The sequence below is a fragment of the Ferranicluibacter rubi genome (genome assembly GCF_011603255.1).
GTDB lineage: Bacteria > Pseudomonadota > Alphaproteobacteria > Rhizobiales > Rhizobiaceae > Ferranicluibacter > Ferranicluibacter rubi.
On sequence record NZ_JAANCM010000005.1, the window covers coordinates 1 to 56,258 of the forward strand.

Genomic DNA, 56,258 nt, shown 5'->3' on the forward strand with positions numbered 1-56,258 from the left:
TGTATAAGAGACAGGGCGGTGGTTCTCGGGGCCAGCGGCGGGATCGGGGCTGCGGTTCTGGCGGCGCTTGAGGGTGATCCGATGTGTGGTGAGGCGGTCGGGCTATCGCGGCGGGATGACGGGATGGATGTGACGGAGGAGGGGTCTGTGCGGGCTGCCGCACTTGGCGTTGCCGAGCGGCTGGGATCGGTGGATCTGGTGTTCGATGCGACCGGGGCGCTGGAGATCGATGGGCATGGACCGGAGAAGACGATCCGGGCGATCGATCCCGCCGTCATGGCGCGGCAGTTTGCGTTGAACGCGATCGGGCCGGCGCTGCTGATCAAGCATTTTGCGCCTCTGCTGCCACGGGATCGGCGCTGCGTGTTCGCGACGCTTTCGGCGCGGGTGGGGTCCATCGGCGACAACAGGCTCGGAGGGTGGATGTCCTATCGCTCGGCGAAGGCCGCGCTCAACCAGATTGTTCGGACGGCGGCGATCGAGATCTCTCGCACATGCCCTGAGAGCGTCGTCGTGTCCCTGCATCCCGGCACGGTGGAAACAAGCCTGACGGCCCTGCATGGGCGGCACGCCCACAAGGTTTCGCCAGCGCAGGCGGCCTCTGCGCTTCTTTCTGTCATCGATGGCCTTTCGCCGGCGCAGACAGGGCAGTTCTTCGCCTATGACGGGGCGGAGATCGCATGGTAGCGGCGGCATCGAACGCGCGGCAGATGGCGGGAGGGGATGTGCGATGAGCGGTGACAACATTCGCAACCTGATCCTCATCCTCGGCGACCAGCTATCGCCGGAGATGTCGAGCCTCGCCCAGGCATCGTCGGATGATGTGGTGCTGATGTGCGAGGTCATGGAGGAGGCGGAATATGTGCGGCATCATCCGAAGAAGATCGCCTTTCTCTTCTCCGCCATGCGCCACTTTGCCGAGGATCTCAGGGCGCGCGGGCTGACGGTGCGGTATGTGCACCTGGAGGACGAGAGCAATAGCGGCTCGTTCGGCGGTGAGGTCGGTCGTGCCGTCTCGGATCTGCGGCCGGACCGCGTCATCGTGACAGAACCGGGCGAGTTCCGCGTGCTGGAGATGATGGACGGCTGGCAGCGGGCGTTCAACGTTCCGGTCGAGATCCGCGACGACATGCGGTTCCTCTGTTCGCGGTCCGAATTCGCAGCCTTTGCCGGCGGGCGGCGGCAATTGCGGATGGAGACGTTCTATCGGGACATGCGGGTGAAGACCGGGCTGCTGATGGAGGGCGACACGCCGGCTGGCGGGCGCTGGAACTTCGACGCCGACAACCGCAAACCCGCGACGCTCGATCTGTTCTCGCAGCCTCGCAAGGGGTTCAAACCGGATACGATCACCAAGGATGTGCTGGAGCTTGTCGGGCGGCGGTTCGGCGCGCATTTCGGGCGGCTCGAAGGCTTCGACTTCGCCGTCAGCCGAGCGCAGGCGGAGACGCTGCGGGACAGGTTCATGGTCGATCACCTGGCGCGGTTCGGGGAGCGGCAGGATGCCATGCTCTCGGGCGATCCCGTGCTCAGCCATTCGCTGCTGTCGTTCTACCTCAATGCCGGGCTGCTCGATCCGCTGGATCTTTGTCGGCGGGCGGAGGCCGTCTATCTTGCCGGCGACGCGCCGCTGAATGCGGTGGAAGGCTTCATCCGCCAGATCATCGGCTGGCGGGAGTATATTCGCGGCGTCTACTGGCTGAAGATGCCGGACTACCGGGAGATGAATTTTCTGGAGGCCGATCGTGCGCTGCCGGATTTCTACTGGACGGCCGAGACACGCATGGCCTGCCTGCGACAGGTGATCACGGAGACGCGCGACAATGCCTATGCCCACCATATCCAGCGGCTGATGATCACGGGAAATTTCGCCATGCTGGCCGGCGTTCGGCCGATCGAGATCCACCAGTGGTATCTCGAGGTCTATGCGGACGCCTATGAGTGGGTGGAACTGCCGAACGTCATCGGCATGAGCCAGTTTGCCGATGGCGGCTTTCTCGGGTCGAAGCCCTATGCCGCGGGGGGCAACTACATCAACCGCATGTCGGACTATTGCGAAGGCTGCGCCTACGACGTGCGCAAGAAGACGGGGAAGGATGCCTGTCCGTTCAATGCGCTCTACTGGGATTTCCTCGACCGCAACGCGGACAAGCTGAAGGGCAATCACCGGCTGGGGCCTGTCTATGCCGCATGGGCGCGGATGAGCCCGGAGAAGAAGCGGGAGACGCGGCAGAGCGCCCAGACATTCCTTGCAGAACTGGACGCCCTGCCGAAGACCTATTGATGGCCTCCCTCGGGGTGAGGGCCGTTCAAGCTCAGATCTCGACGGCGATCTGGCGCTTTTCCTTGACGGAACGCAGCGCGGCTTCCGCAAGTGCGAGTGCGGCAAGGCCGTCCGCGCCGGAGGGCGTGATCGGCGTGCCGGTCTCGATGGCGGAGATGAAGCTCGCGATCTCGTTGGCATAGGCCTGGGTATAGCGGGTCATGAAGAAATCGTGCAGGGGCGGGCGGGTGTAGCCTTCGCCATTGGCGATCTCGATCGAGACGGCGCGCTGGTTTTCCGCCGAGACGACGCCCTTGGAGCCGTGCACTTCGATGCGCTGGTCGTAGCCATAGGTCGCGCGGCGCGAGTTCGAGATGATCGCCTGCTTGCCGGTGGCCGTTTCGAGGATCACGGATACGCTGTCATAATCGCCGGCTGTGCCGATATCGGGATCGACCAGCACGGCGGCATGGGCCGTGACGATGGTCGGCTCTTCGCCAAGCAGGAAACGCGCCATGTCGAAGTCGTGGATCGTCATGTCGCGGAAGATGCCACCGGAGCGCTTGATGTAATCGACCGGCGGGGCGCCGGGATCGCGCGAGATGATCGTCACCATTTCCACATCGCCGATGCGGCCGTCATCAATGGCCTGGCGCACGGCCATGAAATGCGGGTCGAAGCGGCGGTTGAAGCCCACCATCAGCTTGCCGTCCGTCTCGGCGACCGTCTTCAGGCAATCGCGCACGCGCCCGACGTCGAGATCGATCGGCTTTTCGCAGAAGATCGCCTTGCCGGCGCGGGCGAAGCGTTCGATCAGGTCGGCATGGGTATCGGTGGGCGTGCAGATGACGACGGCGTCGATATCGTCGGCCGCCTCGATCGCCTCGATGGTGCGGACCTCGCAGCCGTAGCTGTCGGCAATCGCCTGTGCGGCCGCGGGAAACGCATCGGCAACGGCCACGAGGCGCGCATGAGCATCGCCGCTGACGGCCTTGGCATGGACCTTGCCGATACGGCCGGCGCCGAGGAGACCAAATCTCACAGTCATGTTACCACTTTCGATAGCTCGGCCCGAGAGCCACAGGACGCGGAATGATGCGCTCACTCCGCTGGAAGCGCTTGGCGATCCGCTCACGGCGGATCAGGCATGTCGAGGAGGGGAAGTGCCAGCAACGCCGTCTCCTCCCGAGGCGTCGCGTCGTCCTGATCGATGTCGAGTCCTCCGGAACGAAACATTGATCTGGATTAATTTTTGGAATTTTTATTCCGTCTTCTTCCTGCCCGTCAAGCCGGTACCCTTGCGCTTGCGATGTTTTTTGCGCATGTCATCTGCGCAGAGCGACGCGATCCCGTGATATGGCGCGCTTGGCAGACGTTTGGTCATCCAAGAGGACGCATGCAGAAGTTCATCGACCCCGATCATCCTTTTTACCGCCCTCTCTGGCGACGGCTGCTGATCGTCGGGAGCTGCGCGCTCTGGACGGCGGTCGAGTTCTGGAACGGCGCCTCGACCTGGGGCATGATCTTCCTGGCCGTCACCGCCTACACCTCGGCCACGCTGATCGTGTTCTTCAAGCCGACGACGATATCGACCGAGGCCGTGCCGCAGGAGAGGGCCGTCGATACGCAGCCGCTCGCAGATCCCGACGCGCCGTCGAAGGACGAGCCGAAGGTCTGACGTTCAAAGCTCGAGGCGCGCGCTCTATCGGGGGCGCTGTGGTGTCATGCCGATCGGCAGGCCGCGCTTCAGCCGGCGCAATGCCTCGTCCACCAGCATGTTGGCGATCGTCATCCGCGTCGTCGCTGCCTCTCTATCCTCCGGCGCGTGGCGATCCGGATGGTTGCGGTTGGCGAAAGCCCGGCGCCTTTCTGCGAGCGTTACCGGTGTGTCGGCATTCGAGAGTTCAAGGTCTTCGGCGACCTGCGCGGGCGTCAGCCGGTCGAGGTGGGCGGGGCGTTGCCGGGGCAGGGGCTTTGCCGCTTGGAGAACCGGAGCGGGTCGCGGAAGTGGCGGTTCCGGCGCAGCGCTCACCGCTTCATCCATATCGGCATAGGCTTGTCGCACGGCATCGCCGCCGGCGGCGCGTTCCGTATCGAAGGCGAGGCCCGCATTGAAGCCTGCGATGCCTGAACGCGGGGTTGCCTCGGCATCTTCCCGCGGGTCTTCCGCCTCTATGCGCTCAAGCACGGACTGGAAGAGCGATTTGCCGAACATGGCCGTCCCTTCCGGCTGGGGCTGCACGCTGATGTGGCGCAGCGGATTGTCTTCCTCGCAAGCCAAGCACGACAGGGTTGCGTAAGCCTGTCCATGCCGAAAGCGAACGCCTGTCAGCCTTTGCTTTCCTGAAGGATCAGGTCGTAAAGCAGCTTGGCGCTCGGCGGCAGTTCGCGACCGCGGGGCGTGATGAGGCTGTAGGGGCGGATGGTGATGGCGAAATCGATTGGGAGGATGCGGATCTCGCCGATGGACGTTCCGTTGCTGGCGACCAGTTCCGCAACGTCCTTGGCCACGGGCGCAATCGCATTGGTGTTGCGCACGATGGAGAGGGTCAGGATGATCGAGGACGTGTTGATCGTTGTGGTCGGCAGGGGCACGCCGCTCGTGAGAAAACTGTCCTCCACGGATCGCCGCAGCAGCGTGCCGGCCGGCTGGAACACCCAATCGTAGCCCGGCAGGTCTCCGTGCACGATGACCGGCTTTTCGAGCAGAGGATGGCCCTCGCGGACGATGAGACAGACGTCTTCCGAGCCGATTTCCACAAGGTCGAACTGGCGAGGATCGATATCGTCGGGAATACGGCCGATGACGAAATCGTGACGTGCGGCCATCAGCTCGCGGATCAGCACGTTGCTGTTTTCCACCTGGATGCTGATCTCGATGCCGGGATAGGCCGTCGTCACCTGGTGCATGGCGGGCACGGCGAGATGCAGGGCAGGGCCCGTAACCGAACCGAGCGAGACCGAGCCGCCGCGGCCCGTCTTCAGCTCGCCGATCTCCCGGGCGGTTTCGCGAAGTTCGAGGAAGATGGTGCGCGCGCGTCGGGCGAGCGCCTTGCCGTAGGGTGTGAGTTCGACGCCACGCGCCACGCGCTCGCAAAGGGGTGCGCGCAGGATCGATTCGATTTCTCCGAGCATGCGTGAAGCTGCCGGTTGCGATATGCCCAAGGCCTCGGCAGCGGCACTGATCTGGCCTCTATCTTCGATCGCAAGGATCAGATGCAGGTGGACAAGCTTCAAACCCGACTTGAAAACATTGCGCGCTGATGGACCAAAAGGTACAAGCCCTTGATTTTCCGTATCTTCCACGTGACGTCGCCCTCCCAGGTCCTCATCGTGCTAAAAATCACATTCTTTTCGTTTATTATACCAAAAAAAATATACGCCTACACGAATATTGTATTTGACAGTTATGGAGTTTGATTCCAGTTTGCCGCCGTGTGCGCCGGCGCTTGCGGAGGTTAAAGCCGGGGGGATTTCTTCATCCATTTTCCCTCCACCCTGGAACGATGTTCCGGGTGCGTCCAGCGCCGCACATATCGCGACGGCTCCAGGCCGGCGCGGTCAACACTCCAGGGAGAGACCTTATGAAATTGGTTACATCACTTCTGGCCGCTGCCGCCATCGGCGTCGCGTCCTTCGCCTTCCCGGCTTTCGCGCAGGACAAGGGCACCGTTGGCATTTCCATGCCGACCAAGACCTCGACCCGCTGGATCTCGGACGGCGAGACCATGGAAAAGCTGTTCAAGGAAGCCGGCTACACGGCAGACCTGCAGTTTGCTGACGACGATATCCCGAACCAGCTCGCCCAGATCGAAAACATGGTCACCAAGGGTGCGAAGGTTCTCGTCATCGGCGCCATCGACGGCACGACGCTCTCCGACATTCTCGCCAAGGCTCACGAAGCCGGCGTCAAGGTCATCGCTTACGACCGCCTGATCCGCGACAGCGGCAACGTCGACTACTACGCGACGTTCGACAACTTCCAGGTCGGCGTTCTCCAGGCAACGACGCTCGTCAACGGCCTGAAGCTGGACGGTGCGACCGAGCCGAAGAACGTCGAACTGTTCGGCGGCTCTCCGGACGACAACAACGCCTTCTTCTTCTACGATGGCGCGATGTCCGTTCTCCAGCCGTTGATCGACGCCAAGAAGATCGTCGTCAAGTCCGGCCAAGTTGGCATGGAACAGGTCGGTACGCTGCGTTGGGACGGTGCCGTTGCACAGGCCCGCATGGAAAACCTGCTGTCCTCGACCTACACGGATGCAAAGGTCGATGGCGTTCTCTCCCCCTATGACGGTCTCTCGATCGGCATCATCTCGGCCCTGAAGGGCGTTGGCTACGGTTCGGGCGACATGCCGATGCCGATCGTCACCGGCCAGGACGCCGAGCTGCCTTCGGTCAAGTCGATCATGGCTGGCGAACAGTATTCCACGATCTTCAAGGACACGCGTGAACTGGCCAAGGTTACCGTTGGCATGGTCGATGCCGTGATCAGCGGCAAGGAGCCCCAGATCAACGACACCAAGACCTACGACAACGGCGTCAAGGTCGTCCCGGCCTACCTGCTGAAGCCGGTTGCCGTCGACAAGACCAATGCCAAGGACGTTCTGGTCGGCGCCGGCTACTACACCGCCGAGCAGATCGACAACTAAGCGATCACGCTATCATGGGGTCCGCGATACCCGTCGCGGACCCTTTTGGCATATGGGGAGCCTGACCCTCGGCCGGTCCCACCTCATCACACGACGGACGGCCACTGGAACGCCTGACATGGACAAATACATTCTCGAAATGCGGGGCATCACCAAGACGTTTCCCGGCGTGAAAGCGCTCGACAACGTCAATCTCAAGGTTCGCGAGGGCGAGATCCACGCGCTCGTGGGTGAGAACGGTGCCGGCAAATCGACCCTGATGAAGGTGCTCAGCGGTGTCTATCCCGCCGGCAGCTATGACGGGGACATCGTTTACGACGGCTCGGTTCGGCAGTTCAAGGACATCTCCGACAGCGAGCATCTCGGTATCATCATCATTCACCAGGAACTGGCGCTCGTTCCGCTGCTCTCGATCGGGGAAAACATCTTCCTCGGCAACGAGGTGGCGACCAAGGGCGTCATCGACTGGAAGGAAACATTCGCCCGCACGCGCGAGCTTCTCGCCAAGGTCGGCCTGAAGGAATCGCCTGCAACGCTGATCACCGATATCGGCGTCGGCAAGCAGCAGCTGGTGGAAATCGCCAAAGCACTGTCGAAGAAGGTGCGCCTGTTGATCCTCGACGAGCCGACCGCGTCGCTCAACGAGACGGATTCGGCAGCCCTTCTTCACCTGCTAATGGAATTCCGCAAGCAAGGCATGACCTCGATCATCATTTCGCACAAGCTGAACGAGATCAAGACGGTCGCCGACAAGATCACCATCCTGCGCGATGGCGGCACGGTGGAAACGCTTGACTGCCACAACGAGGATATCGGTGAAGACCGGATCATCAAGGGCATGGTCGGGCGTGACATGGACGACCGGTATCCGCCGCGCGAGCCGAAGATCGGCAATACGCTGCTGGAGGTGAAGAACTGGAACGTCTATCACCAGCACCACCGCGACCGGCAGTTCCTGCATGACGTGAACTTCACAGTTCGCGCCGGCGAAGTCGTCGGCATTGCCGGGCTGATGGGTGCCGGGCGGACCGAGACGGCGATGAGCATCTTCGGTCGCTCGTGGGGCCACAAGATCACCGGTGACGTGCTGATGCACGGCAAGCCGGTCGATGTGAGCACCATCCAGAAGGCGATCGAGGCGGGTCTTGCCTATGTCACCGAGGACCGCAAGCATCTGGGCCTCGTGCTGAACAACAACATCATGCACAACACGACGCTCGCCAATCTGCCGGCTGTTGCCAATGGCGGCGTGATCGACGGACACCGCGAGCGCGAGGTCGCCACCGACTATCGCAAGCGCCTGCGCATCCGCTCGCATTCGATCTATCAGGAAACGGTGAACCTCTCGGGCGGCAACCAGCAGAAGGTCGTGCTGTCCAAGTGGCTGTTCACCAATCCCGAAATCCTCATCCTCGACGAGCCGACACGCGGCATCGACGTCGGTGCGAAATACGAAATCTATTCCATCATCAACCAGCTGGCCGCCGAGGGCAAAGGCATTCTCATGATCTCATCCGAGATGCCCGAGCTTCTGGGAACCTGCGATCGTATCTACGTCATGAACGAAGGTCGCATCGTCGCGGAACTCCCCAAGGGTGAAGCCAGCCAGGAATCCATCATGCGAGCCATCATGCGCTCCGGGGAGAAGCACTAATGGTCCTTGAAACCAGCGCACCAACAAACAAGCCGTCCGTCGGCGCCTATCTGAAAGCTAACATCCGCGAATATGGCCTTCTGGTCGCGCTCGTCGTCATCATGTTGTTCTTCCAGTTCGTCACCGGCGGCGTGCTGTTCCGCCCCGTCAACATCACCAACCTGATCCTGCAGAACTCGTTCATCGTCATCATGGCGCTGGGCATGCTACTGATCATCGTCGCCGGCCATATCGACCTCTCGGTCGGGTCCATCGTCGCCTTCACTGGCGGCCTGTCGGCCGTCATGATGGTGAAATGGGGCATTCACTATTCGCTCGTGGTGCCCCTTTGCCTCGTGCTCGGCGGTCTCGTCGGCGCAGCCCAGGGATACTGGGTCGCCTATCAGAAGATCCCGTCCTTCATCGTGACGCTGGCGGGCATGCTCGTGTTCCGCGGCCTGACCTACCTGATCCTCCAGAACCGTCCGATCGGCCCGTTCCCGAAGGAATTCCAGATCCTTTCCACGGGCTTCGTTCCCGACCTGCTCTGGTTTGCGAACCCCAACCCGGCCATCGTCACCAACCTCTTCGCGCTGGTCGCGGTCATCGTCCTCGTCGGTCTCGCTGTCTATTTCGGTCTGAAGGACCGCAGCAACAACGACAAGCATGGTACGGAGAACGAGCCCTTCGTGTTCTTCGCCATCCAGATGGCCATCATCGGTGTGGTCGCGATCTTCCTCGGCTTCCAGCTGTCGACCTATCGCGGCTTCCCGAACGTGCTGATCGTCATGGCGCTGCTCATCGCGCTCTACACTTTCATCACCACGCGTTCGACCATCGGCCGCCGCATCTATGCCATGGGCGGTAACGAGAAGGCCGCGAAGCTCTCGGGCATCAACACCGAGCGCCTGACCTTCCTGACCTTCGTGAACATGGGTGTGCTCGCAGCCCTTGCCGGCATGATCATCGCGGCCCGTCTGAACTCGGCGACCCCGAAGGCCGGCGTCGGCTTCGAGCTGGACGTCATCGCGGCCTGCTTCATCGGCGGCGCCTCGGCCTCCGGCGGCGTCGGCAAGATCACCGGTGCGGTCATCGGCGCGTTCATCATGGGCGTCATGAACAACGGCATGTCGATCATGGGCCTCGGCATCGACTACCAGCAGCTCGTCAAGGGTCTGGTGCTGCTCGCCGCCGTGTTCTTCGACGTCTACAACAAGAACAAGGGCTGATCGTCGCCCGAAAGGGTACCCGGTCGTTCGAGATCACGCCGCCGTCTGACACGATCAGATGGCGGCGTTTGCATTTGAAACGGGAGAGAACACCATGCTGATGTCGCAGATCCGTAATGAGGACGGCTCGATCACGGTTGCAGTAAGGGAAGAAGGCGAGCCGGCCCGTGCCGTTCGTGGCGCGTTGAGCGTCTACGATCTGGCACGTGAAGCCGCCAACTCCGGCCGGACGTTCGCCGATGTCGTGACCACGAGGGGCGTGGCGGGTGTCGTCGATCTGCAGGCGGCGTATGCGGAAGGCCGGTTCCTGCCGCCGATCACGCATCCCGATCCGGCGCATCTCCACCTGACGGGCACCGGCCTGACCCATCTCGGTTCCGCTGCCACACGCGATGCGATGCATGCCGCCGCCACGGCCGACGAAGCTGCGATGACCGACTCCATGAAGATGTTTCGGATGGGTCTCGAAGGCGGCAAGCCGAAGCCGGGAGAGACGGGCGTGCAGCCCGAATGGTTCTACAAGGGCAACGGTCTGCAACTCGCGTCACCGGGCGGCGATCTCATCTCGCCCGCCTTCGCCGCCGATGGCGGGGAGGAGCCCGAAATCGCCGGGATCTACATCATCGCCGACAATGGCCAGCCCTTCCGGCTCGGCTTGGCCGTCGCCAACGAGTTTTCCGACCACGTCACCGAGCGGATCAACTATCTCTTCCTCGCCCATTCCAAGCTCCGTCCTGCCAGTTTCGGTCCGGAAATCCGCATCGGCAATGCCCCGCAGGACATCCGCGGCACCTCCCGCATCCTGCGCAACGGCGCCGTCCTGTGGGAAAAACCCTTCCTCTCCGGCGAAGCCAACATGTCCCACAGCTTCGCCAACCTCGAATATCACCACTTCAAATACGGCCTCTTCCGCGCGCCGGGCGACGTGCATGTGCATATGTTCGGCACGGCGACCCTGTCGTTCGGGGATGGTGTGCGGACCGAGGCGGGAGATGTGTTCGAGATGGAGGCTGCGGGGTTCGGGCTGCCGCTGAGGAACCGGCTGGTGGTCGGGGCTGAGGAGGTGGTGTCGATGGGGGTGCTTTGAGGTCTTGTGCCTTATCGGCGAAGGACATATCTTTTACGCGTGTTCCGGAGGTATGCCATGAGCGTTCGACATGTTGGTGCTGTGGAATTTGAAGCGACGTGTATGACGATCATCGACCGCATGAAGGATGATGGGGAGCCTGTGATCGTTATCAAGGGTGGAGAACCTGTGGCAATGGTGACACCACTCTTCCAATCGAAGCGCCGCAGCAGCGTGATTGGTGCTCTCAAGGCGCCTGATTACGACTTTGATGATCCATTCGGCTCGATTGCTGCGCCCGGAGATTGGAATGCGCAGTCTTGATGGTGCTGGACACGCATGTTCTTGTCTGGGCCGTCCAAGATGATCCGAAGCTGAAACGCCAAGCGAGAACGCTTCTCGATGCTGCGACGGCAGACGGACGCGTTCTCGTCGCTGCTATCAGCCTATGGGAGATCGCGATGCTCGTGAAAAAAGGACGCTTGGTTCTCGGCATAGATGTTGGCCGTTGGATCGACCAAGTGACCACATTGCCTGGAATTGAGATTGCGCCACTAAACGGTCGGATTGCTGTTGAGAGTGTGAGTCTGCCCGGAAGCTTTCACGCGGATCCAGCCGACCGTATGATCGTCGCCACTGCCCGTTGCCATGAACTCCCGCTGATGACCGCAGACGAAGCTGTTCTTGCTTATAGCGCGGCGGGGTATCTGAAAACGATTCCGGCCCATCTCTAACCATCATCGTGCTCGCGCTTCGATTGCCGAAGGTGTCATTCACGTATCTTCGAACGAAACCTTTAGAGAACCGTCCTCCGTGTCAACTCTGACTCTGGCTCTGCCCCTGCTGCTCCACCGTCAGCGCCACCGTCAGCGTCTCATTCGCAGCCCCGTGGACCAATCCAGAGATGGGGGCGGCGTCGCGGTAGTCGAGACCGGTGGCGATGCGGACGTAGCGTTCGTCGGGGCAAACGTCGTTGGCTGCGTCGAAGCCGACCCAGCCGAGGCCGGGGAGGTGGGCTTCGGCCCAGGCATGGGTGGCTGACTGCTCGATGCGGTCGTCCATCATCAGGTAGCCGGAGACGTAGCGGGCGGGGAGGCCGACCGAGCGGGCGCAGGCGATGAAGATATGGGCGTGGTCCTGACAGACGCCGATGCCGCGGGTCAGCGCCTCGTCGGCCGTCGTTTCGGTACCGGTGGATCCCGGCTCGAAAACGACGGCCTGGTGTATGGCGCCCATGAGGTTGTGCATCTGCGCGAGGATGCCGTCGCCGGACTGGGACTTGGCGAGATCGCGGATCTGCTTCGTCCGTTTGGTCAGCGGCGTGTCGCGCTGGAAGAGCCAGAGCGGTATATAGGACTGATGGGGTCCGAACACCCCGGCGCGATCCTCCGTCTCGACCTCGCCGCTTGCGACGATGCGCATGCGGATCTGGTCTCCCATGACGCTGACAAGGGTGACGCGGTTGGCGAAATGATCCTCGTAGCCGACCTCCACCTTCGCGCCTTCCACCGATGTCTCCCAGTTCAGAACCCTCTGTCCCGGCTGGGTGAAGGGCGTGAGGCGAAGCCGCTGCAGCGAGTAGCTGACCGGCTCCGCATAGCTGTATTCGGTCGTATGGGTGATTTTCAGTCGCATGCGCCTGATATGTCCTTGTTCAATAGAACCGGTAGCCGTCGGAGATTTCCTGGCTCAGACGATTGTTCTGGGTGATGAACGTCTCGATATACTCGTGCAGGCCTTGGTCCATCACGTCTTTGATCGAGCAGTTCCGCAGCGATTTCAGCGTGTTCCCCGACGTGTCATGGGCATTGTGCCTCTCGCCGTATTCCCGCTCGAGATAGCCCAGATTGCTGTTGATCTTGTCGTAGCAATAGGCGAGCGACCGCGGCATGCGGCCGTTAAGGATGAGGAAGTCGGCAATGTTCGCGGCCTTGTACTCCGCCTCATAGACCCAGCCGTAGCTGCGATGGGCCGAAACCGAGCGCAGGATCGATTCCCACTGCACGTTGTCGATGGCTGTGCCCACCTGTGACACGGCCGGCAGCAGGACGTAGTATTTCACATCGAGAATGCGGGCGGTGTTGTCGGCGCGCTCGATGAAGGTGCCGATGCGCGAGAAGTTGAACAGGTCGTTGCGCAGCATCGTGCCGTGGAATGCGCCACGGATGAGGCCCGTCTTGCGCTTGATCGCGTCGATAACCTCCGGCAGGTCGGCGGCCTTTACCCGGCGGGCGAGCATGGATTTGAGGTCGAGATAGCACTCGTTGACCGCCTCCCATGTCTCGCGCGTCAGCGCCGTGCGCACCATGCGGGCATTGCTGCGGGCGGCTTCGATGCAGGACAGCACGCTCGATGGATTGGTCGTCTCGCGCAGCAGGAAATCGACGGCGTCGGCGCTGGTCGCGCTTTCATAGCGCTGCTCGTAGATGTCGATGACGCCCGAGCTCTGAAGCACGCTTTCCCAGTTGTCTTCGCCGAGGTGCGAGCGGGTGAGGGACATGCGCAGTCCGGCATCCACGAGGCGGGCGCTGTTTTCGGCCCGCTCGATATAGCGGAACATCCAATAAAGGCCGTTTGCGGTTCTTCCGAGCATGCCGATCAGTCCTCCAGTACCCAAGTGTCCTTCGTGCCGCCACCCTGGCTGGAATTCACCACCAGAGAGCCGGCTTTCAAGGCCACGCGGGTCAAGCCGCCGGGAATGATCTGCACCTTGTCGGACACCAGCACGTAAGGCCGGAGGTCGACGTGGCGCGGCGCGATGCCCTTGTTGACCATGATCGGTACGGTCGAGAGGGAGAGGGTCGGCTGGGCGATGTAGTTGCTCGGGCGCGCCTTCAGCTTGTCGGCAAACAGCGCGCGTTCTTTCTTGGAGGCCGTCGGGCCGACCAGCATGCCGTAGCCACCGGAACCGTGGACCTCCTTCACGACGAGGTCGGCGAGGTTGTCGAGCACATATTGCAGGCTCGACGGCTCCGAACAGCGCCACGTCGGCACGTTCTCAAGCAGCGCCTTGCGGCCGGTGTAGAACTCCACGATCTCTGGCATGTAGGAGTAGATCGCCTTGTCGTCGCAAATCCCGGTGCCGGGGGCGTTGGCGATGGTGATGTTGCCGGCGCGGTAGACGTCCATGATGCCGGGAATGCCAAGCGCGGATTCCGGCTTGAAGGTCAGCGGATCGAGGTAGTCGTCATCCACGCGGCGGTAGAGCACGTCGATCGCCTCGTAGCCGCGGGTGGTGCGCATCCGGACCTTGCCGTCGATGACGCGAAGGTCAGACCCTTCGACCAGCTCGACGCCCATCATGTCCGCGAGGAACGCATGTTCGTAATAGGCGGAATTGTAGATGCCCGGGGTGAGCACGGCGACGCGCGGCTTGCCCTCGCAGCCGGGAGGAGCGACGGCCGCGAGCGAATGACGCAGCAGATAGGGGTAGTTCTCCACCGGCTGAACGCGGTTCTGGTAGAACAGCTCCGGGAACATCTGCATCATGGTTTCGCGGTTTTCGAGCATGTAGCTGACGCCGGAGGGCGTGCGGGCGTTATCCTCGAGAACGTAGAACTGGTCTTCGCCGGTGCGCACGATATCGGTGCCGACGATGTGGGTGTAGACCCCGCCCGGCGGTCGCATGCCGACCATCTGCGGCAGGAAGGCATCGTTCTTCTCGATCAATTCGCGCGGAATGCGGCCGGCCTTGATGATTTCCTGCTTGTGGTAGATGTCGTCCAGGAACGCATTGAGCGCGAGCACGCGTTGCTCGATGCCCTGCGCGAGGCGCCGCCATTCGCGCGCGGAGATGATGCGCGGGATGAGATCGAAGGGGATGAGCTTTTCGGCACTGTCGGCGTGGCCATACACCGCAAAGGTGATGCCGGTCTTGCGGAAGATGTTCTCGGCCTCTTTGGACTTGGCGATCAGGCGGGCTCTGTCCTGGTTGGCATACCATTCGTTGTATGTTGCGTAAGGCGGTCGCGGAGTGTTGTCCGCATTCATCATTTCATCGAATGCCAACGGCCTGGTCCCCTTTTTAAGCCATTTGATTACAAGCGCTTTGGCAATGCAAGAAGCATGCTCGTTTCAGACAGAAAGAAATTTTCACCCGTTCTGGCTGTCCCCTCAAGGGGTGACATGGTTTTCAGGTGCAAAATGGCAAGGCGAGTTGCGCGTGGATGCGTCGCTTTTTCGCACATTATCTTCGCAGCTGCTTATCGAATGAGCGTGTGCCTTCCGGCACAATCATTGCCCTGCAAATGAAAACGGCGGAACTTTCGTTCCGCCGTTTTCCGATCTCTAAAGTGCAGCGTGATTTACGCTTCTTCGCGACGCGAGCCTTCGCGGCGCTGGGCGGCCTGTGCGCCCGGGCTGCCGGCTGCCGGGCGAGGGCCGCGGCTGGAGGTGCGGGGTGCGCCGCCCGGACGGCCGTTGCGGTTGCCGTTGCGCTTGGCAAGGGCTGCCTGATGCGCGGCCTGCGCAGCCGGGCCCTGGCCCTTGCGGTGCTCACGGCGCTGCGCGCTGTCGTCACCGGCCAGCAGATCGTCGCCTGCAAATGGGCTCGGAGCCTGTGCCACGCGGGCCGGGCGGTTGTTCTCGCCGCCACGACCCTCATTGCGACCTTGGCCGCCACGGTTCTCGCCACGGCCCTGGCCGTTGCGGCCTTCGTTGTTGCTGCCGCGGCCGCCATTGCCGCGCGCATTGCGGGCTGCCGGTGCGCGGGAGATGTTGGCCGGCGCTTCGCCGCTGGCGACCGTGATGGTCATGTTCATCAGCTTTTCGATGTCGCGCAGCAGGCGGGCTTCGTCCGGCGCGCAGAAGGCGATGGCAATGCCGTCACGGCCGGCACGGGCCGTCCGGCCGATGCGGTGGACGTAGGCTTCGGCGACTTCCGGCAGGTCGTAGTTGTAGACATGTGTGATGCCGGGGATGTCGATGCCGCGGGCTGCGACGTCGGTGGCGACCAGAACCTTGATCTCGCCGTCACGGAACGCCTTGAGGGCGCGCTCGCGCTGGCCCTGGCTCTTGTTGCCGTGAATGGAGGCTGCGGAATAGCCGACCGATTCCAGATGCTTCATCAGCTTTTCGGCGCCATGCTTGGTGCGCGAGAAGACGATGGCGCGGCCGTCGGGGTTTGCCGTCAGCGACTGCTTCAGCAGCGTGACCTTTCCGTCCTTGCCGTTCACGAAATGCACGAATTGTTCGATCTTGTCGGCAGCCTTGCCGGCTGTGGCGACTTCGACGCGCTTGGGGTCGGTCAGGTAGTCGCCGGCGAGGTCTGCGATCGCCTTCGGCATCGTGGCCGAAAACAGCAGGGTCTGACGGTTCTTCGGAACGAGCTTGGAGATCTTGCGCAGGTCGTGGATGAAGCCGAGGTCCAGCATCTGGTCGGCTTCGTCGAGCACGAGGTAGCGCGCGGTTGTCAGCGTCACGGCCTTGCGGTTGAGAAGGTCGAGCAGGCGGCCAGGCGTAGCGACGAGGATTTCGACGCCGCGTTCCAACTGCTGGGTCTGCTTGTTGATGGAGGCGCCGCCGACGACGAGGCCGATACGCAGCGGGCTCTTCTTGACGAAGACCTTCAGGTTGGCGGCGATCTGGTTCACCAGTTCGCGGGTCGGAGCGAGGATGAGAGCGCGGACGTTGCGCGGGTCGGCGCGCTTGCCATCGGCCAGCATGCGCTCGATCATCGGCAGGCCGAATGCGGCGGTCTTGCCGGTGCCGGTCTGTGCGAGGCCGATGAGGTCATGGCCTGCAAGGACGAGCGGAATGGCTTCGGCCTGAATCGGCGTCGGCACGGTGAAACCTTCAAGGGTAAGGTTCGCAACCATCTGCTCGGAGAGGCCAAGGGAAGAAAAATTGGTCAAAGGTATGCCTTTCGGGGCGCCAAACGACAGGGACCGGAACAACGCTTCTCTGCGGTTCCGGGTCATCTGGTTTCAAGAACCCCGCGTGAAATGGGATCTTGGTGGGTTGAAAAAGCTGTCTGCGCTGCGGGTGCCGAATATGGCACGGTCTCATGGGTGCGCTTGGCCTTCGCTACGGAATGACAAAATCCGCTGGGCACGCTCACGCGGCGGCCGGAAGGTGACGCTGGCCCTCATGTCGTTGTTTCCCGGCCGAAAGTCAAGCTGTCTTTTCGCATGTGCGAACAGACGATCAGCCTTATAGGGTGCGCGCAAGTTCCGCTGGCTTGGTGCCGCACAACATTTCCCGCTTGCCGGCAAAGCCCTTGCGGCGCTCCACGACGAAGCCCGCAGCCTGGAGATTGCGGCGCACGAAGCCGGCGGCGGCGTAAGTGGCAAAGGTGCCGGCTGGTGCCGTGCGGTCGTGCACCGCTGTCATGAGCGCCTGCGACCACATGTCGGGATTGCGCGAGGGTGCGAAACCGTCGAGGTACCAGGCATCGAACGTCTCGGCATAGGTTTCGACACCGTCGATGGCCGAGCCGCAGACGATGGTGAGCGTGACGTCGCTTGCGAGGTCGAGACGGACGCTGCCGGAAAGCGTCTGCGGCCATTCGGCGACCAGCGCGTCGCGCTCATCCGTGATCTCGGGCCAGGCGGAGAGGGCGCGCGCGATGTCTGCCGCCTGCATGGGGAAGCGCTCGAACGAGGTGAAGGCGAGGCGGGCGCGAGCCGGTTTCTCGGTCATCTTCCACTGGCGCCATGTCTCGCAGAAATTGAGACCGGTGCCGAAACCGAGTTCGCCAATGGAGAAGACATGCGCTTCCTTCCAACGCTCCGGCAGGCCGTTACCGTTCAGGAAGACATGACCGCACTCCAGCCGTCCATCCGTGCGGCAATAAAAATGATCGTCAAATTCAACGGAATACGGCATATCGCCGGTGTGCCAGTCGAGTGTCTGGTGGTCCGGTGTCCGGACTTCAACGTCTTTGGTCGGGCGGCTCTCTGTCATGGACAAGCGATAATAAGCCCTGCGGGCAAGGTCAATCGATGGCGGATATGAAGACGGATCTGGTCGTTATCGGCGGGGGCATCATGGGCCTCTGGGCGGCGCTTCATGCGGCGCGCGCGGGGCTTGAGGTGCTGCTCGTGGAGCGGGCGACGATCGGGGCGGGTGCGAGCGGCGGGCTGCTCGGCGCGCTGATGCCGCATACGCCCGACCGCTGGAACGACAAGAAACAGTTCCAGTTCGATGCGTTGGTTTCGCTGGAGGGTGAGATCCGGCGGATGGAGGCCGAGACCGGTCTTTCCGCGGGATACCGGCGAACGGGCCGGCTTATTCCGCTCGCAAAGCCGCATTTACGAGAGATCGCGCTCCGGCAGGTGGCGGATGCGGATGTGAACTGGCGAAGCGGAGAGGTCGGCTTTGCTTGGGGCGTTCTGGATACTACGCCGGATGGCCTTTTCTCGTCGGATGTCGTCGCGGATGGAGCCGTTTTCGATCAACTGGCCGCACGTGTTTCGCCGCGCGGGCTGCTGCAACTTCTGACGTCCGTGCTCGGCACGATGCCGGGTGTAACCATCCGCGAGGGATGCGCGTCGCGGGAGATCGATCCGCGGCAGGGGCGGGTCGTTCTTGCCGACGGAACCGTCGTCCATGCCGGGAATATCGTGCTTGCGGCCGGAGTGGGCAGCTTTCCCCTGATCGATGGCTTGCAGCCGGTGGAGGATGCAAAGGCGCGGCCGGCAAGCGGCACGGGCGTGAAAGGGCAGGCGGCGCGGCTTGCGGTCGATCTCGATCCCGCACTGCCGATCCTCTATTCGGATGGCGTCTACGTCATCGCGCATGACACCGGCGGCGTGGCGATCGGCAGCACCAGCGAGATGGACTATGCCGATCCGTTGTCGACCGATCACAGGCTGGACGATCTGCTCGCGAAGGCGGTGAGACTGGTTCCGGCGCTGGTCGGCGCGCCGGTCATCGAGCGCTGGGCGGGCCTTCGACCCCGGGCCGTGGGTCGGGACCCGATGGCGGGGCCGCATCCCGACTATCCTCGCCTGCATCTCCTGACGGGTGGCTTCAAGATCAGCTTCGGCATCGCGCATCGCCTGGCGCAGGCGGTGGTGGAGCGAATCTGCGGGCGAGGGGAAGCAATCGCGTTACCCCTGTCGTTCCGGTGTGAAAGCCATTTTGGCGTTTCGGCGCGCCGCTGAGCATCGTCATCTCCCGGCATTGCCGGCCGCTGTTTGCATCTGTAAGAATCCTCGACAGGAGCGGATGACATTTTCGTCCGTCTGGAGGATTCCATGTCGATGTCCCAACACGTTCTGTCTCTCCTTGCCGGCGCCTGCATCGCCTCCGGGCTTTTCCTCTCGCCGGTCTACGCGGCAGGAGATGACAGCTCTAAAACGCCCGTCTGCAAGAAGGGTGAGATCTACGACCAGAAAACCAAGAAATGCATCAAGCAGCAGGGCTCGAACCTGACCGACGAGAACAAGGCGGACTATGCTTACGCGCTGGCCAAGGCCGAGCGCTATGCCGAAGCACTTGAGGTTCTGGACACTGTCGACAATCAGGAGACGGCCGAGGTTCTCAACTATCGCGGCTATGCCACGCGCAAGCTGGGACGGACGGACGAGGGGATCGGCTATTATCTGAAATCGGTCGACAAGGACCCGAAATATGCGAAGGTCCGGGAATACCTGGGCGAGGCCTATATCGTAAAAGGCCAGATCGATCTCGCGCGCAACGAGCTCGAGACCATCAAGTCGATCTGCGGCACCGATTGCGAGGAGTACAAGGATCTCGCAGAGGTCATCGCCGATCCTTCAAAGATCTGAGGCGACATGAAAATGGGCGCTACCGTCCGGTGCGCCCTTTAACATTGCGGATGGTTTACGCACACCTACATCCAGTAGGGCGGCACGCCGTAATAATCGTAGATGAGACGACCGTTTTCACGGTTCCAGTCATACTCGTCGTCACTGCGATACTTCGGTGCCTTCTCGACCTGTTCACGGGTCAACTCCGTGCGATAGCCGCCAAGCTCTTCGTCATAGCTGAGCTTCGTCCACGGTATCGGGTAGTGATCTTCGCCGATGCCGAGAAAGCCGCCGAAGCCGAGCACCGCGTAGGCAACCTGACCGCTCTGCTTGCCAATGATCAAGCGCTCGATCGAGCCGATTCGCTTGCCATCCGCTCCGTAAACGCGTGTCCCCTCTACTTTGTCGCTGGCGATGAGATCGTGAGTCTCGACGATGCTGGCGTCCTGAAGCTTCTGGCTGTTCTCCGGATGACCGGGGCTGTCGCCGTGCAGATTGGGGTTGTGATAGGTCACGTTCCTTCTCCTCTTCTGGCTTGATGTCTGTAAAACGTGCGAATGGCCGTCCGGTTCCGTTGTTTTCGATGCACATAAGAGGCCATCTTCGTCAGGCTGTCATGCAAATCACGTAGCGCAGGGGGCAAATCGAGGTTTGCCATGCGCTACGCCATTTGCTTCACCCCGCCGATCCATGATCCGCTCTCCGTTGCCGCAGCCGAATGGCTGGGGCGAAACGTCTATTCCGGTGACCTTTGCGAGCAACTGTCGGTGGCAGGCTGCAGCGCGCAGGATGTGGCCTTCTACACCGCGGTGCCGCGTCGCTACGGCTTCCACGGGTCGATCAAAGCACCGTTTCATCTGGCGACGGACCGGACCGAATCGGCGCTTCTGAAGGCGATGATGCGGTTTGCCGGCGAGATCAACCCGTTCGAGATTCCGGATCTCGAGGTCTCCTGGCTCGGCAGTGCCTTCGGGCTCAGCCCGCGCGTGCCCTGCGAGCCGATGACGCATCTGGCGGCACGGGTCGTCCAGGCTTTCGATGAGTTCCGCGCCCCCTTTACCGAGCAGGATATCGAGCGGCTCGATTCCGACAAGCTGACGGCACCGCAGTTTTCGAACCTGCACCGCTGGGGACATCCTTTCGTCATGGACGAATTCCGGTTCCACATGATGCTGACCGGGCCGATGACGGCTGCCATGCGCGCGAAGATGGAAAGGCCGCTGCGGGCGCAGTTCGAGCCCTTGCTCGCGCAACCGGTGAAGGTTGCGAGCCTTGCGCTGTTCATCGAGCCTGGGGCGGGGGCGCCGCTGCGCGTGCATTCCCAGCACCCTCTCGGCAAGCTTTCGGCGCATAAGCCGACGGCGCGCTTTACCGTGCCTTCCGATCCCACCGCCTCGGCGGCGACACCGGCGCGCGAGGTGCAGATGGCGCAGGCCATGCGGCGGTTGAGCACGAGCGCCTGATCACCGGCGCTGGAGACAGGCGCATCCGACCGACGTTCGAGAGGTGAAGGCCTCGCCGATTTCGGCTGTCGATATCGATCTTTATGCCTCGACTTTCCCGCTTCGGATGGTACCGTTTGGCGACAAAGAGGGGTGACCATGGATTTTTCGACACCGCGCGATCTCGTCGGCTACGGCCGTCACCTGCCGGAGGTTCACTGGCCCGGCGAGGCCAGGATCGCCGTTCAATTCGTCGTCAATTACGAGGAAGGCGGCGAGAGCACCATCATGGATGGCGAGAAGGCCTCCGAATCGCTGCTGTCGGAAATCGTCGGCGCACAGCCCTGGCCGGGGCAGCGCAACCTGAACATGGAATCGATCTACGAATACGGCTCGCGCGCTGGTTTCTGGCGGCTTTGGCGCCTGTTCACGAGCCGCAACGTGCCGGTGACGGTCTATGGCGTGACGCTGGCGATGGCGCGCAACCCGGACGCGGTCGCCGCCATGAAGGAAGCCGACTGGGAAATCGCCAGCCACGGCTATCGCTGGTTGGAATACAAGGACTTCACCGAGGAGGAGGAGCGCCGTCACATCGCCGACGCCGTGCGGCTGCACACGGAACTCACCGGTTCTCATCCGCTCGGCCTCTATCAGGGCAAGCCTTCCGACAACACGCTGAAGCTGGTCATCGAGGAGGGCGGTTTCCTCTATTCCTCCGACAGCTATGCCGACGAACTGCCCTATTGGGTGCCGGGCAAGACGCCGGAGACGCCGCATCTTATCATTCCCTATACGCTTGACGCCAACGACATGCGGTTCGCCACGCCGCAGGGGTTCAATTCCGGCGATCAGTTCTTCACCTATCTCAAGGACACGTTCGACGTGCTCTATGAGGAGGGTGCCGAGGGGAGCCCGAAGATGATGAATATCGGCCTCCACTGCCGCCTCGTCGGGCGTCCCGGGCGGGCGGCGGCTCTGGCGCGCTTCGTCGATTACGTGCTTTCCAAGGACAAGGTGTGGATCGCCAAGCGGGTTGACATTGCCCACCACTGGCATGCGCACCACAAGCCGGAGGGTGGCCTGTGAGCATCGAGAGGGACAGCGCCGAGGGGAGGGCCTTTGTCGGCCAGTTCGGCGGCATCTTCGAGCATTCGCCATGGGTTGCCGAAGAGGCGCTCGACGGACTGCCGGACGGGCCGCCGACGGCCGCGACCGTGCATGCGGCCATGGTGCAGGCCTTTCGGGCCGCCTCGACTGAGAAGCGGCTGCAGGTCCTGCGCGCGCATCCGGATCTGGCCGGCCGTCTGGCGATAGCCGGCGGGCTGACCGCCGATAGCAAGGCGGAGCAGGCCTCGGCCGGTCTCGATCGCCTGACGCCGGAGGAGCACGAGCGCTTCACCACCTGCAACGCGATCTATACCGACAAGTTCGGCTTCCCCTTCATCATCGCCGTGCGCGGCAAGACAAAGGATGACATTCTCGCGGCATTCCAGGCGCGTCTGGACAACACGCCGGATGAGGAATTCGCCACCGCCACCGCCGAGGTCGAGACGATCGCCCGGCTGCGGCTCGATGCTCTCTTTCCCGGTTACGCGGCATGAGCGGGCTGGTCCTACCCATCGAGCCGCTGACGGCGGGGGCCTTCGCGCCTTTCGGCAGCGTCATCGAGGCTGACCCCAAGACGATGCGGCTCATCAATGGCGGCACGACAGAGCGGTTTCATGCGCTCGGCAAGACGGAAGCCGCTGGTGAGGATGCGCGTATTGTCATCAACATCTTTCGTGGGCAGCCCCGGTTGTTCCCCTATGTGGTCGACATGATGGAGCGGCACCCGTGGGGTTCGCAGAGCTTCATTCCACTCGACAACCGGTCGTGGCTGGCGGTCGTGGCGCAAGACGAGGATGGCCAGCCCGGTCGTCCGCGGGTGTTTGCCTGCTCGGGGCGTCAGGGTGTGCATTACGGCCGCAACGTCTGGCACCACCCGCTGGTCGCCGTCGGTGCCGTCAGCGACTTTCTCGTGGTCGATCGCGAGGGCAGCGAGCATAATCTGGAAGAGATCTTCTTCGAGACGCCCTTCACGATCGCGGCGTCTTCGCTGTCGTGAGTCCGACCGCTTGTTCATCTTAAACGCGTCCCACCGCTCCCATCGGCATCCGGCCGGTCGGATCTCCTGAAAGAGGTCATCATGATCACCACCGGCCGCCTGACCACCCATGTTCTCGATACGGCGCTCGGCCGCCCTGCGGCCGGCCTGCAGGTCGCGCTTTTCCACATCGAGGGTGAGGCACGGACGCTCTTGAAGATCGTGGCGACGAACGGCGACGGACGGGTGGACGCGCCGCTTCTGGAGGGCGATGCCCTTGTGCGTGGGACCTATGAGCTCGTCTTCCACGCAGGCGATTACCTCAAGGTGAGCGGAACGGCGCTCTCCGATCCGCCCTTCCTCGATATCATCCCTTTGCGCTTCGGCATCGCCGATCCGGCGGCGCATTATCACGTGCCGCTGCTGCTCTCGCCCTACAGCTACTCCACCTACCGGGGAAGCTGACCGGCGTCAGAATCGAGGATATCTCTATCGACGTCGAGGATGTCGCGCTTGCCGCAGAGCGCCATGGTGATGTCGAGTTCCTTGCGCAGGATGTCGAGCGCAAGGCGTACGCCGGTCTTGCCGCTGGCGCCGAGGCCGTAGAGGAACGGACGGCCGATATAGGTGCCGCGCGCGCCGAGGGCGACGGCCTTGAGAATGTCCTGGCCTGAGCGGATGCCGCCGTCGATATGGATCTCGATATCGCCGCCGACCGCATCGACGATGCGGGGCAGCATTGAAATCGAGGAGGCCGCACCATCCAGCTGGCGTCCGCCATGGTTGGAGACAATGATCGCATCCGCGCCGGTCTTTGCCGCCATGCGGGCGTCTTCGGGATCGAGGATGCCTTTCAGGATCAGCGGGCCGCCCCAGAGCTGCTTGATCCAGGCGACGTCGTCCCAGGAGAGTTTCGGGTCGAACTGTTCGGCCGTCCAGGCGGACAAGGAGGAGAGATCCGAGACATTCTTGGCATGGCCGACGATGTTGCCGAAGCCGCGCCGCTGGGTTTTCATCATCTTCAGGCACCAGCCGGGCCGCGTCGCCATCTGCCAGATGTGTTTGGGCGTGAACTTCGGCGGCGCGGAAAGGCCGTTACGCAAGTCCTTGTGGCGCTGCCCGAGGATCTGCAGGTCGAGCGTCAGCACCAGCGCCGAGCATTTCGCCGCCTTGGCGCGCTCGATGAGATTGCGAACGAAATCGCGGTCCTTCATCACGTAAAGCTGAAACCAGAACGGCTTGGTCGTGACCGAGGCGACGTCCTCGATCGAGCAGATGCTCATGGTCGACAGCGTGAACGGCACGCCGAACTCTTCGGCCGCCTGCGCCGCCAGCATCTCGCCATCGGCGTGCTGCATGCCGGTCAAGCCTGTGGGAGAGAGCGCCACCGGCATCGAGACTTTCTGCCCGATCATGGTGCTCGCCAGCGACCGGTTGGTCATATCGACCAGCACCCGCTGGCGAAGCTTGATCTTGTGGTAATCCGCCTCGTTGGCGCGATAGGTACCCTCCGTCCAGGCGCCGCTATCGGCATAATCGAAGAACATCTTTGGCACACGACGTTTTGCCAGAGCTTTCAGGTCGCTGATTTCGAGGGACGGCATGGGCAAGCTCCGCAGTGGGTTGTCGCTTGTCTCCTATCACGCCGGATGCCGGGCGTTAAGCACCTGCGGAGTAACTGGTCAATAAAATTTACCAGTCAGGCAAGCTTGGTCTTTGCCGCGCGTCCGGCGACGTAGGTTTCCACCACGGCACGGTCGTCGCCCATGGTCTGCAGCAGGAAAAGCTCGTCGGAGAGGGAGGTGACGACCTCCGCTTTCAGCGCCATGGCCGGCGTTGCCGCCATGTCGAGCACGATGAGGTCGGCGTCGGTTCCTGGCTCCAGCGTGCCGATGCGCTCCGACAGGGACAGGGCCTTGGCATTGCCGAGCGTCAGATAGTAATAGCTGTCGAACGGGTTCAGCCGCTCGCCCAGCAATTGCTGGATCTTGTAGGCCTCGTCCATGGTGCGCAGCATGGAGTAGCTCGATCCGCCGCCGATATCGGAGGCGACGGAGATGCGGACCGGCTTTTCCCGTCGTGCCAGCTCCTTTAGCGGGAACAAGCCGGAGCCGAGGAAGAGATTGGATGTCGGGCAATGCACCGCGATGGAGCCCGTCTCGCTCATCGCATCCCGCTCGCGCTCCGACAGGTGAATGGCATGGCCGAACAGGGATTTCGGGCCCATCAGACCGTAATTCGCGTAGACGTCGGTATAGTCGGCGGCGTCGGGATAGAGCGAGAGGGTGTAGTCGATCTCGTCGCGGTTTTCCGACAGGTGGGTCTGGATGTGCAGGTCGGGGAATTCGGCAGCGAGAGCCTGCGCGGCGGACATCTGTTCCGGCGTCGAGGTGATCGCAAAGCGGGGGGTGATGGCCACGTGGTTGCGGCCCTTGCCGTGCCATTGGGCGATGACCGCGCGCGTCTCGTCATAGCCCATCTCTGGCGTGTCGAGCAGCCCCTGCGGCGCGTTGCGATCCATCATCACCTTGCCGGCGACCATGCGCATGTCGCGCTTCATGGCTTCCGCGAAAAAGGCATCGGCCGAGGTCTTGTGAACGGAACAGTAGGCGACTGCTGTCGTCGTGCCATGGCGGATCATTTCATCGAAGAAATGCACCGCGATACGCTGCGCATGCGCCGTCTCCACGAAGCGGCATTCTTCGGGGAATGTGTAGGTGTTCAGCCATTCCAGGAGGTTGGCGGCATAGGAGCCGATGACCTGCATCTGCGGAAAGTGGACATGGGTATCGATGAAGCCCGGCAGGATGAGGTGCGGCCTGTGGTCGATCTCGACGGCATCTTCGGGCGCCTGCTCGCGCACGGCGTTGTAGGCTCCGCTGGCAACGATCAGGCCATCGCGCAGAAGCAGCGCGCCGTCGGTCTCGTAGGCATAGGCTTGGGTATCGTCCATCGACAAGGGGCGGCGGCGGAAGGTGAGCGTGCGGCCGCGAAGAAGCGTAGATGTCATTGTGTGGTGGTTCCCGCGGCGCTTTCGAACCAGGCGGCGATCAGCGCGCGTTCGTCGGCCGTCATGTCGGTGAGGTTGCCGGGTGGCATGGCGTGGCTGCGGCCGGCCTGGAGGTAGATCTCGCGGGCGTGGGCTGCGATCTCTCCGTCATTTTCCAGCATTACGCCCTTGGGCGGCCGCACGAGGCCCTCGTAAACCGGTTCGGCCGCATGGCACATGGAGCAGCGGGTGGAGACCGTATCGCGCACGGCGGGGAAATGGGCGTTCTCGGCGAAGCGGGCGAAGGCCGGGGAGACGGCAGCGGTCTCCGCCGCCGTGCCCGGCAGCTTCGGCGCGGTCGAGAGCCACATGATGAGAATGAAGAGGAGAACCGTGACGAGCCACGTCCATGTCGGGCGGCCCTTGCGGGCGTGTGTGGTGTTGAACCAGTGGCGGATGGTGACGCCCATGAGGAACACCAGCGCCGCAATGATCCAGCTATAAGCCGTGGCGAAGGCCAGCGGATAGTGGTTCGACAGCATGAAGAAGATGACGGGCAGCGTCAGGTAATTGTTGTGCAGCGAGCGCTGCTTGGCGATCGCACCGTATTTCGGGTCGGGCGTGCGCCCGGCGATGAGGTCCGCCACCACGATGCGCTGGTTGGGCATGATGATGAAGAAGACGTTGGCGGACATGATGGTGGCCGTAAAGGCGCCGAGATGCAGGAAGGCGGCGCGGCCGGTGAAGACCTGCGTGTAGCCCCAGGCCATCGCCACCAGCGCCACATAGAGCAAGCCCATCAGCGTCCAGGTGTTCTTGCCGAGCGGCGACTTGCAGAGCAGGTCGTAGAAGAGCCAGCCTACTCCGAGCGAGGCGAGCGACAGGAGGATTGCAGTGGTGGAGGAGATATCGAGCACGTGGCGATCGACGAGGAACAGGTCGGCGCCGCCGTAATAGACCAGACAGAGGAGGGCAAAGCCGGACAGCCAGGTGGTGTAGGCCTCCCATTTGAACCAGGTCAGGTGCTCCGGCATCATGGCCGGGGCGACCAGATATTTCTGGATATGGTAGAATCCGCCGCCATGGACCTGCCATTCCTCGCCATAGGCCCCAACCGGCAGATGGGCGCGCTTCACCAGTCCGAGATCGAGCGCGATGAAGTAGAAGGAGGAGCCGATCCAGGCGATCGCTGTGATCACGTGCAGCCAGCGCACGGCGAAGGCCAGCCATTCCCACATGATGGCGTATTCGTACATGTCTGTCCCCTTTCATGCCCCCCGACCGTCACATTGCGAGAATTTTCAGGGCGAGGGAAGGGGCGCTTTCTCAAAGATCCGCGTGCTCGACAAGATATTTGGTGGCGAGTGCGATATCAACACGGATCAAGAGTCCCGAGGGGTGAACGAGAGCTTCTTCCGTTTGTTTTCAGCGAGGATCGCCGATTTGATGCGCTCGAAGAACGCTTGAGGGACGAACCCGTAGTCGACACGCTCTGGAATATCTGGTCTCGGGCGTAAATCGTAGCCGGGCCAGATGAAGCGGTTGAGCTGCGTTAGCCGAACCCAATGGCGACCATCGTCCAATCCCAGGGTCCGAGCGACGGCTTGAGGCATTTCGAGTGACGTCGATATCTCGTCAGGTCCGGGGGCGGAATGCGTTATAGGCACGACAACGACCTGGATCTCCGCCGTCTCCCTGACATTCGCAGCCAGAACAATGGCGCATGGTCTGTCCTTGGCTGCTTCGTACCTGCCTTTGTCATGATCCTCCTTCCAGAGGAACGCATATCGAACCACCAGACCCGGTGCCGGCGCCGGTAATTTCACGCCGGCGAAACGCCATAGCGGGCATTTTCGAGATCCGATATCGTCTCGCCGTCTAGTTCGCCGACCACAAGGACTTCGCGCTCCCTGCGTTTCAGCCTTTTGTAGTGCTCAAGTTCACTGGCAGAGAGATAGCCACCGACAACCCGCCCGTGGCTGGTGATTTCAATCATCTTCTCGGTAATGGCCTCGTCCTGATAGCGCGCAAAGCCACGCGAAAAGACGGTTGCCGGGATTCTCAAAGCCTCGGACATCGACATCTCCTTTTCTGAGTAAAATACGTAAAATACAAAAATCGTCAAGGTTGAACGGGAGTCGTATCACCGCAGTCGTTACGTTTGAGCCGTGGCAAACTCCTCTAAAATCCAGTCGCGGAAATCACGGATCTTGCGGACGTTGCGGCGTGCTTCCGGATAGACCAGCCAGTAGTGAAACCCGTCATTTGCGGCGGTGGCAAAGGGCTGGATGAGGCGGCCGCTGGCCAGATCATCGGTGTAGAAAGCCGGGGTGAGCATCGCTACGCCTTGGCCGGCAATGGCAAGGCCCGCCTCGTAGAGTTGCGCGCCCATCTTGCTCGGCGTCTGGTGGCTCAGATCGGGCAGTGGATGGCCGATGGCGGTAAACCAAAGCGGCCACCAGGGGTCGGCAGGATCGATGATCCGGAGTTTGAGAAGATCGGCGGGCGTTTCGATGCCGCCGATACTGTCCGCCAGTTTCGGACTGAGCATGGGCGTAAAATCGACCGGCATCAGCGGGTGGGAGACAAGGCCCTGCCAATTGCCGTGACCGGCCCTCAATGCGACGTCGGCGCCTTCGCGCGCGAGATCGATCACATGCTGCGTCGTCGTCAGCCTGACGGCGATCCGGGAATGGCGAAGTTGGAAGGCGCCAAGATGGCGCGACAGCCAGAGCATGGCGAAGGTCGGCGTTGCATTGATATCCAGCGTTTCCATAGCCGTTTCGCGCGCCGCCGACACGGCCTCTCCCAGAAGGTCAAACCCTTGGGCGACCTTCGGCAGCAGCCGTTCGCCGGTCTCCGTCAGCGTGATCTGGCGCGGACGGCGCAGGAAGAGGGGTTCGCCGATGTTCTCCTCGAGAAGTTTGATCTGATAGCTGACAGCGGTCTGGGTGAGGCCGAGTTCCTCGCCGGCACGGGTGAAGCTCGACAAGCGGGCGACCGCCTCAAACACACGCAAGGCATTCAGCGGGAACTGGCGGGACATCTTCATAGATCAGTTCTCTTGATGGCGGCAGGCGGATGTTCGATTGGATTTCGACTATGCATGGGCCGATGATGCAAGCCAATCCTTAACCGACTGGTGATGCCATGAGCCTGCAGACGACGCGCCCGATCTTTCTTCATAGGTTGAAAGCCAACGCTCTCGGCCATGCCCTGCGCAGTGTGCGGGCGGTGCTCGCCTGCTTAATCCAGCGACGCTACCCGCGGCTCGACCTCCTGAGCATGCCGCCGCATCTACAGCGCGATCTCGGATTTCTCGATGGGCGCGATCCGCGCTACGAGCCGGCAGAGAGGCGGTAGGCGTCAAGCGCGACCAGCACTTCGGCCACCGTCATCGCGGCGATCACGGGGGGGCGCTTGTCGCTTACGGTCTTGCCACCGATGGGCAGGACGAGGCGGGAGAGGGCGGTGTCATCGAGGCCTTCGTCGCGCGCCCAGCTGGCGAAGGTCGCCCGTTTGGTCTTCGAGCCGATCATGCCGGTATAGGCAAGGTCGGTGCGGGCGAGGGCTTCCCGCGCGATCAGAAAATCCAATGCATGATCATGTGTGAGGATGATGACCGCGCTGCCGGGGGCGATATCCTTCACAAGAGATTCTGGCATGGCGGTCAGGCGGTGGCTGGCGCCCGATGACATCAGGTCGAGTTCGGTCCGGCGCGTTTCGACCGCGATGGTGCGCACGGGCAGGAGCACCAGCGCATCGGCCAGAGCCCGGCCGACATGGCCGCCGCCGAACAGCCAGACCTCGGGAAACCCCTTCACACGGGCTTCCAGCATCGCATCGAGATCGTCGCGCGCGGGCGTGTCGAGCGTGCGGAAAGAGAGCACGACCCTGCCGCCGCAGCACTGGCCGATCTCGGGCCCAAGGGGGATGTCGAGGTGCGTTTCCGTCGTCATGCCCGCCAGCAGGTTGCGGGCGTGATCGGTCGCCATGTGCTCCATCTGCCCGCCGCCGATGGTCCCATGGCTGTCCGTGGGCGAGACGAGCATGAAGGCGCCGGTCTCGCGCGGGGTCGAGCCGCGCGTCTCCGCCACCTCGATCCAGACGATATGTGCCTCGCGGGCGAGAAACGCCTGCAGGCTGCCGACGACGAATTTCATGGTGCGGCACGCATCCGCTCGACGGCCATCAGCACGCGTTCCGGCGTGGCCGGCGCATCGAGGCGGGGGCACTGGCGGTAGTCGCCGACGCTCGCGACCGCCATGGAGATGGCTTCGAGCACGGAGATCGGCAGGTTGAACGGCGGTTCGCCCACGGCCTTGGAGCGGCCGATGGTTTCCTCGCCGTTCTCGCTCCAGTCCGCCAGCTTGACGTTGAAAATCTTCGGTCGGTCGGAGGCGAGCGGGATCTTGTAGGTGGAGGGTGCGTGGGTGCGCAGCCGGCCCTTGGCATCCCACCAGAGCTCTTCCGTCGTCAGCCAGCCCATGCCCTGCACGAAGCCGCCTTCGATCTGACCGATGTCGATCGCCGGGTTGAGCGACCGCCCGACATCGTGGAGCACATCCACCCGCTCGACCATGTATTCGCCGGTCAGCGTGTCGATCGATACCTCTGAAACCGCAGCGCCATAGGCGAAATAGTAGAACGGCGTGCCGCGGCCGGTGGTGCGGTCCCAATGAATCTTCGGGGTCTTGTAGAAGCCGGCGGCCGACAGCTGGATGCGGGCGAAATAGGCCAGCTTGACGAGATCGTTGAAGGGCACGCGCTCCTCGCCGATGAGGACATGGTTCGGCACGAAGGCGATCTTGTCCGGTGTCGTCTGCCAGCGCTCGGCGGCGAAGGCGACGAGGCGTTCCTTGATCTGACGGGCGGCATCGGCCGCCGCCATGCCGTTGAGGTCGGTGCCGGAGGAGGCGGCGGTGGCCGAGGTGTTCGGTACCTTGCCGGTGGTGGTCGCGGTGATCTTCACACGGTCGATATCGACCTGGAAGCTGTCGGCCAGCACCTGCGCGATCTTGGTGTAGAGCCCCTGGCCCATCTCCGTGCCGCCATGGTTCAGGTGGATCGAGCCGTCCTGATAGACATGGACGAGGGCGCCCGCCTGGTTGAAGGCGGTCATGGTGAAGGAGATGCCGAACTTAACCGGCGTCAGCGCGATGCCCTTTCGGATAATGCGGCTGCCGGCGTTGAAGGCGAGGATGTTGGCGCGGCGCTTCTGGTATTCGGCGCTTGTCTCAAGTTCCGCCACCAGCTTGCCGATGACGTTGTCTTCGACCTGCTGGTGATAGGGCGTCAGATCGCGGTCAGAGCCTTTTTCGCCGTAGAAGTTCAGCTTTCGGATCTCGAGCGTGTCTTTGCCGAGCGCATAGGCGATCTCCTCGATCATGCGTTCGGCACCGACGATGCCCTGCGGTCCGCCGAAGCCGCGATAGGCGGTGTTGGAGACGGTGTTGGTCTTCAGCGGTTCAGAGGTCAGGCGCACATGCGGATAGAAATAGGCGCCATCCGCGTGGAAGAGGGCGCGGTCGGTGACGGGGCCGGAGAGATCGGAGGAATAGCCGCAGCGGGCGGCAAACGTCGCGTTCACGGCATGGATGCGGCCGTCATCGTCGAAGCCGACCTCGTATTCGACCAGAAAGTCGTGGCGCTTGCCGGTGCAGGCCATGTCCTCGTCCCTGTCGGGGCGGAATTTCACCGGGCGGTTCAGCTTCTTTGCCGCAACGGCGGCGATAACCGCGAACTGGTTGCCCTGCGTTTCCTTGCCGCCGAAGCCGCCGCCCATGCGGCGGACCTGCACGGTCACCGCATTTGAGGGCACGCCGAGCACATGGGCGACCATGTGCTGGACTTCGCTCGGGTGCTGGGTGGAGGACCAGACGGTGATGTCGTCGTCTTCGCCGGGAATGGCAAAGGCGATGTGGCTTTCCAGATAGAAGTGCTCCTGTCCGCCGATGCGCATCTCGCCTTTCACGCGGCGCGGCGCGTTCGGCATTTCGTGGATGGCATCGCCGCGCGACAGGGTCAGCGGCTTGGTCACGAGCTTGCCGCCGGCCTCGCGCGCCTCCACGACGTCGATGGCGTGCGGCAGGTCGTTGTAGACGATCTTCGCATGGCGCGCGGCGCGGCGGGCGGCGTCGCGCGTTTCGGCGATGACGGCGAAGGCGGCCTGACCGTGGAACTCAACGAGGCCCTCCGCCAGCACGGGTTCGTCATCGAGGTGGCTTGGGCTGATGTCGTTGGAATGCGGCATGTCGCGCGCGGTGAGAACGCAGACGACGCCGGGATAGGCTTCCACGGCGCTCAGGTCCATCGAGACGATTTCGGCATGGGCGCGGTCGGTGAGGCCGAGGGCCGCGTGCAGCGTTCCCGCGGGCTCGGGCATGTCGTCGATATAGTCGGCACTGCCGGCCACGTGCTTGTGCGCGCTGTCATGGCGAAGGTTCCTGTGCATGCCGCCGCGGATGGTGGTTGCGATGGTCTTGCGCTCTTCGAAAGTGGAGGTGTCCATGGCGTTCCTGACGTTCGTTGGCGTCTTGCGTATTTTGGGCGGGATGGAAGGAAGGCCCTCTCTGGCTTGCCAGCCATCTCCCCCACAAGGGGGGAGAAGACTTGTGGTCACCTCCCCATTCCCGTCAGCTCGGTAGCGGGGCGTTGCTCCGGGTCTTCTCCCCCCTTGTGGGGGAGATGGCCGGCAGGCCAGAGAGGGCCTTTCTTCTCACGTCATTCCGCGGCCTCGAACCGCACCAGCTCCGCCGGCGTGCCCGATGTTTCCAGATAGAACCGCAACAGCAGGTTCTTTGCGGTCAGCGCGCGATAGGCGCTGGTGGCGCGCCAGTCGCTCAAGGGCTGGTAATCGATGTCGAAGGCCGGGCGGGCGGTGGTGACGGTTTCTTCGGTCCACGGCTTCCCGATCAGGGCCTCCTCGACGGCCGTGGCGCGCTTCGGCGTGCCGGCCATGCCGCCGAAGGCGATGCGGGCGGATGTGACCACGCCTTCCGGCGATACGGCGAGGCGGAAGGCGGCGCAGAGGGCGGAGATGTCCTCGTCGCGGCGCTTGGAGATCTTGTAGACGGCGAAATGCTCGTCTGCGGGCAGGGTGGGCACGAACAGGCTTTCGACGAACTCGCCCGGATGGCGGTCCTGCCGGCCATAGGCGATGAAATAGTCCTGCAGCGGCACAGTCCGCGTTCCCGAAACGGAGCGGAGCGTGACCGTGGCGTCGAGCGCGATCAAGGGCGGGGGCGTGTCGCCGATGGGCGAGCCGTTGGCGATGTTGCCGCCGATGGTGCCCATGTTGCGCACCTGATCGCCGCCGAGCCTGTCGAGCAGCTTGCCAAGCGGCGGCAGGCGCCGCGCGAGCGTGGAGAAGGCGAGCGAATAGGTGACGCCGGCGCCGATGGTGATGCCGTCGGACGTTTCGGTGATCGACTGGAGATCCGAGAGACCGTTGATAAAGATGACGGGGTTGATGGCGCGCATTTGCTTCGTCACCCACAGGCCGACATCGGTGGAACCCGCAACCACGGTGCCTTCCGGATAGGCCGCCAGCGCTTCGGCCAGCGCCTGTGTCGAGCCGGGCACGACGAGGCGGGCATCGGGTGGGCCGAGGACGATGGTTTCGCCTGTGGGCAAGCCCGAGAGAAACGCGCGGACGCGATCGCGCATTTTCAGGATTGGATCGAACACGGCATCGGGCCGGGCGGTGGCGACGGCTTCGGCCGCGCGCACGATCGGCTCGTAGCCCGTGCATCGACAGAGATTGCCCTGTAGCGCCTTTTCGATGTCGGCCCGGCCGGGAGTGTCCTTCGACAGCCACAGGCCGTAAAGCGACATGACGAAACCCGGCGTGCAGAAGCCGCACTGCGAGCCGTGATAATCCACCATCGCCTGCTGCACGGGGTGGAGGGTGCCGTCGCGTGCGGCCAGATGCTCGACGGTCACGACATGGGTGGCGTTGAGCGAGCCGACGAAGCGGATGCAGGCGTTGACGCCTTCATAGACGAGGTCTCCCGCGACCAGCCGCCCGACGAGAACGGTGCAGGCGCCGCAGTCGCCCTCCGCACATCCTTCCTTGGTGCCCGTCAGCCGGCGCTCCAGCCGCAGGAAATCGAGCAGCGTCGCGGTGGGCGCTACGGTCTTCAGGTCGATCTCGCGGTCGTTGAGCAGGAAACGGATGCTGCCCGAGGACGGATTGGCGGTGTCTGTGGTGATGGTCATTCGGACCCCTTGTCTTGACGGACAAGACTAAGCGCAAAGACAGCCGGCTGACAATTGCTTTTGGTACCTCGCGCGCCCTTCCAAGCTGCCGGCCGATGTAAACAGGGTGGCGACGCAGCGTTTACGCCTTCGCCAGTGGGAAAGCGCGCTCGCCATGTTTATGTGTGGGAAAACAGCTTCATCAGGATACGCACATCATGGAACTCGGTCTTTACACTTTCGGCGATGTCGATCCCAAAGCTGCCGACAAGGGCCGCGAGGGCGAGCGGCGGCTGAAGAACCTGCTCGAAGAAATCGAACTGGCCGATCAGGTCGGCCTCGACGTCTTCGGGCTCGGAGAGCATCACCGCGCCGATTATGTGGTCTCGTCCCCGGCCGTGGTGCTGGCGGCGGCTGCCGCGCGCACCAGCCGCATCCGGCTGAGCAGTGCCGTGACCGTGCTGTCGTCGGACGATCCGGTGCGCGTCTTCCAGCAGTTCGCGACGCTCGATCTTCTCTCCGGCGGGCGGGCGGAAATCATGGCGGGGCGTGGCTCCTTCATCGAGTCGTTTCCGCTGTTTGGTTATCCGCTGGAGGATTACGACGACCTGTTTTCCGAGAAGCTGGACCTCTTGATGGCACTTCGCAGCGGCGAGGTCGTCACCTGGGAGGGCGAGAAGCGGGCAGCCCTGCACGATCGCGGCGTCTATCCGCGACCACTGCAGGCGCCGCTGCCGCTGTGGGTGGCCGTCGGGGGCACGCCGCAGTCCGTCGCGCGGGCGGGTGCGCTCGGCCTGCCGGTGGCGCTGGCGATCATCGGGGGCGAACCGGCGCGCTATGCGCCGCTGTTCGATCTCTACCGGGAGGCCGCGCGGCGGGCCGAGCAACCGGCAACGGGGCTGAAGACCAGCATCAACGTTCACGGCTTCATCGCTGATACGACGCAGGCGGCTGCCGACCAGTTTTACGGCCCGCAAGCCGAGGTGATGGACAGGATCGGCCGCGAGCGCGGCTGGGGGCCGACCAACCGGGCGCATTTCGACCAGGCGATCGGCCCGCGCGGCAATCTGTTTCTGGGCGATCCCGAGACGGTCGCCGAAAAGATCATCAAGCATCACCGGATCTTCCGCAACGATCGCTTCCTGCTGCAGATGGCAATCGGCCCCATGCCGCACGACCAGATCATGCGCGGCATCGAGCTTTACGGCACGAAGGTCGCGCCGCTGGTTCGCGCTGTCATCGCCGAGGACGCGGCGCGGGCGGCCGGCGCCGTCTGAGACAGCGTGTCGATTCCTGCGAACCGCCCGGCTTCCTTGCGTGCGAGAAGCGGAGTACATAGGTTTGCTTTTTGACCGGCGCACCGGGGCCTCGTTCCCCGCTGCACCGCACCAGCCTTCGGATACGAACGACCATGACACTTGAAAACGCCGACGATCTCGAACGCCTGAGGGAGATCGGCCGGATCTGCGCCAATGCGCTGCAGATCATGGGCGCCGCCCTGGAACCGGGCATGACCACGGCGGAGCTCGACCTCATCGGCCGCAAGGCCCTGGAGGCGGAGGGTGCGCAGTCGGCACCGGAGCTTTCCTATCGTTTCCCCGGCGCCACCTGCATCAGCGTCAACGAGGAGGTCGCGCATGGCATTCCGGGCGCGCGGGTGATTGCGGCCGGAGATCTGGTCAATATCGATGTGTCCGCGGAAAAGGGCGGGCTGTTTGCCGATACCGGTGCATCCTTTGCCGTGCCACCCATCTCGCGGGCGACGGAGCGGCTCTGCCGGGATGGCAAGCGCGCCATGTGGGTGGGGCTGAACGAGGTGAAGGCGGGCAAGCCGCTGGCCGCCATCGGCAATGCCATCGGCGCCTTTGCCCGCAAGAACCGCTACACGCTGATTTCCAACCTCGCCAGCCACGGCGTCGGGCGCTCATTGCACGAGGAGCCGACCGAAATCTCCACCTGGCCGGACAAGCACGAGAAGCGGCGCATGGAGGACGGGATGGTGTTCACCATCGAGCCCTTCCTGTCGATGGGCGCGCAATATGCCGAAGGCGGCGACGATGCGTGGACGCTCTACAGCGAGCCGCGCGCGCCGACCGTGCAATACGAGCACACCGTGGTCGTGACCCGCAACGGTCCTCTCGTCGTCACGCTGCCAGGCTGATGCCCACCACGCGCACATCCGGTCTTCGGCTCTTGGCGACGGCAATGGCCGGCGCGATCGCGATGGCGGTCGCCATGGGCTTCGGCCGGTTCTCCTACACGCCCATCCTGCCGGGCATGATGCTGGATATTCCGCTGACGCCGGGGCAGGCCGGGGTGATCGCGGCGGCGAACTTCGTCGGGTACCTGCTCGGTGCCGTGCTTGCCGGCCTGTCTTTTGCGCAAGGGCGGGAGCGGGTGATCGGGCTCGGCATGCTGGTCGCGACCACCGTGCTGCTCTGCGCCATGGGGTTGACGACGTCTGTGGCGATGTTCGCGCTGATCCGGTTTCTCGCCGGCATGGCCAGCGCCTTCACCATGATCATGATCTCCCAGATCGTGCTGACCCGGGGGGCTGCGGCCGGCAACACCCATGTGCAATCGCTGCATTTTGCAGGCGTCGGGCTCGGCATCGCCGCGTCGTCGCTGATGGTCTGGCTGCTGCCGTCGGGCCAAGGCGAAGCTTTGGCGAACTGGCGGGAGGCCTGGTTTGCAGGTGCGTTTCTCGCTCTGCTCGGCACCGCCTGCGTGGCGCTGCTGCTGCCGGATGGGCCGACGGCGACGGCGAACGCTAGCGTGGCCGAGCCGCCGCTCGTCTGGACGCGGCCGTTTACGGCCTTGACGCTGACCTACGGCCTGTTCGGCTTCGGCTACGTCATCACGGCGACCTTTCTCGTCGCCATGGCACGTGCGGGTGCGGTGGATCACACGATCGAGTTTCTCTCCTGGCTCGTCACGGGCCTGAGTGCTGCGGCCTCCGTTGCCGCCTGGCGAAAGGCGGTGCCGCGTTTCGGCATCGTCGGCGTCTATCTCATCGGCCTCGTGGTGGAGGCGCTCGGCCTCATCCTCACCGTGGTTCTGCCGTTTCCGGCAGCACCTCTTGCCGGCGGCCTGCTGCTGGGCGCCACCTTCATCATGATCACGGCCTTCGGCCTGCAGATCGGCCGGGCCCTGGCGCCCGCCAGCCAGCGGCGCGCGCTCGCGGTCATGACCGCCGCCTTCGGCATCGGGCAGATCGTCGGACCGCTCGTCGCCGGCTGGCTTGCCGGCACCACCGGCAGCTTCACGCTGCCGACGCTCATCGCCAGCGGCGTCCTCATCCTCTGCGCGATCATCATCTTTGCCGAGCGCCGGGGTATCCGCATGGCATCGGGGCTTTGAGACGCTTACCCGGGATTAAAAAGCTGTAACCTTTCAAGGGCGTGATTGTGAAGCCTCTCCAATTGGCCTAGGTTCGCCGCCATGAACGCGGGCGGTTCGCCCGCCAGCCAGAAGGTTCCCGCCTTGTTTCATTCGTTCTTTCCCAAGCCGAAGTTGTTCTTCACATCCATGCTGGTGTGGACGCTTATCTGCATTCTTTTATGGTTCGGCTTCTTCGCCGACTGGAGCGCATCCATTGGCTTCGCCCCTGTTCCCCAAGATCAGCTGCCGATCGACCTGCGGTTCTTCCTGACCCCGGACAACCGTTTCTTTTATGCCTACTTCTTCGTCTGCACAGTGCTCTTTGGCGGTGTCTGGAACTACATAGCGCGCGATCATCCCTGGATTGACTGGTCGATTTGGGGCTCCGCACTGATAACGTTTTGCACCTATTTTGGAGTTCAAGTCAGCGTTGCGATCAATAACTGGCGCCGGCCGTTTGGGGACCTCCTGCAGGATGCGCTGACAGGCAAGCCCGGCGTCACTGTTTGGGACTTCTATTCGTTGCTGTTGATCTTTTGCCAAATTGTCTTTCTTAGCTTGTTCGTGTCAATCCTCACGGACTTCTTCGTCAGCCATTATGTCTTTCGTTGGCGGACGGCGATGAACAATTATTACATGTCACAGTGGGCGCGAGTTCGACACATCGAAGGCGCGTCGCAACGCGTCCAAGAAGACACAATGCGCTTCGCCAATATTCTCGAAGGGCTGGGAGTCAGCTTGATAAACGCGGTCATGACTCTGATCGTGTTCCTGCCCATTCTTCTTGCCCTATCCAGTTATGTCACAGAATTGCCGTTTATTGGACCGGTTTCGAATGCGCTTTTCTGGCTAGCTATCGGCTGGTCTGTGTTTGGCACGGTACTTTTCGCAATCGCGGGTATAAAATTACCAGGGTTGCATTTTCGCAATCAGCGTGTTGAAGCGGCTTATCGCAAAGAGCTTGTTTACGGTGAAGATCACGCCGACCGCGCGCAGCCAGCGACAGTAACAGAGCTTTTTGCAAACGTGCGCCGAAACTATTATCGAATGTACTGGCATTATCTATACTTCAATGTCGCAAGATATTCTTATAGTCTGGCGGATGTAAATTTTGTTACGTTTATGCTGGTCCCGACGCTTGTCGCGCACAAGATTACATTTGGTGTCTTCCAGCAGATCTCGACGGCTTTCGGGCAGGTGTCAAACTCGTTCCAGTATCTCGTCAATTCATGGACAACGATTATTGAGCTCTTGTCTATCCACAAGCGTCTGAAGGCATTCGAGGCAGCGATCGATGATCTGCCGCTGCCGGAGATCGACCAGCGTTATCTCCGGGGAGAAAACGAGGAAGAGGTCAATCCGGCGCAACCATAAAACGGCCTACCATTACCATCAAAAGGCGGAGGGATCCGCCTTTTTTCGTGCCTCGATCAGAGGCAGCGCCTGCGCATAGCTGACGCAGGCGACGTCCTGTTTCCGGCAGGTTTCCGCAAGGAATGCTTCCAGCGCGCGCCAGTAGGCACCACCGTTCATTTCCACGAAGTGGAAGCCGAGCTGCAAGGGGATGCGGTTGCCGTCGTACTGGGCGGTAAACGCATCGCGATAGGCCTTGAGCGTACGCTGCTCGAAGGTGGCGCTGTCCTTGCGGTTTTCCACGCCCATGGAGTGGCGGACGAAGAGGTTGTAATCCATACCGATGACGCGGCGGCCGGTCGGGCCTTCGGGGATCAGCGGCAGGCCGAAGCGCTGGATGCCGTCTTCCGGCGCCGGCCAGGCCGGTCCCTTCGTCACGAGGCTGGCGTCGTAGGAGAGGCCCGCCTTTCGTTCGGCCGGAACGAGGCCGGCGCTGGTCGAGAGGTACGGCGCGCGAAACCCCTTGATGCCGTCGATCATGCTGCGCCAGCCGTCCGGCTCTTCGGCGCCGATGCCGGCGGCCTTCCAGCCATTGTCGAGTGCCGCATCGAAGGCGGTGAATTCTGCACTCCAGTCCTTCTCGCTCCAGTCCTTGCCGTCGAAGTGGCCGCAGCCATGGCTACCGATGTCGTGGCCATCCTGATGGGCCTGCCAGATGTGGTGCACGCGCGTCGCGATCTCGTCCCGGCTCTGGGCATAGCCGACATTCGACGCCCCGACCTTGTGGCCGCTCGGCCGGTAGGACCGTCCGCCCTCGGCCCGCGTCATCAGGAAGGTGCAGGAGAGGAAATAGGTGAAATGCGCGCCGACCTTTGGTGCCATGGCAAGGCTTCGTTCCCAGAGGCGATTGTCGTGGGCGCCATCGAACGAGATTATGACGAGTTGCTGGAATGTCGATGGTGTCTTCGTGGACAGTGACGGGGGAGCGGTCTGCGCCGCGGTTTGCGCTGCCGGGCGCGGTGGGTCCGCCCGCACGACCGACGGCGCCAGCGTCATCGACGGCAGGAGGAGGAGGGCGGCCAAGGGGGCGGAGGATTTGTGCATGCGGAAACCTGACGTGATGCGCCCGCTGCGGACTGTGGCGATCTGAGCGCGATGTCGGCCCGCAGCAGAGAGATGTTGAACACGGCGCGACCGGAGGGAGACGATCGGCGCTCGCCCATGCGACAGGAATGCGGCGATCCTTTGAAGCCGTGACAGCCAAAGGCCATAGAATGCGGAAAAACCGACGGAAAGTGGCTTTCGAGGCGTGCGGAGCGGAGCATATCAGAAAAGCGTTGCAGATGCCCGGATTTGCTTCATAAATCTTTGTTAACCCTTTCGGGTGCCGTCTATGGGCGGCTGAAGCTGTTGGGCGACGGCGTGACAAAGTGATGGGGTGCAGCCATGGGACTACTGGTTCTCGGTATCGTCGTTCTCTTGGGCGTGCATCTGCTGCGGATCGTGGTGCCCGGCCTGCGCGCAACGCTCATCGCGCGGTTGGGCAAGCCGACCTTCATTGTGCTCTACGGGCTCGTCAGCCTTGCCGGTCTCTGTCTTGTCGTGGTGGGCTTCGGGCAGGCGCGGGCCGTCACCGGCCTGCTCTATGCGCCGCCGGTGTTCCTCAAGCATGTGGCGCTGCTGCTCATGTTGCCCGCCTTCATCTGTCTCGCCGCCGGGTTTCTCCCGGCCGGGCGGATTGCGGTGAAGACACGGCACCCGCAGGTGCTCGCCATCAAGATCTGGGCCCTGGCGCATCTGCTGGCCAATGGCGAGACGGCATCCGTGCTGCTGTTCGGCGCATTCCTTGCCTGGGGCGTCATCGCCAGAATTTCGCTGAAGCGGCGCGCAAGGGCGGGTGAGGATGTGCTGCCGGTCTTTCGCTCGCCGCGTTTCGACGTCATGGCGATCGCGCTCGGCCTTCTGGCTTATGTCCTTTTCGTGCTGAAGCTGCACGAGGTGCTGATCGGCGTGTCGCCGATCGCGCTGTCGTGAAACGCTTTCGAGGGGATTTATGAGGGCAGGGTGCTCACAATGGCGCGATTTCGCCTTGCCCCCTTACAATATGCGCGAAATAGGCTAGAAGCGCGGCTTTGACAGAAATGGCAGAGAAGGCCGGTCCGCCGGAACCCGAATGGCGCATCAGAACGACAGTTTCATCCGCGAGGTCAATGACGAGCTTCGCTCCGAGCAGGTCAAGGCGGTCTGGCTCCGCTTCGGCGGCATTCTTGCCATGCTCGCGATTCTCATCGTCATCGGCACGATCGGCAAGGTCGCCTACGACTATTGGCACGAGACCTCGGCTTCCGCATCGGGCGATGAATTTCTGGCAGCCCTGACGCTCGCCAAGGACAACAAGCCCGACGAGGCGCTCGCCGCCTTCGATAAGCTGGAAGCCGACGGTTATGGCGCCTATCCGGTTCTGGCGCAGATGCGCGCGGCGACGCTGAAGGCCCAGAAGGGCGATACGGCTGCTGCCGTCACGGCCTTTACCGAGATTTCGAAGAACGATGCGATCGTGCAGCCAATGCGGGATGCAGCGCGCCTCCGTGCTGCTTATCTGCTGGTCGATACCGGCACCTATGCGCAGGTGGCGGCGGAAGCCGAGCAGCTGGCGGTGGACGGCAACGGCCTGCGCAGCTCCGCCCGCGAAGCGCTGGGCCTCGCCGCCTTCAAGGCCGGCGACAAGGCCAAGGCGAAAGAGTGGTTCCAGCAGATCGTCGACGACAACCAGGCACCCCGCGGCCTTGCCAACCGGGCGCGCATGCTTCTGGACGTCATGGCGTCCACGCAGTGACATGAACCCCGTGACGCTGCCCCTCGCGGGGCGGCTTGCGGGATGAACCGAGAGGTCGCAACGCCCAGTGCCCGTCATGACGACGGGCGGCGCTACGGCCGGTACAGCGGCGTGAACGCCGCGACAGGATTTTTGAGATGAACTTCACCGTCGCCATCGTCGGCCGCCCCAATGTCGGCAAGTCCACGCTCTTCAACCGCCTTGTCGGCAAGAAGCTGGCGCTGGTCGATGACACCCCGGGCGTGACGCGCGACCGGCGGCCGGGCGATGCGAAGCTCGTCGATCTCCGCTTTACGATCATCGACACGGCCGGCCTCGAGCAGTCCGGTCCCGAGACCCTGCAGGGCCGCATGTGGGCGCAGACGGAGGCCGCGATCGACGAGGCAGACCTGACGCTGTTCGTGGTCGATGCCAAGGCAGGCCTGACGCCCGCCGACCAGACGCTGGCCGACCTCTTGCGCCGGCGCGGCAAGCCGGTCGTGCTGGTCGCCAACAAGTCGGAAGCCAAGGGCTCCGACGGCGGCTTCTACGATGCCTTCACGCTCGGCCTCGGCGATCCCTGCCCGATTTCAGCCGAGCATGGCCAGGGCATGATCGACCTGCGTGATGCCATCGTTGAGGCGATCGGCGAGGAGCGGGCCTTTCCGCCCGTCGTGGACGAAGCCGAGACGAACATCGACCTGCGCAAGATTGCGGATGAAGGCGACGATGACGAAGAGCCGGCCTATGACGAGACCAAGCCGCTCCGCGTCGCCATCATCGGGCGGCCGAATGCGGGCAAGTCGACGCTGATCAACCGCTTTCTCGGCGAGGATCGCCTTCTGACCGGTCCGGAAGCCGGCATCACGCGCGATTCCATCTCGGTGGAATGGGACTGGCGCGGCCGCACGATCAAGATGTTCGACACGGCCGGCATGCGCAAGAAGGCGCGTGTACAGGAGAAGCTGGAAAAGCTCTCGGTCGCCGACAGCCTGCGCTCGATCCGCTTTGCCGAATCCGTTGTCATCGTCTTCGACGCCACCATTCCGTTCGAAAAGCAGGACCTGCAGCTGGTCGATCTGGTCATCCGCGAGGGCCGCGCGGCCGTTCTTGCCTTCAACAAATGGGACCTCGTCGAGGATCCGCAGGCGCTGCTTGCCGAGCTGCGCGAGAAGACCGAGCGGCTGCTGCCGCAGGCCCGCGGCATCCGGGCCGTGCCGATGTCCGGACAGACCGGGTACGGGCTCGATAAGCTGATGCAGTCGATCATCGACACGGACAAGGTCTGGAACCGCCGTATCTCGACGGCGCGGCTCAACAAATGGCTCGATGCCCAACAGACCCAGCATCCGCCACCGGCCGTCTCCGGCCGTCGCCTCAAGCTGAAATATATGACGCAGGTCAAGGCCCGCCCGCCGGGCTTCATGATCTCCTGCACGCGGCCGGACTCGGTGCCCGAGAGCTATATCCGCTACCTGACCAACGGCCTGCGCGCCGACTTCGAGCTGCCGGGCGTGCCGATCCGTATTCACCTCAGGGCGTCCGAGAACCCGTTCGAAGGCAAGAAGCGCCGCTGAAGGTCGCTCCATCGGGACGTCGCCTTACAGGCGTTCCGATGCGGACCTCTTCGATAGTGTCGTCCGGTACCGTTATTTCGCGAGTCTATCCCGATATTTAGCCTCAGCGGTTCGCGTGACGTTTCACGCGAACGAGATGGCGTTCGTTACACAAGCGGATATCACGCCTGCGGCAGATGCTCGATGGGTACGAGCGCGCCGTGATGGGCAATGACGGCGGCGGCGACGCGGGCGGCGAAGGCTGCGGCTTCGGCAGGGGCAACGCCTGCCAGAACTTTCGCCAGAAACGCACCGTTGAAGCTGTCGCCGGCGCTGGTCGTGTCGACAACGGCCTCCACCTTCGGCGGCGATATGCGCGCGACGTCGCTTCCTTCGGCGGAGAGAAGGGCATCTCCGCCGCCATTCTTGACGAGGACCATGTCCGCGCCCCACTGCCGGTAGCGGGCGATCGTCGCCTCGGGGTCGGCATCGCCGAAATGCACCTGCTCGTCATCGAAGCTCGGCAGAAGGACGGTCGAGGTGCGGGCACCGGCCTCGACGACGGCGCGCAGGGTCGCCGCGTCTTCCCACAGCCGGGGCCGGATATTGGGGTCGAAGACGACGCGCTTTCCCACAGCCTTTGCGCGCCGTAGTTCCAGGATCAAGGTTTCGCGCGCTTCAGGCGAGAGGATGGCCAGCGTGATGCCGGAGAAGACGATGGTGTCGGCCTTCTCGATGGCGCTGCGCAGATGCGCGGCATCGTCGGCGAGCTTTCGCGCGGCAGATGCCGAGCGCCAGTAGGAAAAGCTGCGCTCGCCATCCTGTAGGTGGATCATGTACAGGCCGGGGGCGGCACCGTCGATCTGCCGGATGTCCTCGGTGAGGATGGCCTTGGCCTCGATGAAGGCGAGCATCTCCTGCGACAGGAGATCGGTGCCGACGGCGCTGAGATAGGCGACGTCGATATCGGCGGGGAGGTAGGTCCGGACATAATAGGCGGCGTTCAAAGTGTCGCCGGCAAAGCCCTTGCGCAGCAGCCCGCTGCCGGCATCGCCGAGTTCCACCATGCATTCGCCGATCGCCAGAAGCCGTGCCATCGCTGTTCTCCTCTTTGCTTTTGCCGGATAAAGCCTGCAGGCGGGGATGGCAAGGCGACTTGTCTCATTCTCGCCCGCTAATTCATGGGCCGTTCCCGCGGTTGTCTCCGAAAGCACAACTCCCGTCATTGCGTCGTCGATTGCCCAACGTTAGAACATCGGTCGTCCCCATCATTCAGAAGGAATCGTCCATGGCCTCTTCCTCGAAGACCAACCCGGACTGGTGGCGTGGCGCGGTGATCTATCAGGTTTATCCGCGTTCGTTCCAGGATACGAACGGAGACGGGATCGGGGATCTGCCGGGCATCACCGCGCGGCTGCCGCACATTGCGAACCTCGGCGTCGATGCCATCTGGCTCTCGCCCTTCTTCACCTCGCCCATGGCCGACATGGGTTACGACGTGTCGGATTATTGCGATGTCGATCCGATGTTCGGAACACTGGCCGATTTCGACACGATGCTCGCGGAGGCGCATCGCCTCAGCCTCAAGATCATCATCGATCAGGTGATCTCGCACACGTCCGACCAACATCCCTGGTTCAAGGAGAGCCGGGAGAGCCGCAACAATGCGCGTGCAGACTGGTATGTCTGGGCGGATGCGAAACCCGATGGCACGGCGCCGAACAACTGGCTGTCGATCTTCGGCGGCCCCGCCTGGGAATGGGACGGCGTGCGCCGGCAATACTACCTGCATAATTTCCTCGGCTCGCAGCCGGACCTGAACTTCCACAATCCAGATGTACAGGAGGCCGTGCTCGACACGGTTCGTTTCTGGCTGGAGCGCGGCGTGGACGGCTTCCGGCTCGATACGGTCAACTACTACTTCCATGACAAGGAGCTGCGGGACAACCCGCCGCTCGGGCTCGGCGACGACGGGCCGGGGCTCGATGCGCCCGACGTCAATCCCTATGGCATGCAGAGCCATCTTTACGACAAGACGCAGCCTGAGAATATCGGCTTCCTCAAGCGCTTCCGGGCGCTGCTGGAAGAGTATGACGACCGCACGGCTGTCGGCGAAGTCGGCGATGGCGGACGGTCGCTGAAGACGCTGGCAGCCTATGTCAGCGGCGGCGACAAGCTGCATATGTGCTATACGTTCGATCTCTTGGGACCCGACTTCACGGCAAGCCATATCAAGCATTGCGTCTCGTCGTTTCAGGAATCGGTGACGGACGGCTGGGTCTGCTGGGCCTTTTCCAACCACGACGTTCAGCGGCACGTCTCGCGTTTCATCCAGAACGAGAGCGAGCGGGAGCGGATCGGCAAGCTGGCGATCTCCGTGCTTGCGACGTTGCGCGGCTCCATCTGCCTCTATCAGGGGGAGGAGTTGGCCCTGCCGGAAGCCCAACTCGAACTGCACGAGCTGCGAGATCCCTACGGCATCCGCTTCTGGCCGGCCTTCAAGGGCCGCGACGGATGCCGCACGCCGATGCCGTGGGAAAGTGCCGGCCAGAGCGGTGGCTTCTCCACCGGGCAACCCTGGCTGCCGGTGCCGGACGTCCACAAGGCCATCGCCGTCGATGTGCAGGATGCTGACCCGGGCTCGGTGCTCGCGCACTACCGCGCGACGCTCGCCTTCCGCAAGGCGCATGCCGAACTCTTCGATGGCGGGATGACCTTTCTCGATACCAACCAGGACATCTTGATTTTCACCCGCGAGAAGGCCGGCGACAAACTTCTCTTCGTCTTCAACCTGCGCCGGGGTCCGCAAACCGTGACGCTGCCGAAGGGCATGACCATCGCCGAGACGCTGCCTTTGCCGGGATTTGACACGGCGCGGGTTGAGAACGGCGAGATCGTGCTGGAGGCGCTGGATGCCTTTTGCGGGCGGGTGTCAGGCTAGAAGCTTGTCATAATCGGCATGCGAGCCGATCCAGAACCAGACAAGGTCTTCGCCGTTTCTAACGGCGAGGGCCCGCCAGGATGATCCGACCCGAACGGACCAGAAGCGGCCCACCTGCTTCAGATGGAGGGAGGGGTGGAAAGGATCACCCTTCAGGATATCGAAATTGCGATCCGCAACCGTTCTCACATGCCCGGGAAGTGCGTCGTAGCATTTCCAGAACGCGGCGGTTGCATATGATGCTTCAAAGGCGTCGTGCTCGTCCCGCGGAAAGCTCGGATAGGGCGGCATCTGCCAGCGCATCAAGCTTTCCGGATGTTGCATCCGTTTCGAAACGCTCGTCCCAGCGCTTTGCCTGTAGGTCTTCGAACCAGCGTGTGAACTCCGCGAGGTCTTCGGCGGATAGCTCGGTTACCGATTTTTCGATATGTTCGAGGCGGCTCATCACGGTCTCCGATTTTGCGCGAAGATTAGAACACGCGCCTGTTTCTGCCAAGATCGTCCTTTACCCGATCAGAACGAACCGATCCACATCCACCAGCCCTTTATCCGAGATCTTCAGATGCGGGATCACGGGCAGGGGCAGGAAAGCGAGTTGCAGGAAGGGTTCCTGCAACTTGGCGCCCAGAGCGAAGGCGGCCTGACGCAGGTGGTGGAGGGTGTCGCGGACGCTCTCATAGGGCTCGAGGCTCATCAGGCCTGCGACGGGGAGAGCGATTTCGCCGGTCACGACGCCGTCTTCGACCACGACGAAACCGCCCTTGATCTCGCCAAGCCGATTGGCGGCGAGTGCCATGTCGTCGGGATCGACGCCGACGACGCAGATATTGTGGCTGTCGTGCCCGACCGTCGAGGCGATGGCACCCTTCTTGAGACCGAAGCCCTGGACGAAGCCGTTGGCGTGGTTGCCGTTGACGCCGTGGCGCTCGATGACGGCGACCTTGATGATATCGTGTCCCAGATCGACGCCCGTCTGGTTGCCGTCCGCCGGCAGTTGGAAACGACGATGCTCGGTGATGATCTTGCCCGGGAGAACGCCGATGACGGACGTCTCGCCCTCCGTATAGGGAACGGCGAAGGCGGCGGCGTGGATGTGGCCCGCCTTGACGCTGTCGAGGCCGACGGGTGCGACAGGGCGACGGGTGGCAAAGAGGGCATCGGTCACGTGGCGGCCGCCAGCGAAGACCATCTGCGCCTTGCAGCTTGCAAGGCTATCCACCACCACGAGATCGGCCCGCCAGCCGGGGGCCACCAGCCCGCGATCCCTCAGGCCGAAGGCGCGAGCGGCGGAGATGGAGGCGGCGCGATAGACGACGAGCGGGTCCACGCCGTGGGCGATGGCTTCGCGGATCATGTAGTCGAGGTGCCCCTCTTCAGCGATATCGAGCGGGTTGCGATCGTCGGTACAGAGCGCGAGAAAGGGCGAGAGCCGCTCGGTCAGGATCGGCATCAGGGCGTGGAGGTCTTTGGACACGGAGCCCTCGCGCACGAGGATGTGCATGCCCTTGCGGATCTTCTCCAGCGCTTCGTCCGCCGTCGTGCATTCATGATCGGTGCGGATGCCGGCTGCCAGATATCCGTTGAGGTCGAGACCCCGCAGCAGCGGGGCATGGCCGTCGATATGGCCGTCCTGGAAGGCTTCGAGCTTGGCGAGGCAGATGGGATCCTTGTGGATGACGCCCGGAAAGTTCATGAACTCGGCAAGGCCGATCACCTTCTCATGGTTCCGATAGGGCAGCAGTGCCTCGATTGGCAGGTTGGCGCCTGATGTCTCCAGATGCGTCGCCGGCACGCAGCTCGACAGCTGCACGCGGATATCCATGATGGTCTCGCGGGCGCTGTCGAGGAAGAACTCGATGCCTTCGGTGCCGAGCACGTTGGCGATTTCGTGCGGGTCGCAGATGGCGGTCGTGACGCCGTAGGGCAGCACGCAGCGGTCGAACTCGTGCGGTGTGACCAGCGAGGATTCGATGTGCAAATGCGTATCGATGAAGCCGGGCACGACGATGCGGCCGGAAATGTCGATCTCCTCCACGCCCTGATAGCTGCCGCAGGTGCCGACGATACGGTCGCCGCAGAGGGCGATGTCGGATTCGATGCATTCGCCGGTGACGAGATCGAAGAAGCGGCCATTCTTGAGGACGATGTCGGCAGCGACGCGGCCCGTGCCCTGGTCGATACGGTCGGAGAGGGAGGCGGACATGGGAGCTCCGATTCTGGCGGCGATAAGCGGCATGATGGGTTGGCGATGTCTGGTGCGGTGCACCAAGGCCCATCATAGAGGGCGCAGCCGGCAGGGGAAGGGTGGCGTGCGAATTGTCGTGTCGCCGGTGCTCTGGAAAGGTACGCGTGGCTGTCAGATGTAGAGCGCGGCCATCTTGCGCCAGGACTGGCCGCGATGAGCACGGCCGTCCCAGATGTGGAGCTGGTGGCCGACGCCCTTTTCGCTCAGCAACTGGCTCAGATGCCGGTTGTTATCGAGGAAAGGGTCGGCATTGCCGATGGTGAGTACGATGTCGACGGACTTCAAGCGGTCGAGCCGCCAGTCTTGCGACAGGCCCGGCAGAAAATGCGTCGGCGTGTGGAAATAGACCTCATCGTCGTAATGGCCATCGAGCAGGTTTGTGAAGCTCTCGATCTCCAGCGTCAGGTCGTAGCGGCCGGAAAAGGCGACGAGCTTGGAAAAGAGATGCGGGTGGCGGAAGACGAGGCTGGCCGCCTGGTAGGCACCGAGGCTGCAGCCCTGCACGATGGTGGCGCCGTACGGATTCTTGTGCGCCATGAGCGGCAGCACTTCGTTGAGGACGTATTCCTCCAGCGCCCTGTGGCGGCGGATGCGGGCGGCGGGATGGAGGCTGCGGTCGTAGAAGGTCTCCCGCGCGAGACCCTCGATGCAGAAGAGCTGGAGATGACCGGCGCGGACCTTATCCGCCAGCGCATCGACGAGGCCGAGCGTCTCGTATTCCCAGAACCGACCTTCACGCGTCGGAAACATCAGCACCTTCGCGCCCGCATGCCCGAACACCAGCAACTCCATGTCACGATGGAGCCGTGGACTGTACCAGCGCAGATATTCGCGATTCATGGTGTCCCGAAGAGGTTCCCGACTTTTGCCATCAGCGCAGAGGACTGCGCCGCCTGACCAGGATAATCGAAATGCCCGGCATCCAGGATGAAGATTTCGTTACAATCCTTGATCGGTAGCGCATTGGCAACGGAGAACTGGCAGGGCGGAGCGACCGCGGGATCGAAACGTGCGACGGCGCAGAGGAGGGGTACGGTGATGCGGGTGGCGGCGCTTGCCGCATCGAAGAGCCGCAGCGTCTGCTGCACCTCCGGGTGCGTGCGGCCATAGGCCTGCACGGCGCGGGCGCTGCCGATGGTGGGCAGCGTGAGCCAGAGCGGCCGGTTTCCGAAGGTGGGAACGACGAGGTGGCCCCGATCGATCCGGTCGTCATGGGGTATGGCCAATGCGCCGATACCGCCGCCGAGGCTGATGCCGCTGTAGCCGACACGGCCTTTCGTGCCGGGAAAGAGCGTGTTCAGCACGGTTACGGCGACCCAGACGTCTTCGACGCAGCCGCCGATGATGTAGCGGTCCGGCTTGTCGATATCGTGCAGGACGTGCCAGGCAGGATCGGGCGAGATCGGCGCGCGCGAACTGCGGGAAAGGCCGCGGAAGCAGGGAAAGAGGATCGCAGTGTCTTCGACCGGCAGGTCGAGATCGGGCTGATCGCGTCCGCCATAGCCGTGGCCGACGACGAGGCCGCGGCGCACGTTTCCGTGTTGGGGGACGAGAAGCCAGCCGCCGATGCGGAAGCCGTCCGTCGAGGTGTAGGAGAGATCGTGGATGGTCCACCTTGGATGCCGCGTTGCCGAGCGCGTAAGGCTCGGGCTTGGGTCTCTGGCAAGCGCCTTGCGGTAGCGCGCCTGCCAGAAGGCGTCGAACCCCTCCACCTCCGGCGGCGGCCGGATCGCACGGAGTTCCTTGAGCCCGAGGCCGTAGGTGGGGTCGAAGTCATAGGGGTGGCGCTTGGGTATGCTCATAGTCGGCGAGGCTCATGCTCACGAGAGAGGGTGGCCCGACGCGGAGCGCGGGAAGGCCTCCAGCGTCCCGCAGCAGCTCTCTGCTACGGGATGATGATGAAGGTCGCTCAGATGCCGCTTTCGAGCACCTGCCGGATGCCGGCAACGAGCTCGTCGATCTGGGCTTCGGTTATGATCAGCGGCGGGGACAAGGCAATCGTGTCGCCGGTTGTGCGGATCAACAGGCCATTCTCATAGGCTTTGAGGAAGGCCGAGAAGGCGCGCTTCGTCGGCTCGCCGGCAATCGGCGCGAGTTCGATGGCGCCGATGAGGCCGATATTGCGGATGTCGATGACATGCGGGCAGTCGCGGAGCGAGTGCAGGGCATTTTCCCAATAGGGTGCGAGCGTGGCTGCGCGGGTCAGAAGGCCTTCGTCACGGTAGGTGTCGAGCGTGGCGATAGCGGCGGCCGAGGCGATCGGGTTGCCGGAATAGGTGTAGCCATGGAAGAACTCGATCATGTGCTCCGGCCCCTGCATGAACGCGTCATGGATCTCGGACGTCACGAAAACCGCGCCCATGGGGACGACGCCGTTCGTTAGGCCCTTCGCCGTCACGATCATGTCCGGCATGACGTCGAAATACTGTGCCGCGAAGGGCGTGCCGAGACGACCGTAGCCGGTGATGACTTCGTCGAAGATCAGCAGGATGCCGTGCTTGGTGCAGATCTCGCGCAGCTTCTGCAGGTAGCCCTTCGGCGGAATGAGCACGCCGGTCGACCCCGCCACGGGCTCCACGATGACGGCGGCAATGGTCGAGGCATCGTGCAGGGTGACGATGCGTTCGAGTTCCGTGGCGATATCGCCGCCATGCTCGGGCTCGCCCTTGGTGAAGGCGTTCTTGTCCGGCATATGCGTGTGCGGCATGTGATCGACGCCGCTCAGCAGCGTGCCGAACATCTTGCGGTTCGAGACGATACCGCCGACGGAGATGCCGCCGAAATTAACGCCGTGATAGCCGCGCTCGCGGCCGATCAGGCGCGAACGGGCGCCGTCGCCCTTCACCCGGTGGTAGGCCAGCGCGACCTTGAGAGCGGTATCGACTGATTCCGAGCCGGAGTTCGTGTAGAGCACATGGTTGAAGCCCTCGGGCGCAATGTCCACGAGGCGGTTGGCAAGCTCGAACGCCTTGGGGTGGCCGAGCTGGAAGGCAGGGGCGTAATCAAGCTCGCCCGCCTGTTGGCAGATGGCCTCGGTGATCAGCGGGCGGCAGTGCCCGGCATTGACGCACCACAGTCCGGCCGTGCCGTCGAGAACGGTGCGCCCGTCATGCGTCTTGTAGTGCATGTCCTTCGCCGAGACGAACATGCGCGGTTCCTTCTTGAACTGCCGGTTCGACGTGAAGGGCATCCAGAAGGCGCGCAGGTCGTTGGGAGTGGCGTTCAGGCGGTTCGACATGACGGTCTCCATGGCCAAGACGGCCATTTGGCGTTTGAGCTGTTCGGCGAATTTTATCCGATGGTCAAACTATCAGCGGGACTGAGGGCGTCAAGATATGCCGCATGCGTTGTCCTCCCGGGGGCAAGCATCACGAGAATGATTTAGGTAAGTGACGAATAACATTGAAGATGGTTGTGAAAAGAAAAAAGCCAGGAACCTCCCTGATTCCTGGCTTTCGTCACGCAGAATTTGCCCGTCCCGGCAAAGATCGGGTTGAGGGTCATGCGTTGATATCTGCCCGCTTCGCGCCGCCGTACATCTCGACTTTCGCCGATACCAGCGGCTTTCACGCAATGTTACGCAGAGCGGCGACGCGGCTGTGCTTCTTCCTTCGCGTCTGCTGCGCCGTAGATTTCGGACAGCATCGAGAGGACCTTCAAAACGGACTCGGACGAAGACGAGTAGTAGATCGTCTGGGCGTCGCGGCGTGTCGTCACCAGGCTCTGGGCCCGAAGCTTCGACAGGTGTTGCGAAAGCGCAGACTGACTAAGGCCGACCTGAGCAGCAAGCGCTCCGACAGCCATTTCGCCCTTGACCAGTTCGTTCAGGATCAGCAGCCGCTTCGGGTTGGCCATAGCCGAAAGAAAATCCGCAGCGACCTCGGCTTTTTCATGCTGGTGGGGAGGAATTGTTTCCATGCCATACTCCATGCGACGTCTTGGCCCCACCCATTTGGTGCGGCTAGAATGAGACAATTAGGCATGACGCATAAAGGGAACAACAGGCCTATGCGAGATTTAGGGGTACTTCCGGGGAGTTAACGGTAAAGTTTGACGAACATTGCACGGAGATCTGCGGTGTTTTCAACCTGCCGGGGAAAGACCACCCGACGGAATGCGTCTCCGAACGCAAGATCGATTCCTTCGGCATCAATGCCGGTCACTTGCCAGCCTGGAGTAACCGGCTCGGGATCGTCCACAATCCTATATGTGACAGCATCTGCGTTGCTTTCGAGTTCGTCAAGAAGAACGCGTTCTGCTGTTGCGATTTCTTCCAGCGCAGGCGACGCGATCAAAAGGTCATTTCCTCCCAACGCGTAAGCCCGGCCGAAGCCCGCATTGAAGCTTGCGCGGAGAGGTGCGAGCCGGAAAAACAGGAAATCGGGGAAATCGATATAAAGCTGCGTCTTGGGATGACGCCGCAGGAAGCGCGACCGCAAGCGCGGGTGGCGCGGGTCCGTCTGCGTCACGGGTTCCACCTCGCACTGCACGGTGATTCTCGGATGCGCGAGCGGATCACCCTTGCCCGTGCGTCCGGCAAGCAGCGAGCACCTGGCATCGGCGAGCAGCGCCTGCGTATGGGTTGCCAGCCGCGAGGCCAAGATGACCGGCGTGCCGTCGATGTCGAAGCCGAGGAGCACGCGGCTGACGAAGGGGAAGCCATCGCTGGCCGGTTCGAGGACGGCGATGGCCGCGCTGCGTTGTTCACGCAGGACGAGGCGGGCGAGCTTTCGCGCCGCATCGTCCGTTTCGCGCAACACGTGTGGTTTGTCTGTCATCTCGGGGCTCCCTGATGCTTCGTCGTTCGCGGTACGAGTCCGCGAACGATTCGGCTGTGGAGCCTACGGAGCGAAGCTGTCTTGTGAAGCCGCTTTGGCTGGACGCGTGCTCGATACGTGCTTGGGGGCCTCAGGGGCGGGTTCGATGCCGCGTCAGGCCCTCGATCACGTCTTGGGCGTCGATGGTTCCGATGACGGCGCCGTTTTCGACAACGCCGATCGCGCCCGGCTGGCGGGTCATGGCATCGAGAATGTCGATCAGCGGCGTGTCGGGCGCCGCCGTGGCGCTGACGCCGCCGGGTGCGGGGCGCTGTGCCAGGCCGCGCTGCATGACATCGGTTGCGGTCAGCATGGTGATCGGGTTCATGTGCTGGACGAAATCGGCGACATACTGGTTGGCCGGGTTCTTGACGATTTCCTGCGGCGTGCCGCACTGGATGATGCGTCCGCCTTCCATGATGGCGATGCGGTTGCCGATGCGGAAGGCTTCGTCCAGATCGTGACTGACGAAGAGGATGGTCTTCTTCAAGCGGCGCTGGAATTCGAGAAGCTCGTCCTGCAGGCGCGTGCGGATGAGCGGGTCGAGCGCGGAAAAGGGCTCGTCCATCAGGAGGATCGGCGCGCCGGTGGCAAAGGCTCGGGCAAGGCCGACGCGCTGCTGCATGCCGCCGGAGAGCTCCTGCACCTTGCGGCCGGCCCACTGCGTGAGGTTCACTAGTTCCAGCTGTTCGCCAACGCGCCGCCGGCGCTCGGCATCGGGCACGCCGGCCAGTTCCAGGCCGAAGCCGACATTGTCCTCGACCGTGCGCCAGGGCAGGAGCGCGAACTGCTGGAACACCATGGAGACGGTGTGCATGCGGAAGTCGCGCAAGGCCTTGGATGTCGCGCGGTAAGGGTCGATCGTGCCGGTGCCCGTCTTCACGCTGACATTGCCGCGCACGACGGGCGCGAGGCCGTTTACGGCTCGCAGCAGCGTCGATTTGCCGGAGCCCGACAGCCCCATCAGCACGAGGATTTCGCCTTCGCGCACGGTGAGCGATGCACCGGCCACGCCGAGGACGAGACCTGTGGCTTCGCCGATCTCGTCGCGGGTCTTGCCGGTATCGACCATCTGCAAGGCCCGTTCGGGGCGTTCGCCGAAGACGATATCGACGTTTTCGAAGATCACGGCATCGCTCATGCGCCTTCTCCTTCATCCGAGGAGCGGAAGAGGCGATCGAGAATGATCGCCAGAATGACGATACAGAGACCGGCTTCGAAGCCCTTGGCGACGTTGACGGTGTTCAGCGCCCGCAGCACGGGAACGCCGAGCCCGTTGGCGCCGACGAGGGCCGAGATGACCACCATGGACAGCGACAGCATGATCGTCTGGGTGAGGCCTGCCATGATCTGCGGCGTGGCGAAGGGCAGCTCGATCTTGCGCAGCACCTGCGACGGCGTGGCGCCGAAGGACACGGCCGCCTCTGTCAGCGAGGGTGGCGTCGAGATGATACCGAGCCGGGTCAAGCGGATGGGTGCGGGAATCGCGAAGATCACAGTGGCGATCAGGCCGGGGACCATGCCGAGGCCGAAGAGGATCAGCGCGGGAATGAGATAGACGAAGGTCGGGATGGTCTGCATCAGGTCGAGCACGGGGCGCATGAAGGCGTAGACCCAGGCGCGCCGCGCGGCGGCGATGCCCAAGGGAATGCCGATGGCCATGGAGACGACGCTTGCCGCCAGCACGAGGGCCAGCGTTTCCGTCGTTTCCTTCCAGTAACCCTGGTTGATGATGAGGAGCAGGCCGAGGCCGGTGAAGAGCGTGACGCCGATGGACCGGCGCAGCAACCAGGCCAGCACGGTGACGAGACCGACGACGACGAGGGGATGGGGGTACTGCAGAACGAAGAGAATGGCGGTGACGACGCCCGACAGGAAGCTGGAGAGCTGGTCGAAGAACAGGCTGAAATTGGTCGTCAACCAGTCGACGAAGGCCTTCGCGCCCTGGCCGATAGGAACGCGGTGTCCTGTCAGAAAATCCATGCGGGATCCTCTCCTGAAAGAGTGACGGATGATACGACATCGATCGCTGTGACATCATGGACCGCGCAGGCGCAGATCGCAAAGGTCGGACCGAAGAAAGACGGATCTGAGGAAAATAGGGCTTGGATAAGCCCGGATGCCAGTGCGGAAAAGGCGGGGTTTCCCCCGCCTTCATGTCTGGATCAGAGGCCGAGCGCCGCCTTGACGGCCGGCAGGCCATCCTTGCCGTCCAGCGTCGTGACGCCGGCAAGCCAGGGTTCGATGGCGGTCGGGTTGGCCTTCAGCCATTCCTTTGCTGCCGTCTCGGGTTCCTCGCTGTCGTTCAGGATCTTGCCCATGATATGGTTTTCCATATCGAGGGTGAACTTCACGTTGGAGATCAGCTTGCCGATATTCGGGCATTCCGAGACGTAGCCGGCGCGCGTGTTGGTGTAGACGGTCGCACCGCCGAAGTTCGGGCCGAAGGTGGAGTCGCCGCCCGTGAGGTAGGTCATCTCGAAGGTCGAGTTCATCGGGTGCGGGGCCCAGCCGAGCCAGACGACCGGCTTGTCGTCCTTCTGGGCGCGTGCGACCTGCGACAGCATGCCCTGTTCGGAGCTTTCGACGATCTCGAGACCGCCCATGCCCATCTCGTTCTTCTCGATCAGCGTCATGACGAGGCGATTGCCGTCATTTCCCGGCTCGATGCCGTAGATCTTACCGCCCAGTTCGTCCTTGTGCTTCCCGATGTCGGAGAAGTCCTTGATGCCGAGAGCGGCACCCTTGGCATTGGTGGCGAGCGTGTATTTCGCGCCTTCGAGGTTCGCGCCGAGCGATTCGACCGTTTTGTCGTCGAGATAGGGCTTCACGTCCTTTTCCTGGGCCGGCATCCAGTTGCCGAGGAAGACGTCGATGTCC

Annotated in this window: 55 protein-coding genes (1 of these 55 running past the window's edge); 25 read left to right on the plus strand and 30 right to left on the minus strand. The window is 62.9% G+C overall.

Going from position 1 to position 56,258, the window contains the following annotated elements; translation table 11 throughout:
• Positions 1-3 precede the first annotated feature (3 nt).
• Both G8E10_RS11235 and G8E10_RS11240 read left to right on the plus strand, forming a co-directional pair.
• Positions 4-687 carry an SDR family NAD(P)-dependent oxidoreductase gene (locus tag G8E10_RS11235; RefSeq protein ID WP_343289737.1) on the plus strand — a complete coding sequence of 228 codons (684 nt, stop codon included), beginning with the start codon at positions 4-6 and terminating at the stop codon, positions 685-687.
• 43 nt (positions 688-730) lie between these two features.
• Positions 731-2,284, plus strand: coding sequence for a cryptochrome/photolyase family protein (locus tag G8E10_RS11240; RefSeq protein ID WP_167128894.1), 1,554 nt, complete (start codon positions 731-733; stop codon positions 2,282-2,284).
• Between the two features lie 31 nt (positions 2,285-2,315).
• On the opposite strand, the gene iolG is transcribed toward G8E10_RS11240, so the two are convergent.
• Positions 2,316-3,311 carry an inositol 2-dehydrogenase gene (iolG, locus tag G8E10_RS11245; RefSeq protein ID WP_167128897.1) on the minus strand — a complete coding sequence of 332 codons (996 nt, stop codon included), beginning with the start codon at positions 3,309-3,311 and terminating at the stop codon, positions 2,316-2,318.
• Positions 3,312-3,659: 348 nt separating this feature from the next.
• Here iolG and G8E10_RS25925 point away from each other — a divergent pair, with 348 nt between their 5' ends.
• Positions 3,660-3,941 (plus strand): hypothetical protein, encoded by a 282-nt coding sequence (locus tag G8E10_RS25925; protein WP_281517531.1) that lies wholly within the window; start codon positions 3,660-3,662, stop codon positions 3,939-3,941.
• 24 nt (positions 3,942-3,965) lie between these two features.
• Here the strand turns inward: G8E10_RS25925 and G8E10_RS11255 are convergent, their stop codons facing one another.
• Positions 3,966-4,478 carry a hypothetical protein gene (locus tag G8E10_RS11255; RefSeq protein WP_167128902.1) on the minus strand — a complete coding sequence of 171 codons (513 nt, stop codon included), beginning with the start codon at positions 4,476-4,478 and terminating at the stop codon, positions 3,966-3,968.
• A 113-nt stretch (positions 4,479-4,591) separates the two neighbouring features.
• The gene (locus tag G8E10_RS11260) at positions 4,592-5,569 is read right to left on the minus strand and encodes a LysR substrate-binding domain-containing protein (RefSeq protein ID WP_167128905.1); all 978 of its coding nucleotides are present in this window, start codon (positions 5,567-5,569) and stop codon (positions 4,592-4,594) included.
• 278 nt (positions 5,570-5,847) lie between these two features.
• On the opposite strand from G8E10_RS11260, the gene chvE reads away from it, so the two are divergent.
• The 6 genes from chvE (at position 5,848) to G8E10_RS11290 (ending at position 11,577) form a co-directional block, all read left to right on the plus strand.
• Complete coding sequence (gene chvE / locus G8E10_RS11265; protein WP_110799401.1) at positions 5,848-6,915, plus strand: multiple monosaccharide ABC transporter substrate-binding protein; 1,068 nt, start codon at positions 5,848-5,850, stop codon at positions 6,913-6,915.
• A gap of 118 nt (positions 6,916-7,033) precedes the next feature.
• Positions 7,034-8,569, plus strand: coding sequence for a multiple monosaccharide ABC transporter ATP-binding protein (gene mmsA / locus G8E10_RS11270; RefSeq protein ID WP_132447705.1), 1,536 nt, complete (start codon positions 7,034-7,036; stop codon positions 8,567-8,569).
• Entirely contained in the window at positions 8,569-9,777 is a 1,209-nt protein-coding gene (mmsB, locus tag G8E10_RS11275) for a multiple monosaccharide ABC transporter permease (protein WP_110799399.1), read from the plus strand. The genes mmsA and mmsB overlap by 1 nt, the downstream gene beginning before the upstream one ends.
• Positions 9,778-9,871: 94 nt before the next feature.
• Positions 9,872-10,864: an AraD1 family protein gene (araD1, locus tag G8E10_RS11280; RefSeq protein ID WP_167128908.1), complete on the plus strand. Its 993-nt coding sequence runs from the start codon at positions 9,872-9,874 to the stop codon at positions 10,862-10,864.
• A 57-nt stretch (positions 10,865-10,921) separates the two neighbouring features.
• Positions 10,922-11,167 carry a type II toxin-antitoxin system Phd/YefM family antitoxin gene (locus G8E10_RS11285; RefSeq protein WP_167128911.1) on the plus strand — a complete coding sequence of 82 codons (246 nt, stop codon included), beginning with the start codon at positions 10,922-10,924 and terminating at the stop codon, positions 11,165-11,167.
• On the plus strand, positions 11,167-11,577 hold the full coding sequence (locus tag G8E10_RS11290) for a type II toxin-antitoxin system VapC family toxin (protein ID WP_281517549.1): 411 nt from the start codon (positions 11,167-11,169) through the stop codon (positions 11,575-11,577). The genes G8E10_RS11285 and G8E10_RS11290 overlap by 1 nt, the downstream gene beginning before the upstream one ends.
• Before the next feature lie 82 nt (positions 11,578-11,659).
• Here G8E10_RS11290 and G8E10_RS11295 read toward each other — a convergent pair whose 3' ends face one another.
• The 5 genes from G8E10_RS11295 to mnmC2 all read right to left on the minus strand — a co-directional run bounded on the left by G8E10_RS11295 (position 11,660) and on the right by mnmC2 (position 17,746).
• Positions 11,660-12,478 carry a transglutaminase family protein gene (locus tag G8E10_RS11295; RefSeq protein ID WP_167128917.1) on the minus strand — a complete coding sequence of 273 codons (819 nt, stop codon included), beginning with the start codon at positions 12,476-12,478 and terminating at the stop codon, positions 11,660-11,662.
• A 19-nt stretch (positions 12,479-12,497) separates the two neighbouring features.
• Positions 12,498-13,436 carry an alpha-E domain-containing protein gene (locus G8E10_RS11300; protein WP_110728393.1) on the minus strand — a complete coding sequence of 313 codons (939 nt, stop codon included), beginning with the start codon at positions 13,434-13,436 and terminating at the stop codon, positions 12,498-12,500.
• 5 nt (positions 13,437-13,441) lie between these two features.
• Entirely contained in the window at positions 13,442-14,836 is a 1,395-nt protein-coding gene (locus G8E10_RS11305) for a circularly permuted type 2 ATP-grasp protein (RefSeq protein ID WP_165910577.1), read from the minus strand.
• Between the two features lie 311 nt (positions 14,837-15,147).
• Complete coding sequence (locus G8E10_RS11310; RefSeq protein WP_165910536.1) at positions 15,148-16,695, minus strand: DEAD/DEAH box helicase; 1,548 nt, start codon at positions 16,693-16,695, stop codon at positions 15,148-15,150.
• A gap of 298 nt (positions 16,696-16,993) precedes the next feature.
• Complete coding sequence (mnmC2, locus tag G8E10_RS11315; protein ID WP_167129438.1) at positions 16,994-17,746, minus strand: tRNA (5-methylaminomethyl-2-thiouridine)(34)-methyltransferase MnmC2; 753 nt, start codon at positions 17,744-17,746, stop codon at positions 16,994-16,996.
• Positions 17,747-17,784: 38 nt separating this feature from the next.
• On the opposite strand from mnmC2, the gene G8E10_RS11320 reads away from it, so the two are divergent.
• A complete protein-coding gene (locus G8E10_RS11320) occupies positions 17,785-18,948 on the plus strand; it encodes an NAD(P)/FAD-dependent oxidoreductase (protein WP_281517532.1) in 1,164 nt (387 codons plus the stop codon).
• A gap of 93 nt (positions 18,949-19,041) precedes the next feature.
• Positions 19,042-19,575 (plus strand): tetratricopeptide repeat protein, encoded by a 534-nt coding sequence (locus G8E10_RS11325; protein ID WP_167128920.1) that lies wholly within the window; start codon positions 19,042-19,044, stop codon positions 19,573-19,575.
• A 65-nt stretch (positions 19,576-19,640) separates the two neighbouring features.
• On the opposite strand, the gene G8E10_RS11330 is transcribed toward G8E10_RS11325, so the two are convergent.
• Positions 19,641-19,994 carry a PRC-barrel domain-containing protein gene (locus G8E10_RS11330; protein ID WP_167129445.1) on the minus strand — a complete coding sequence of 118 codons (354 nt, stop codon included), beginning with the start codon at positions 19,992-19,994 and terminating at the stop codon, positions 19,641-19,643.
• A 219-nt stretch (positions 19,995-20,213) separates the two neighbouring features.
• Here G8E10_RS11330 and G8E10_RS11335 point away from each other — a divergent pair, with 219 nt between their 5' ends.
• The 5 genes from G8E10_RS11335 to uraH all read left to right on the plus strand — a co-directional run bounded on the left by G8E10_RS11335 (position 20,214) and on the right by uraH (position 23,547).
• The gene (locus G8E10_RS11335; protein ID WP_167128923.1) at positions 20,214-21,020 is read left to right on the plus strand and encodes a DUF1045 domain-containing protein; all 807 of its coding nucleotides are present in this window, start codon (positions 20,214-20,216) and stop codon (positions 21,018-21,020) included.
• A gap of 138 nt (positions 21,021-21,158) precedes the next feature.
• A complete protein-coding gene (puuE, locus tag G8E10_RS11340) occupies positions 21,159-22,085 on the plus strand; it encodes an allantoinase PuuE (protein WP_167128926.1) in 927 nt (308 codons plus the stop codon).
• Positions 22,082-22,600 (plus strand): 2-oxo-4-hydroxy-4-carboxy-5-ureidoimidazoline decarboxylase, encoded by a 519-nt coding sequence (gene uraD, locus G8E10_RS11345; protein ID WP_343289728.1) that lies wholly within the window; start codon positions 22,082-22,084, stop codon positions 22,598-22,600. Before puuE ends, uraD begins: the two co-directional genes overlap by 4 nt.
• A complete protein-coding gene (locus G8E10_RS11350) occupies positions 22,597-23,103 on the plus strand; it encodes an ureidoglycolate lyase (protein WP_167128929.1) in 507 nt (168 codons plus the stop codon). Before uraD ends, G8E10_RS11350 begins: the two co-directional genes overlap by 4 nt.
• 81 nt (positions 23,104-23,184) lie before the next feature.
• A complete protein-coding gene (uraH, locus tag G8E10_RS11355) occupies positions 23,185-23,547 on the plus strand; it encodes a hydroxyisourate hydrolase (RefSeq protein WP_167128932.1) in 363 nt (120 codons plus the stop codon).
• Here the strand turns inward: uraH and G8E10_RS11360 are convergent.
• From G8E10_RS11360 to G8E10_RS11380, 5 genes are all read right to left on the minus strand, one after another.
• On the minus strand, positions 23,532-24,686 hold the full coding sequence (locus tag G8E10_RS11360) for an alpha-hydroxy acid oxidase (RefSeq protein WP_167128935.1): 1,155 nt from the start codon (positions 24,684-24,686) through the stop codon (positions 23,532-23,534). The two genes, uraH and G8E10_RS11360, sit on opposite strands and share 16 nt — an antisense overlap.
• Before the next feature lie 95 nt (positions 24,687-24,781).
• Positions 24,782-26,092: a guanine deaminase gene (gene guaD, locus G8E10_RS11365; protein ID WP_167128938.1), complete on the minus strand. Its 1,311-nt coding sequence runs from the start codon at positions 26,090-26,092 to the stop codon at positions 24,782-24,784.
• Entirely contained in the window at positions 26,089-27,327 is a 1,239-nt protein-coding gene (puuD, locus tag G8E10_RS11370) for a urate hydroxylase PuuD (RefSeq protein WP_167128941.1), read from the minus strand. The genes guaD and puuD overlap by 4 nt, the downstream gene beginning before the upstream one ends.
• A 566-nt stretch (positions 27,328-27,893) precedes the next feature.
• Positions 27,894-28,148, minus strand: coding sequence for a hypothetical protein (locus G8E10_RS11375; protein ID WP_167128944.1), 255 nt, complete (start codon positions 28,146-28,148; stop codon positions 27,894-27,896).
• A gap of 78 nt (positions 28,149-28,226) precedes the next feature.
• Positions 28,227-29,123: a LysR substrate-binding domain-containing protein gene (locus G8E10_RS11380; protein ID WP_167128947.1), complete on the minus strand. Its 897-nt coding sequence runs from the start codon at positions 29,121-29,123 to the stop codon at positions 28,227-28,229.
• 98 nt (positions 29,124-29,221) lie between these two features.
• On the opposite strand from G8E10_RS11380, the gene G8E10_RS11385 reads away from it, so the two are divergent.
• Positions 29,222-29,434 carry a hypothetical protein gene (locus tag G8E10_RS11385; protein ID WP_245419887.1) on the plus strand — a complete coding sequence of 71 codons (213 nt, stop codon included), beginning with the start codon at positions 29,222-29,224 and terminating at the stop codon, positions 29,432-29,434.
• Here G8E10_RS11385 and xdhC read toward each other — a convergent pair.
• The 3 genes from xdhC to xdhA all read right to left on the minus strand — a co-directional run bounded on the left by xdhC (position 29,410) and on the right by xdhA (position 34,291).
• Positions 29,410-30,234, minus strand: a complete 825-nt coding sequence (xdhC, locus tag G8E10_RS11390; RefSeq protein WP_167128951.1) for a xanthine dehydrogenase accessory protein XdhC — start codon at positions 30,232-30,234, stop codon at positions 29,410-29,412. The genes G8E10_RS11385 and xdhC overlap by 25 nt on opposite strands.
• Positions 30,231-32,582, minus strand: a complete 2,352-nt coding sequence (xdhB, locus tag G8E10_RS11395; protein ID WP_167128955.1) for a xanthine dehydrogenase molybdopterin binding subunit — start codon at positions 32,580-32,582, stop codon at positions 30,231-30,233. The genes xdhC and xdhB overlap by 4 nt, the downstream gene beginning before the upstream one ends.
• Positions 32,583-32,794: 212 nt before the next feature.
• A complete protein-coding gene (xdhA, locus tag G8E10_RS11400; RefSeq protein ID WP_167128959.1) occupies positions 32,795-34,291 on the minus strand; it encodes a xanthine dehydrogenase small subunit in 1,497 nt (498 codons plus the stop codon).
• A 197-nt stretch (positions 34,292-34,488) separates the two neighbouring features.
• On the opposite strand from xdhA, the gene G8E10_RS11405 reads away from it, so the two are divergent.
• The 4 genes from G8E10_RS11405 (at position 34,489) to sbmA (ending at position 39,025) form a co-directional block, all read left to right on the plus strand.
• Positions 34,489-35,547 (plus strand): LLM class flavin-dependent oxidoreductase, encoded by a 1,059-nt coding sequence (locus G8E10_RS11405; protein WP_167128962.1) that lies wholly within the window; start codon positions 34,489-34,491, stop codon positions 35,545-35,547.
• Between the two features lie 134 nt (positions 35,548-35,681).
• On the plus strand, positions 35,682-36,431 hold the full coding sequence (gene map, locus G8E10_RS11410) for a type I methionyl aminopeptidase (RefSeq protein ID WP_167128965.1): 750 nt from the start codon (positions 35,682-35,684) through the stop codon (positions 36,429-36,431).
• Entirely contained in the window at positions 36,431-37,630 is a 1,200-nt protein-coding gene (locus tag G8E10_RS11415) for a YbfB/YjiJ family MFS transporter (RefSeq protein WP_281517533.1), read from the plus strand. Before map ends, G8E10_RS11415 begins: the two co-directional genes overlap by 1 nt.
• 123 nt (positions 37,631-37,753) lie before the next feature.
• Positions 37,754-39,025: a peptide antibiotic transporter SbmA gene (gene sbmA / locus G8E10_RS11420; RefSeq protein ID WP_167129456.1), complete on the plus strand. Its 1,272-nt coding sequence runs from the start codon at positions 37,754-37,756 to the stop codon at positions 39,023-39,025.
• An 18-nt stretch (positions 39,026-39,043) separates the two neighbouring features.
• Here the strand turns inward: sbmA and G8E10_RS11425 are convergent, their stop codons facing one another.
• Positions 39,044-40,087, minus strand: coding sequence for a polysaccharide deacetylase family protein (locus G8E10_RS11425; RefSeq protein ID WP_425530837.1), 1,044 nt, complete (start codon positions 40,085-40,087; stop codon positions 39,044-39,046).
• Positions 40,088-40,450: 363 nt separating this feature from the next.
• On the opposite strand from G8E10_RS11425, the gene G8E10_RS11430 reads away from it, so the two are divergent.
• The 3 genes from G8E10_RS11430 to der all read left to right on the plus strand — a co-directional run bounded on the left by G8E10_RS11430 (position 40,451) and on the right by der (position 43,396).
• Complete coding sequence (locus G8E10_RS11430) at positions 40,451-41,038, plus strand: NnrU family protein (protein ID WP_167128970.1); 588 nt, start codon at positions 40,451-40,453, stop codon at positions 41,036-41,038.
• A gap of 139 nt (positions 41,039-41,177) precedes the next feature.
• The gene (locus tag G8E10_RS11435; protein ID WP_167128973.1) at positions 41,178-41,840 is read left to right on the plus strand and encodes a tetratricopeptide repeat protein; all 663 of its coding nucleotides are present in this window, start codon (positions 41,178-41,180) and stop codon (positions 41,838-41,840) included.
• A gap of 137 nt (positions 41,841-41,977) precedes the next feature.
• A complete protein-coding gene (der, locus tag G8E10_RS11440; RefSeq protein ID WP_167128976.1) occupies positions 41,978-43,396 on the plus strand; it encodes a ribosome biogenesis GTPase Der in 1,419 nt (472 codons plus the stop codon).
• Positions 43,397-43,557: 161 nt separating this feature from the next.
• On the opposite strand, the gene G8E10_RS11445 is transcribed toward der, so the two are convergent.
• The gene (locus G8E10_RS11445) at positions 43,558-44,472 is read right to left on the minus strand and encodes a sugar kinase (protein WP_167128979.1); all 915 of its coding nucleotides are present in this window, start codon (positions 44,470-44,472) and stop codon (positions 43,558-43,560) included.
• Between the two features lie 191 nt (positions 44,473-44,663).
• Here G8E10_RS11445 and bglA point away from each other — a divergent pair, with 191 nt between their 5' ends.
• Entirely contained in the window at positions 44,664-46,316 is a 1,653-nt protein-coding gene (bglA, locus tag G8E10_RS11450) for a beta-galactosidase BglA (RefSeq protein ID WP_167128982.1), read from the plus strand.
• On the opposite strand, the gene G8E10_RS25930 is transcribed toward bglA, so the two are convergent.
• The 11 genes from G8E10_RS25930 to G8E10_RS11500 all read right to left on the minus strand — a co-directional run.
• Positions 46,308-46,640 carry a ParE family toxin-like protein gene (locus G8E10_RS25930; RefSeq protein WP_425530832.1) on the minus strand — a complete coding sequence of 111 codons (333 nt, stop codon included), beginning with the start codon at positions 46,638-46,640 and terminating at the stop codon, positions 46,308-46,310. The two genes, bglA and G8E10_RS25930, sit on opposite strands and share 9 nt — an antisense overlap.
• The gene (locus tag G8E10_RS11455) at positions 46,561-46,761 is read right to left on the minus strand and encodes a hypothetical protein (protein ID WP_132447681.1); all 201 of its coding nucleotides are present in this window, start codon (positions 46,759-46,761) and stop codon (positions 46,561-46,563) included. Before G8E10_RS11455 ends, G8E10_RS25930 begins: the two co-directional genes overlap by 80 nt.
• Positions 46,762-46,821: 60 nt before the next feature.
• A complete protein-coding gene (ade, locus tag G8E10_RS11460; protein WP_167128984.1) occupies positions 46,822-48,519 on the minus strand; it encodes an adenine deaminase in 1,698 nt (565 codons plus the stop codon).
• A gap of 153 nt (positions 48,520-48,672) precedes the next feature.
• Positions 48,673-49,401, minus strand: a complete 729-nt coding sequence (locus tag G8E10_RS11465; RefSeq protein ID WP_167128986.1) for an esterase family protein — start codon at positions 49,399-49,401, stop codon at positions 48,673-48,675.
• Entirely contained in the window at positions 49,398-50,363 is a 966-nt protein-coding gene (locus G8E10_RS11470; protein ID WP_167128989.1) for an acetylxylan esterase, read from the minus strand. The genes G8E10_RS11465 and G8E10_RS11470 overlap by 4 nt, the downstream gene beginning before the upstream one ends.
• A gap of 107 nt (positions 50,364-50,470) precedes the next feature.
• On the minus strand, positions 50,471-51,799 hold the full coding sequence (gene aptA, locus G8E10_RS11475) for an omega-aminotransferase AptA (protein WP_167128991.1): 1,329 nt from the start codon (positions 51,797-51,799) through the stop codon (positions 50,471-50,473).
• A gap of 338 nt (positions 51,800-52,137) precedes the next feature.
• Positions 52,138-52,479, minus strand: coding sequence for an ArsR/SmtB family transcription factor (locus G8E10_RS11480; protein WP_092934751.1), 342 nt, complete (start codon positions 52,477-52,479; stop codon positions 52,138-52,140).
• Between the two features lie 119 nt (positions 52,480-52,598).
• Entirely contained in the window at positions 52,599-53,339 is a 741-nt protein-coding gene (locus G8E10_RS11485) for a HugZ family pyridoxamine 5'-phosphate oxidase (RefSeq protein ID WP_167128993.1), read from the minus strand.
• Positions 53,340-53,469: 130 nt separating this feature from the next.
• A complete protein-coding gene (choV, locus tag G8E10_RS11490; protein ID WP_132447675.1) occupies positions 53,470-54,519 on the minus strand; it encodes a choline ABC transporter ATP-binding protein in 1,050 nt (349 codons plus the stop codon).
• Positions 54,516-55,361, minus strand: coding sequence for a choline ABC transporter permease subunit (gene choW, locus G8E10_RS11495; protein WP_167128995.1), 846 nt, complete (start codon positions 55,359-55,361; stop codon positions 54,516-54,518). Before choW ends, choV begins: the two co-directional genes overlap by 4 nt.
• A gap of 182 nt (positions 55,362-55,543) precedes the next feature.
• Positions 55,544-56,258: the 3' portion of a choline ABC transporter substrate-binding protein gene (locus G8E10_RS11500; protein WP_132447673.1), read on the minus strand. 242 nt of this gene lie beyond the right edge of the window; only the last 715 of its 957 coding nucleotides appear in the window; the start codon falls outside the window, past its right edge; the stop codon is at positions 55,544-55,546.

Coding starts and splice junctions, on each gene's coding strand:
- G8E10_RS11240 (WP_167128894.1), top strand. CDS start 731: ATGAGCGGTGACAACATTCGCAACCTGATCCTCATCCTCGGCGACCAG.
- iolG (WP_167128897.1), bottom strand. CDS start 3,311: ATGACTGTGAGATTTGGTCTCCTCGGCGCCGGCCGTATCGGCAAGGTC.
- G8E10_RS25925 (WP_281517531.1), top strand. CDS start 3,660: ATGCAGAAGTTCATCGACCCCGATCATCCTTTTTACCGCCCTCTCTGG.
- G8E10_RS11255 (WP_167128902.1), bottom strand. CDS start 4,478: ATGTTCGGCAAATCGCTCTTCCAGTCCGTGCTTGAGCGCATAGAGGCG.
- chvE (WP_110799401.1), top strand. CDS start 5,848: ATGAAATTGGTTACATCACTTCTGGCCGCTGCCGCCATCGGCGTCGCG.
- mmsA (WP_132447705.1), top strand. CDS start 7,034: ATGGACAAATACATTCTCGAAATGCGGGGCATCACCAAGACGTTTCCC.
- mmsB (WP_110799399.1), top strand. CDS start 8,569: ATGGTCCTTGAAACCAGCGCACCAACAAACAAGCCGTCCGTCGGCGCC.
- araD1 (WP_167128908.1), top strand. CDS start 9,872: ATGCTGATGTCGCAGATCCGTAATGAGGACGGCTCGATCACGGTTGCA.
- G8E10_RS11285 (WP_167128911.1), top strand. CDS start 10,922: ATGAGCGTTCGACATGTTGGTGCTGTGGAATTTGAAGCGACGTGTATG.
- G8E10_RS11290 (WP_281517549.1), top strand. CDS start 11,167: ATGGTGCTGGACACGCATGTTCTTGTCTGGGCCGTCCAAGATGATCCG.
- G8E10_RS11295 (WP_167128917.1), bottom strand. CDS start 12,478: ATGCGACTGAAAATCACCCATACGACCGAATACAGCTATGCGGAGCCG.
- G8E10_RS11300 (WP_110728393.1), bottom strand. CDS start 13,436: ATGCTCGGAAGAACCGCAAACGGCCTTTATTGGATGTTCCGCTATATC.
- G8E10_RS11305 (WP_165910577.1), bottom strand. CDS start 14,836: ATGATGAATGCGGACAACACTCCGCGACCGCCTTACGCAACATACAAC.
- mnmC2 (WP_167129438.1), bottom strand. CDS start 17,746: ATGACAGAGAGCCGCCCGACCAAAGACGTTGAAGTCCGGACACCGGAC.
- G8E10_RS11320 (WP_281517532.1), top strand. CDS start 17,785: ATGGCGGATATGAAGACGGATCTGGTCGTTATCGGCGGGGGCATCATG.
- G8E10_RS11325 (WP_167128920.1), top strand. CDS start 19,042: ATGTCGATGTCCCAACACGTTCTGTCTCTCCTTGCCGGCGCCTGCATC.
- G8E10_RS11335 (WP_167128923.1), top strand. CDS start 20,214: ATGCGCTACGCCATTTGCTTCACCCCGCCGATCCATGATCCGCTCTCC.
- puuE (WP_167128926.1), top strand. CDS start 21,159: ATGGATTTTTCGACACCGCGCGATCTCGTCGGCTACGGCCGTCACCTG.
- G8E10_RS11350 (WP_167128929.1), top strand. CDS start 22,597: ATGAGCGGGCTGGTCCTACCCATCGAGCCGCTGACGGCGGGGGCCTTC.
- uraH (WP_167128932.1), top strand. CDS start 23,185: ATGATCACCACCGGCCGCCTGACCACCCATGTTCTCGATACGGCGCTC.
- G8E10_RS11360 (WP_167128935.1), bottom strand. CDS start 24,686: ATGCCGTCCCTCGAAATCAGCGACCTGAAAGCTCTGGCAAAACGTCGT.
- guaD (WP_167128938.1), bottom strand. CDS start 26,092: ATGACATCTACGCTTCTTCGCGGCCGCACGCTCACCTTCCGCCGCCGC.
- puuD (WP_167128941.1), bottom strand. CDS start 27,327: ATGTACGAATACGCCATCATGTGGGAATGGCTGGCCTTCGCCGTGCGC.
- G8E10_RS11375 (WP_167128944.1), bottom strand. CDS start 28,148: ATGTCCGAGGCTTTGAGAATCCCGGCAACCGTCTTTTCGCGTGGCTTT.
- G8E10_RS11380 (WP_167128947.1), bottom strand. CDS start 29,123: ATGAAGATGTCCCGCCAGTTCCCGCTGAATGCCTTGCGTGTGTTTGAG.
- G8E10_RS11385 (WP_245419887.1), top strand. CDS start 29,222: ATGAGCCTGCAGACGACGCGCCCGATCTTTCTTCATAGGTTGAAAGCC.
- xdhC (WP_167128951.1), bottom strand. CDS start 30,234: ATGAAATTCGTCGTCGGCAGCCTGCAGGCGTTTCTCGCCCGCGAGGCA.
- xdhB (WP_167128955.1), bottom strand. CDS start 32,582: ATGGACACCTCCACTTTCGAAGAGCGCAAGACCATCGCAACCACCATC.
- xdhA (WP_167128959.1), bottom strand. CDS start 34,291: ATGACCATCACCACAGACACCGCCAATCCGTCCTCGGGCAGCATCCGT.
- G8E10_RS11405 (WP_167128962.1), top strand. CDS start 34,489: ATGGAACTCGGTCTTTACACTTTCGGCGATGTCGATCCCAAAGCTGCC.
- map (WP_167128965.1), top strand. CDS start 35,682: ATGACACTTGAAAACGCCGACGATCTCGAACGCCTGAGGGAGATCGGC.
- G8E10_RS11415 (WP_281517533.1), top strand. CDS start 36,431: ATGCCCACCACGCGCACATCCGGTCTTCGGCTCTTGGCGACGGCAATG.
- G8E10_RS11430 (WP_167128970.1), top strand. CDS start 40,451: ATGGGACTACTGGTTCTCGGTATCGTCGTTCTCTTGGGCGTGCATCTG.
- G8E10_RS11435 (WP_167128973.1), top strand. CDS start 41,178: ATGGCGCATCAGAACGACAGTTTCATCCGCGAGGTCAATGACGAGCTT.
- der (WP_167128976.1), top strand. CDS start 41,978: ATGAACTTCACCGTCGCCATCGTCGGCCGCCCCAATGTCGGCAAGTCC.
- G8E10_RS11445 (WP_167128979.1), bottom strand. CDS start 44,472: ATGGCACGGCTTCTGGCGATCGGCGAATGCATGGTGGAACTCGGCGAT.
- bglA (WP_167128982.1), top strand. CDS start 44,664: ATGGCCTCTTCCTCGAAGACCAACCCGGACTGGTGGCGTGGCGCGGTG.
- G8E10_RS25930 (WP_425530832.1), bottom strand. CDS start 46,640: ATGCAACATCCGGAAAGCTTGATGCGCTGGCAGATGCCGCCCTATCCG.
- G8E10_RS11455 (WP_132447681.1), bottom strand. CDS start 46,761: ATGAGCCGCCTCGAACATATCGAAAAATCGGTAACCGAGCTATCCGCC.
- ade (WP_167128984.1), bottom strand. CDS start 48,519: ATGTCCGCCTCCCTCTCCGACCGTATCGACCAGGGCACGGGCCGCGTC.
- G8E10_RS11465 (WP_167128986.1), bottom strand. CDS start 49,401: ATGAATCGCGAATATCTGCGCTGGTACAGTCCACGGCTCCATCGTGAC.
- G8E10_RS11470 (WP_167128989.1), bottom strand. CDS start 50,363: ATGAGCATACCCAAGCGCCACCCCTATGACTTCGACCCCACCTACGGC.
- aptA (WP_167128991.1), bottom strand. CDS start 51,799: ATGTCGAACCGCCTGAACGCCACTCCCAACGACCTGCGCGCCTTCTGG.
- G8E10_RS11480 (WP_092934751.1), bottom strand. CDS start 52,479: ATGGAAACAATTCCTCCCCACCAGCATGAAAAAGCCGAGGTCGCTGCG.
- G8E10_RS11485 (WP_167128993.1), bottom strand. CDS start 53,339: ATGACAGACAAACCACACGTGTTGCGCGAAACGGACGATGCGGCGCGA.
- choV (WP_132447675.1), bottom strand. CDS start 54,519: ATGAGCGATGCCGTGATCTTCGAAAACGTCGATATCGTCTTCGGCGAA.
- choW (WP_167128995.1), bottom strand. CDS start 55,361: ATGGATTTTCTGACAGGACACCGCGTTCCTATCGGCCAGGGCGCGAAG.